The 57,230-nt window shown below is 74.2% G+C and carries 44 protein-coding genes and 2 pseudogenes (2 of these 46 running past the window's edge); 18 read left to right on the top strand and 28 right to left on the bottom strand.

Annotated features, from left to right (window positions below; translation table 11 throughout):
* Positions 1–930 carry the 3' portion of a phosphoenolpyruvate--protein phosphotransferase gene (gene ptsP / locus ACF089_RS04275; RefSeq protein WP_392021516.1) on the top strand. 741 nt of this gene lie to the left of the window's left edge, so 930 of the gene's 1,671 nt are visible here — the last part of the coding sequence; the start codon falls outside the window, past its left edge; its stop codon occupies positions 928–930.
* A gap of 82 nt (positions 931–1,012) precedes the next feature.
* Here ptsP and ACF089_RS04270 read toward each other — a convergent pair whose 3' ends face one another.
* Together ACF089_RS04270 and ACF089_RS04265 are read right to left on the bottom strand one after the other, a co-directional pair.
* Positions 1,013–2,110, bottom strand: a complete 1,098-nt coding sequence (locus ACF089_RS04270) for a hypothetical protein (protein WP_392021514.1) — start codon at positions 2,108–2,110, stop codon at positions 1,013–1,015.
* Between the two features lie 68 nt (positions 2,111–2,178).
* Positions 2,179–4,164: an acetoacetate--CoA ligase gene (locus ACF089_RS04265; RefSeq protein ID WP_392021511.1), complete on the bottom strand. Its 1,986-nt coding sequence runs from the start codon at positions 4,162–4,164 to the stop codon at positions 2,179–2,181.
* Positions 4,165–4,343: 179 nt separating this feature from the next.
* Between ACF089_RS04265 and ACF089_RS04260 the strand changes: the two genes are divergently transcribed.
* Entirely contained in the window at positions 4,344–6,668 is a 2,325-nt protein-coding gene (locus tag ACF089_RS04260; protein ID WP_392021508.1) for a glycoside hydrolase family 31 protein, read from the top strand.
* A 64-nt stretch (positions 6,669–6,732) separates the two neighbouring features.
* Here ACF089_RS04260 and ACF089_RS04255 read toward each other — a convergent pair whose 3' ends face one another.
* Positions 6,733–7,236, bottom strand: a complete 504-nt coding sequence (locus ACF089_RS04255; protein ID WP_392021506.1) for an NUDIX domain-containing protein — start codon at positions 7,234–7,236, stop codon at positions 6,733–6,735.
* Between the two features lie 59 nt (positions 7,237–7,295).
* On the opposite strand from ACF089_RS04255, the gene ACF089_RS04250 reads away from it, so the two are divergent.
* The 3 genes and pseudogenes from ACF089_RS04250 to ACF089_RS04240 form a co-directional block, all read left to right on the top strand.
* Positions 7,296–8,186, top strand: a complete 891-nt coding sequence (locus ACF089_RS04250) for a M15 family metallopeptidase (protein ID WP_392021504.1) — start codon at positions 7,296–7,298, stop codon at positions 8,184–8,186.
* Positions 8,187–8,275: 89 nt separating this feature from the next.
* Positions 8,276–8,722: a Zn-ribbon domain-containing OB-fold protein gene (locus ACF089_RS04245; protein ID WP_392021501.1), complete on the top strand. Its 447-nt coding sequence runs from the start codon at positions 8,276–8,278 to the stop codon at positions 8,720–8,722.
* A gap of 110 nt (positions 8,723–8,832) precedes the next feature.
* A pseudogene (locus ACF089_RS04240) lies at positions 8,833–10,020 on the top strand (lipid-transfer protein); the annotation flags it as partial.
* A gap of 32 nt (positions 10,021–10,052) precedes the next feature.
* Here ACF089_RS04240 and ACF089_RS04235 read toward each other — a convergent pair.
* Genes ACF089_RS04235 through ACF089_RS04220 form a run of 4 tightly spaced genes read right to left on the bottom strand, consistent with a single transcriptional unit; the run spans position 10,053 to position 14,391 of the window.
* Entirely contained in the window at positions 10,053–10,658 is a 606-nt protein-coding gene (locus tag ACF089_RS04235; RefSeq protein WP_392021499.1) for an ATP/GTP-binding protein, read from the bottom strand.
* Positions 10,639–11,043, bottom strand: coding sequence for a DUF742 domain-containing protein (locus tag ACF089_RS04230; protein ID WP_392021496.1), 405 nt, complete (start codon positions 11,041–11,043; stop codon positions 10,639–10,641). Before ACF089_RS04230 ends, ACF089_RS04235 begins: the two co-directional genes overlap by 20 nt.
* Positions 11,044–11,053: 10 nt before the next feature.
* Positions 11,054–11,503 carry a roadblock/LC7 domain-containing protein gene (locus tag ACF089_RS04225; protein WP_392021495.1) on the bottom strand — a complete coding sequence of 150 codons (450 nt, stop codon included), beginning with the start codon at positions 11,501–11,503 and terminating at the stop codon, positions 11,054–11,056.
* A complete protein-coding gene (locus tag ACF089_RS04220; RefSeq protein ID WP_392021492.1) occupies positions 11,500–14,391 on the bottom strand; it encodes a nitrate- and nitrite sensing domain-containing protein in 2,892 nt (963 codons plus the stop codon). Before ACF089_RS04220 ends, ACF089_RS04225 begins: the two co-directional genes overlap by 4 nt.
* A gap of 517 nt (positions 14,392–14,908) precedes the next feature.
* Between ACF089_RS04220 and ACF089_RS04215 the strand changes: the two genes are divergently transcribed.
* Positions 14,909–15,394 carry a hypothetical protein gene (locus ACF089_RS04215; protein WP_392021491.1) on the top strand — a complete coding sequence of 162 codons (486 nt, stop codon included), beginning with the start codon at positions 14,909–14,911 and terminating at the stop codon, positions 15,392–15,394.
* A 472-nt stretch (positions 15,395–15,866) separates the two neighbouring features.
* On the opposite strand, the gene ACF089_RS04210 is transcribed toward ACF089_RS04215, so the two are convergent.
* The 4 genes from ACF089_RS04210 to ACF089_RS04195 form a co-directional block, all read right to left on the bottom strand.
* The gene (locus tag ACF089_RS04210; protein WP_392021488.1) at positions 15,867–20,687 is read right to left on the bottom strand and encodes a hypothetical protein; all 4,821 of its coding nucleotides are present in this window, start codon (positions 20,685–20,687) and stop codon (positions 15,867–15,869) included.
* A gap of 49 nt (positions 20,688–20,736) precedes the next feature.
* A complete protein-coding gene (locus ACF089_RS04205; protein ID WP_392021486.1) occupies positions 20,737–21,645 on the bottom strand; it encodes a hypothetical protein in 909 nt (302 codons plus the stop codon).
* A 349-nt stretch (positions 21,646–21,994) separates the two neighbouring features.
* Positions 21,995–23,521 carry a hypothetical protein gene (locus ACF089_RS04200; protein ID WP_392021484.1) on the bottom strand — a complete coding sequence of 509 codons (1,527 nt, stop codon included), beginning with the start codon at positions 23,519–23,521 and terminating at the stop codon, positions 21,995–21,997.
* Positions 23,522–23,847: 326 nt separating this feature from the next.
* Positions 23,848–24,570 (bottom strand): GntR family transcriptional regulator, encoded by a 723-nt coding sequence (locus ACF089_RS04195; protein WP_392021482.1) that lies wholly within the window; start codon positions 24,568–24,570, stop codon positions 23,848–23,850.
* A gap of 451 nt (positions 24,571–25,021) precedes the next feature.
* Between ACF089_RS04195 and ACF089_RS04190 the strand changes: the two genes are divergently transcribed.
* From ACF089_RS04190 to ACF089_RS04180, 3 genes are read left to right on the top strand one after another with little or no spacing between them, the layout of a single operon-like run.
* Entirely contained in the window at positions 25,022–25,786 is a 765-nt protein-coding gene (locus ACF089_RS04190) for a LamB/YcsF family protein (RefSeq protein WP_392021622.1), read from the top strand.
* Positions 25,783–26,433, top strand: coding sequence for a 5-oxoprolinase subunit PxpB (gene pxpB, locus ACF089_RS04185; RefSeq protein WP_392021479.1), 651 nt, complete (start codon positions 25,783–25,785; stop codon positions 26,431–26,433). The genes ACF089_RS04190 and pxpB overlap by 4 nt, the downstream gene beginning before the upstream one ends.
* Entirely contained in the window at positions 26,430–27,296 is an 867-nt protein-coding gene (locus ACF089_RS04180; RefSeq protein WP_392021476.1) for a biotin-dependent carboxyltransferase family protein, read from the top strand. The genes pxpB and ACF089_RS04180 overlap by 4 nt, the downstream gene beginning before the upstream one ends.
* A gap of 109 nt (positions 27,297–27,405) precedes the next feature.
* Here the strand turns inward: ACF089_RS04180 and ACF089_RS04175 are convergent, their stop codons facing one another.
* From ACF089_RS04175 to ACF089_RS04165, 3 genes are all read right to left on the bottom strand, one after another.
* Entirely contained in the window at positions 27,406–31,005 is a 3,600-nt protein-coding gene (locus tag ACF089_RS04175) for a hydantoinase B/oxoprolinase family protein (protein ID WP_392021473.1), read from the bottom strand.
* A gap of 339 nt (positions 31,006–31,344) precedes the next feature.
* A complete protein-coding gene (locus ACF089_RS04170) occupies positions 31,345–32,763 on the bottom strand; it encodes a HEAT repeat domain-containing protein (RefSeq protein ID WP_392021470.1) in 1,419 nt (472 codons plus the stop codon).
* Positions 32,764–33,057: 294 nt separating this feature from the next.
* The gene (locus ACF089_RS04165) at positions 33,058–33,450 is read right to left on the bottom strand and encodes an ankyrin repeat domain-containing protein (protein ID WP_392021468.1); all 393 of its coding nucleotides are present in this window, start codon (positions 33,448–33,450) and stop codon (positions 33,058–33,060) included.
* 297 nt (positions 33,451–33,747) lie between these two features.
* On the opposite strand from ACF089_RS04165, the gene ACF089_RS04160 reads away from it, so the two are divergent.
* Both ACF089_RS04160 and ACF089_RS04155 read left to right on the top strand, forming a co-directional pair.
* The gene (locus ACF089_RS04160) at positions 33,748–33,942 is read left to right on the top strand and encodes a hypothetical protein (protein WP_392021465.1); all 195 of its coding nucleotides are present in this window, start codon (positions 33,748–33,750) and stop codon (positions 33,940–33,942) included.
* A gap of 139 nt (positions 33,943–34,081) precedes the next feature.
* Entirely contained in the window at positions 34,082–35,791 is a 1,710-nt protein-coding gene (locus ACF089_RS04155; protein WP_392021462.1) for a hypothetical protein, read from the top strand.
* 155 nt (positions 35,792–35,946) lie between these two features.
* Here the strand turns inward: ACF089_RS04155 and ACF089_RS04150 are convergent, their stop codons facing one another.
* Positions 35,947–37,446: a PLP-dependent aminotransferase family protein gene (locus tag ACF089_RS04150; protein WP_392021459.1), complete on the bottom strand. Its 1,500-nt coding sequence runs from the start codon at positions 37,444–37,446 to the stop codon at positions 35,947–35,949.
* Between the two features lie 94 nt (positions 37,447–37,540).
* Here ACF089_RS04150 and ACF089_RS04145 point away from each other — a divergent pair.
* The 4 genes and pseudogenes from ACF089_RS04145 to ACF089_RS04130 all read left to right on the top strand — a co-directional run.
* A pseudogene (locus ACF089_RS04145) lies at positions 37,541–38,179 on the top strand (YitT family protein); the annotation flags it as partial.
* 169 nt (positions 38,180–38,348) lie between these two features.
* The gene (locus tag ACF089_RS04140) at positions 38,349–39,113 is read left to right on the top strand and encodes a glycerophosphodiester phosphodiesterase family protein (protein WP_392021455.1); all 765 of its coding nucleotides are present in this window, start codon (positions 38,349–38,351) and stop codon (positions 39,111–39,113) included.
* Positions 39,114–39,229: 116 nt separating this feature from the next.
* A complete protein-coding gene (locus ACF089_RS04135) occupies positions 39,230–40,606 on the top strand; it encodes an MFS transporter (protein ID WP_392021452.1) in 1,377 nt (458 codons plus the stop codon).
* Positions 40,607–40,873: 267 nt separating this feature from the next.
* Positions 40,874–41,248, top strand: coding sequence for an RNA polymerase-binding protein RbpA (locus tag ACF089_RS04130; RefSeq protein WP_003959706.1), 375 nt, complete (start codon positions 40,874–40,876; stop codon positions 41,246–41,248).
* A gap of 267 nt (positions 41,249–41,515) precedes the next feature.
* Here ACF089_RS04130 and fxsA read toward each other — a convergent pair whose 3' ends face one another.
* The 5 genes from fxsA to ACF089_RS04105 form a co-directional block, all read right to left on the bottom strand.
* Positions 41,516–42,124 (bottom strand): FxsA family membrane protein, encoded by a 609-nt coding sequence (gene fxsA, locus ACF089_RS04125; protein WP_392021450.1) that lies wholly within the window; start codon positions 42,122–42,124, stop codon positions 41,516–41,518.
* Between the two features lie 46 nt (positions 42,125–42,170).
* Positions 42,171–43,076: a helix-turn-helix domain-containing protein gene (locus ACF089_RS04120; RefSeq protein ID WP_392021447.1), complete on the bottom strand. Its 906-nt coding sequence runs from the start codon at positions 43,074–43,076 to the stop codon at positions 42,171–42,173.
* 411 nt (positions 43,077–43,487) lie between these two features.
* Positions 43,488–44,273, bottom strand: coding sequence for a polyprenol monophosphomannose synthase (locus tag ACF089_RS04115; RefSeq protein ID WP_392021445.1), 786 nt, complete (start codon positions 44,271–44,273; stop codon positions 43,488–43,490).
* Between the two features lie 536 nt (positions 44,274–44,809).
* On the bottom strand, positions 44,810–46,447 hold the full coding sequence (locus ACF089_RS04110) for an amidohydrolase (RefSeq protein ID WP_392021443.1): 1,638 nt from the start codon (positions 46,445–46,447) through the stop codon (positions 44,810–44,812).
* A gap of 22 nt (positions 46,448–46,469) precedes the next feature.
* Positions 46,470–46,910, bottom strand: a complete 441-nt coding sequence (locus ACF089_RS04105) for an Lrp/AsnC family transcriptional regulator (RefSeq protein WP_392021440.1) — start codon at positions 46,908–46,910, stop codon at positions 46,470–46,472.
* Positions 46,911–47,112: 202 nt separating this feature from the next.
* Here ACF089_RS04105 and ACF089_RS04100 point away from each other — a divergent pair, with 202 nt between their 5' ends.
* Positions 47,113–47,505: a hypothetical protein gene (locus ACF089_RS04100; RefSeq protein WP_392021437.1), complete on the top strand. Its 393-nt coding sequence runs from the start codon at positions 47,113–47,115 to the stop codon at positions 47,503–47,505.
* A gap of 314 nt (positions 47,506–47,819) precedes the next feature.
* Here the strand turns inward: ACF089_RS04100 and ACF089_RS04095 are convergent, their stop codons facing one another.
* From ACF089_RS04095 to ACF089_RS04085, 3 genes are all read right to left on the bottom strand, one after another.
* Entirely contained in the window at positions 47,820–48,992 is a 1,173-nt protein-coding gene (locus ACF089_RS04095; protein ID WP_392021436.1) for an acyl-CoA dehydrogenase family protein, read from the bottom strand.
* 259 nt (positions 48,993–49,251) lie between these two features.
* Positions 49,252–49,413 carry an SCO1431 family membrane protein gene (locus tag ACF089_RS04090; protein ID WP_392021433.1) on the bottom strand — a complete coding sequence of 54 codons (162 nt, stop codon included), beginning with the start codon at positions 49,411–49,413 and terminating at the stop codon, positions 49,252–49,254.
* Between the two features lie 210 nt (positions 49,414–49,623).
* Positions 49,624–51,006 (bottom strand): peptidase C39 family protein, encoded by a 1,383-nt coding sequence (locus ACF089_RS04085; protein ID WP_392021430.1) that lies wholly within the window; start codon positions 51,004–51,006, stop codon positions 49,624–49,626.
* Between the two features lie 259 nt (positions 51,007–51,265).
* On the opposite strand from ACF089_RS04085, the gene ACF089_RS04080 reads away from it, so the two are divergent.
* Together ACF089_RS04080 and ACF089_RS04075 are read left to right on the top strand one after the other, a co-directional pair.
* On the top strand, positions 51,266–51,955 hold the full coding sequence (locus ACF089_RS04080; protein ID WP_392021428.1) for a uridine kinase: 690 nt from the start codon (positions 51,266–51,268) through the stop codon (positions 51,953–51,955).
* A 330-nt stretch (positions 51,956–52,285) separates the two neighbouring features.
* The gene (locus tag ACF089_RS04075) at positions 52,286–54,190 is read left to right on the top strand and encodes an AAA family ATPase (protein WP_392021425.1); all 1,905 of its coding nucleotides are present in this window, start codon (positions 52,286–52,288) and stop codon (positions 54,188–54,190) included.
* 35 nt (positions 54,191–54,225) lie between these two features.
* On the opposite strand, the gene ACF089_RS04070 is transcribed toward ACF089_RS04075, so the two are convergent.
* From ACF089_RS04070 to ACF089_RS04050, 5 genes are all read right to left on the bottom strand, one after another.
* On the bottom strand, positions 54,226–54,681 hold the full coding sequence (locus ACF089_RS04070) for a PH domain-containing protein (RefSeq protein WP_392021422.1): 456 nt from the start codon (positions 54,679–54,681) through the stop codon (positions 54,226–54,228).
* 14 nt (positions 54,682–54,695) lie between these two features.
* The gene (gene hisG / locus ACF089_RS04065; RefSeq protein WP_392021420.1) at positions 54,696–55,544 is read right to left on the bottom strand and encodes an ATP phosphoribosyltransferase; all 849 of its coding nucleotides are present in this window, start codon (positions 55,542–55,544) and stop codon (positions 54,696–54,698) included.
* 84 nt (positions 55,545–55,628) lie between these two features.
* Positions 55,629–55,901 (bottom strand): phosphoribosyl-ATP diphosphatase, encoded by a 273-nt coding sequence (locus ACF089_RS04060; RefSeq protein ID WP_392021418.1) that lies wholly within the window; start codon positions 55,899–55,901, stop codon positions 55,629–55,631.
* 33 nt (positions 55,902–55,934) lie between these two features.
* Entirely contained in the window at positions 55,935–56,420 is a 486-nt protein-coding gene (gene ribH, locus ACF089_RS04055) for a 6,7-dimethyl-8-ribityllumazine synthase (protein ID WP_392021415.1), read from the bottom strand.
* A 136-nt stretch (positions 56,421–56,556) separates the two neighbouring features.
* Positions 56,557–57,230, bottom strand: the 3' portion of a protein-coding gene (locus tag ACF089_RS04050) for a bifunctional 3,4-dihydroxy-2-butanone-4-phosphate synthase/GTP cyclohydrolase II (RefSeq protein ID WP_392021412.1). 679 nt of this gene lie beyond the right edge of the window; only the last 674 of its 1,353 coding nucleotides appear in the window; its start codon lies off the right edge, out of view — the gene reads right to left on this strand; it ends in the stop codon at positions 56,557–56,559.

The following is a 57,230-nucleotide window of genomic DNA, read 5'->3' as shown; positions in this document are numbered from 1 at the left end:
GCGTCCAGCGGACCGGGGGCGACCTCGGACGGTCACAAGGTGCCGCTGCTGGCCAACATCGGCGGACCCGGCGATGTGCCGGCCGCGGTGGAGGCCGGCGCCGAGGGCGTCGGTCTCTTCCGCACCGAGTTCCTCTTCCTGGACGACAGCGCGCAGGCGCCGTCGGAGGAGAAGCAGATCGAGGCGTACCGCGCGGTGCTGGAGGCCTTCCCGGAGGGCCGGGTGGTCGTACGGGTGCTGGACGCGGGCGCGGACAAGCCGCTGGACTTCCTGACTCCGGCCGACGAGCCCAATCCGGCGCTCGGCGTGCGGGGGCTGCGGAGTCTGCTGGACCATCCCGAGGTGCTGCGGACCCAGCTGGTGGCGCTGTCGAAGGCCGCCGAGGGTCTGCCGGTGTATCTGGAGGTCATGGCCCCGATGGTGGCGGACCGCACGGACGCCAAGGCGTTCGCGGACGCGTGCCGGGAGGCCGGGCTGCGGGCGAAGTTCGGTGCGATGGTGGAGATTCCGTCCGCCGCGCTGCGGGCTCGTTCGATTCTTCAGGAGGTCGAGTTCCTCTCGCTCGGCACCAATGATCTGGCGCAGTACGCCTTCGCCGCCGACCGTCAGGTGGGGGCCGTGTCCCGGCTGCAGGATCCCTGGCAGCCGGCGCTGCTCGATCTGGTGGCGCTGTCCGCCGAGGCCGCGAAGGCCGAGGGCAAGAGCTGCGGCGTCTGCGGTGAGGCGGCCTCCGATCCGCTGCTGGCGTGTGTGCTGACCGGTCTCGGGGTGACGTCGCTGTCGATGGGCGCCGCGTCGATTCCGTATGTGCGGTCGACGCTGGCGAAGTACACGCTCGCGCAGTGCGAGCGTGCTGCCGCCGCCGCGCGGGCCGTGGACACGGCCGAGGAGGCCCGGGTGGCCGCTCGGGCGGTGCTTTCGGGCGAGTAGGACGGTGGGGGAGGCCCGTGCGGGCGTGCCCCTGGGTGTCGATGGGAGGGGCTCCGCCGTGGCGGGGCCCCTCCCGTCCGTTTCAGTGGTGGGTGTCCGGGGCGTCGGCCCCGAGGTCGAAGCCCGCGCGGTACTCGACGCCCGGTTCGGGTGAGAGCGGTTCGCCCGTCGCGGCGTCGGTGCAGTAGGCGCTGAACACCTCGCCCTCGGTGAGCGGGACGAGAGCGCCGCGGTCCAGCCGCCAGCCGTGGAGCCGGTCGGGGAGGCCGGGGGCGCTGGTGCGCAGCACCACTCCCCCGGGGTTGGCCAGGGCGATCCCGGCGGCGAGCACGGTGGCGAACTCGGCGCCCTCGCCCGCGGCGATCCGGGCCGGGGTCGGGTGCTCGGCGTCCCCGAGAGGTCCGCTGTCCCCGGCCTCTCCGTCGGTTTCACCGTCGGCGTCGGATTCTCTGTCGGTCTTCTCCGCGTGCAGAACGGCGAGGAGGTTCTCCTCGGGGGCGCGGACGCTGCACACCAGATGGTGCCGGCCCGGTCCGGCCGCTTGGAGGAGCCTCAGCAGCAGGTGGGAGGCCCGGTCGAAGGAGGCGCGGCCGATGTCCTGGCCGCAGTCGGCGCACTCTCCGATGTCGGCCAGGAGGGCGGACGCGTACTCCCAGGTGGCGCGGCGGACCGCGGTGTCGACGAGGCGGGGCAGCAGCCGGTCGAGCGGCTCCCCCTCGTACGGGAGGGTGCTGCCGCGTTCGGCGATCTCGGCGGTGTATCTGCTGCGGCTGAGGGCGTTGTCGGGGTCGAGGGCGTGCTCGGAGCAGTAGGCGGCGAAGTCCTCCGGGTCGAAGAGGGCGACGGTGGTGTGCAGTCGGCGGGAGGCGAGGGAGCGGAGCAGCGCCTCGACCTCGCGGAGGTACTCGGGGTGGTCGGCGAAGGCGAAGGTGCGATAGCGGCGCATGGCCGCGAAGTCGACGGCGTCGGCGAGGACGCCGACCGTGCCGACGACCTCCCGGTCCAGCGCGGCGCGCGCCCGGCTTCTGGCACCGGGGCGGCCGCCGGGCCGGCTCGGGCCGCCCCCGCTCCGCTCCTTGGGCCGTCGGGTCCGCCGGCCGGTCTCCGTGCGCCGGGCGCGGTCCGCCGCGCCCTTCGACGGCTCGCCGGACGGGCTGTCGGGTGTCTTCTCGTGAGCCATGCTTCCCCCTGCGGTCGGTCTCTCACTGATTACAGACCGTAGCGGGTGGCACTGACAACGCCGTCGGCTCAGCTCCGGCGGCGGGTGCGGGCGAGGTCTTCGTAGAAGGTCAGGAGGCCGACGTCGTCGACCGAGCCGGGGTTGACGGCCTGGGTGAGGGCGGTGCCCTGGAGCAGGCGTTTCACCGGGACTTCGAGGCGTTTTCCGGTGAGGGTGTGGGGGACGGCGGGGATTTCGACGATGTCGTCGGGGACATGGCGCGGGGAGAGCTGCTCGCGGATCGTGCCGGTGATCCGGTCACGGAGGTCTTGGTCGAGGACGGCTCCGTCGGCGAGGTGGACGAAGAGCGGCATCCAGTAGCCGCCCTCGGGCTCTTCCAAGCCGATGACCAGGGATTCCCGGATTTCAGGGAGGCGCTCGACGGCTTCGTAGATGTCGGCGGAGCCCATGCGGACGCCCTGACGGTTCAGGGTGGAGTCGGAGCGGCCGTGGATGATGACGGAGCCCCGGTCGGTGAGGGTGATCCAGTCGCCGTGCCGCCAGACGCCGGGGAACATCTCGAAGTAGCTCTCGCGGTAGCGGCTGCCGTCGGGGTCGTTCCAGAAGCGGATCGGCATGGACGGCATCGGGTTGACGACGACGAGTTCGCCGACCTCGCCGATGAGGGGTTCGCCGTGCGGGTCCCAGGACTGGAGGTCGGTGCCCAGGCAGGCCGCCTGGAGTTCGCCGATGTGGACGGGCAGGGTGGGCACGGCTCCGGCGAAGCAGCTGCAGACGTCCGTGCCCCCGCTGACGGAGGCGATCCACAGGTCGGCGCCGCTGTCGGCGAATTCGTCGTGGAGCCAGCGGAATCCGTCGGGGGGCAGCGGGGAGCCGGTGGTGGCGACGCAGCGGATCCGGGAGAGGTCGTGGTCGCGGGCGGGGTGGACGCCGGCCTTGCGGCAGGCCATGACGTAGGCGGCCGAGGTGCCGAAGAAGGTGGCTCCGGTGCGTTCGGCGACGTTCCACTGGGCGTCGACGGCGGGATGGCCGGGGCTGCCGTCGTAGAGGACGACGGTGGTGCCGGTGAGCAGGCCGGAGACGAGGAAGTTCCACATCATCCAGCCGGTGGAGGTGTACCAGAAGAAGCGGTCGCCGGGGCCGAGGTCGCACTGGAGGGCGAGCTGTTTGAGGTGCTCCAGCAGGATGCCGCCCTGTGACTGGACGATGGCCTTGGGCAGGCCGGTGGTGCCGGAGGAGTACAGGACCCACAGCGGATGGTCGAAGGGGACCTGTTCGAAGACGGGTTCGGCGTCGCCCGAGGTGACGGCGGACCAGTCGAGGGCGCCGTCGGGGGCGGGGGCTCCGAGCAGGGGGATGTGTACGACCGCGCGGAGGGTGGGGAGTTCGCGGCGGAGTTCGGCGACGGTCTCGGTGCGGTCGTGCTCCTTGCCGCCGTAGCGGTAGCCGTCGACGGCGAAGAGGACGACGGGCTCGACCTGCTGGAAGCGGTCGAGGACGCTGCGGGCGCCGAAGTCGGGGGCGCAGGAGGTCCAGACTGCGCCGACGGCGGCGGTGGCGAGGAGCGCGGTGACGGCCTGGGGGATGTTGGGGAGGTAGCCGCTGACCCGGTCGCCGGGGCGTACGCCGAGGGCGCGCAGCTGTGCGGCGAGCGCGCCCACTTGGCGGCGGAGTTCGGCCCAGCTGGTCTCGGCGGGGCCGTGCGTCTCGTCCACATGGAGGAGGGCCGGTTCGCCGGGGCGTTCGTCGGCCGCTCGGAGGGCGTGCTCGGCGTAATTGAGGGCGGCGCCGGGGAACCAGCGGGCGCCGGGCATGGCCCGGTCGGCGAGGACCGACTCGTACGGGGTGGAGAAGCGGACGTCGGACCAGTCGGCGAGGGCGCGCCAGAAGTCCTCGAGGTGCTCGACGGACCAGCGGTGGAGGGCCGGATAGCCGCCGTCGGCCGGGGCTCCGTGGTGTTCGGCGGCCCAGGACTGGAAGCGGGTGACCCGGGCGGCGGCGATCCGCTCGGCGTCGGGCTGCCACAGAGGCGCTGCGTTCGCTGCTGGGGTCATGGGGCGGCTCCCGGGTGGCTCTGCGGCTGCTGAGAGGGACGATGCCATGTGATCGTCTTTCGTACCAGGGCTCCTGGCCGCCGTCCGGCCGCGTCGGGATGTGCCGGTGGGCCCCGGCAGGGGTGAACAGGAGCTGAACGAAACGTTCTGGCGACCGCCCCGGTGGCAGGCTGAACTGCATGGACGTTCGGGGACTGATGCGCTGGGCGCGGTACGCCGCGAGTCGGCGGGGCGTGCGTGCGACGCGGTTCGCCTGGCGTCGGCGGCGGATCGACGCGCGGGGGCTGCCGGACCGGGGCCGGGAGCCGGCCCGGGCGCCGGGTCCGGTGACCGGCGCGGAGCCGCAGCCGGGGGGCGGGATCGTCCGGTTCGCCCGCTCGGAGCTGCGGATCTGTGTGGTGGCGGGCGGCGCGGTGTTCTGGGGCTGGGACGGGGCGGGCCCGGAGCCGTCGTACGCGCTGGCGGGCGGGGTGCCCGAGCCGGACGGGCGGGCCGGGCTGGAGCCGGACAAGGACGGCGGCTGGCGGGTGGTGTCGGAGCGGGTGACGGTGGAGGTCTCGCGCGTCGGCGCGGTGGCGATCCGTACGCCCGGCGGGATCGCGCTGCGGCGGGAGCTGCCGCCGCGCTGGTGGGAGCCGGTGGGGGGCGGTCCGGCGCGGTGGACGCAGCGGGCGGAGGTGGCGGCGGACGCGCGGTTCTTCGGTCTGGGGGGCCGGGCGTCGGGTCCCCGGCTGCGGGACGGCGCGTACCGGCTGTGGAACACCGCTGCCCGGGGTCCGGCGGGGTCCGGGGACGGTCCGCCTCCGCTCACCATGCCGGTTCAGCTGGTCGTCGCGGACGCGGGGACGCATCTGGCGTTCCAGGACAGCACCTGGGACGGCGTGGTGACGCTGCGGGAGGGCGAGGAGGGCGCGGGCTCCGGTCATGACCGGCCGGGGACGGTCGAGGTCAGGATGGAGGGCGGCCCGCTGCGCTGCTGGGTGATCGTGGGCAGGCCAGCGCGGGTGCTGGCGCATTGGGCCCGGCTGACGGGCGCGCCCGCGGCGCCGCCGTCCTGGGCGCTGGGTCCGCAGTGCGTCGGTCCGGTGGGCGGCGGGGTCGCGGAGGCGGTGCGGACGGTCGCCGCGTGGCGGGAGCGGGGGCTTCCGCTGTCGGCGGTCCATGTGGACGCGGGCGGGCCGGCCGGATCCCGGGCGGGCGCGCCCTTCGGGTCGGAAGGAAGTGCTCCGGTGGAGGGGGTGCGGCTGGTCTCCGTGGTGGCCCCCGCCGTGCCTGCGGAGCCGGGGAACGCGGTGTACGAGGAGGGCGCGGCGGCGGGCGCCTTCGTCCGGGACGGGTCCGGGCGCGAGGTGCGGGGGGTGGACCGGGCGGGTGAGTGCGTCTATCCGGACTTCACCGATCCGCGGGTGCGGAGGTGGTGGGGCGGGCTGTACGGGGAGGATCGGGCGCGGGGTTTCTCGGGGGTGTGGCACGAGCGGAACGAGCCCGTGTCGCCGGCGTCCTTCGGCGATCGGACGCTGCCCCGGTCGGCCCGGCACGATCTCGACGGGCGGGGCGGCGATCACCGCGAGGGCCACAACGTCTATGGGCTGACGATGGCCCGCGCCGGGTACGAGGGGCTGCTGCGGGCGCGTCCCGGGGAGCGCCCGTTCCTGGTGTCCCGGTCGGGCTGGGCGGGGATGCAGCGGTACGGCGGGGCGGGCGCGGGCGAGGTCTGCGGCGACTGGCGGGGGCTGCGGGCCGCGCTCTCGGCGGTGCTGGGGCTGGGGCTGTGCGGGGTGCCGTACGCGGGGCCGGACCTGGGGGGCGGCGACGGCGCTCCGTCGGCCGAACTGTGGGTGCGCGGGCTTCAGCTGGGGGCGTATCTGCCGCTGTTCCGCATCCGGGCGGCGGCGGGGGCCGGGCCCGGGGAGCCGTGGGAGTTCGGGCCCGTGGTGCTGGGGCACGCCCGGGCCGCGCTCGGCGAGCGGGAGCGGCTGCGGCCGTACTTCGTCACGCTGGCCCATATGGCGCGGCTGACGGGTGCGCCGTACGCGCGTCCGCTGTGGTGGGGATCGCCGGAGGACCGGTCGCTGCGCGGCTGCGAGGACGCGTTCCTGCTGGGGGACGCGCTGCTGGTCGCGCCGGTGCTGGAGGAGGGCGTGGAGCGGCGGCCGGTGCGGCTGCCGAAGGGCCGCTGGTACGACAGGGCGACGGGCCGGGTGTACGACGGGCCGGGGCGGGTGGTGCTGGACGCTCCGCTGTCGCGGGCTCCGGTGCTGGCGCGGGGCGGCTCGGTGATCCCGGTGCGCGGGGCGGACGGCGGGGTGGAACTGGAGGTGTGGGCTCCGGCCGCCGGGCGGCGGGGCGGGGGCGTGGTGGTGCCCGATCCCGGGGACGGCTGGGAGGAGGCCGAGGTGGAGCGGTATACGACCCGGCTGGTGGACGGGCGGGTGAGGGTGCGGCGGGTCGGCGCGGAAGGGTCGGTTCCGCCGGGGCGGCCGGTGCGGGTGCGCGGGCTGTAGTGCGCGCTTCGGAGGGCGACCGGCTCCGGGGGGGGGCGGGCGACCGGCTCCCGGCGCGTCCGGTTCATCCGTAGCGGTGCAGGAACCATCTCCGTACCGCCGTGGTGTGCAGGGGGAACGCCAGCTCGGCCGGGGTGTGCAGCAGATGCCAGCCGGAGGTCTCGTCGGTGGGTGCGGAGGGCGGGAGTCCGGCGGTGTCGCGCGCGGGGAGGAGGCCGAAGATCAGCAGATGGCCGTCGGGGGCGCTGAGGACGTCGGCGAGGCGGACGTCGGCGGCGGACGCCTCGATGCCGGTCTCCTCGCGGAGCTCGCGGACGACCGCGTGCTGCCAGGTCTCGCCGAGGTCGACGAAGCCGCCGGGCAGGGCGACGCCGCCGAGGCGCGGTTGGACGGTGCGGGTGATGACGACGAGGCCCGGGCCGTCCTCGCCGTGCGCGGGCTGGAGGGCCACCGCGACCGGGAGGGGGTTGCGGTAGGCGGTGTCGCCGCAGGCGGAGCAGGTGCGGGGCCAGGCGGTGAGCGGGCCGTACGGTGCTCCGCAGCTTGCGCAGTACGAGTCCTTGGGCACGGGCGGACTGTATCCGGCGGCCTTCCCGGGCCGGGGGGAAACTGCTGAACTGTGTGCCCATGACACGAATGGGATCCGCTCTCCGCTCCCTCGCCGCGACGGCGGCCGCGTTCGCCGCGCTGGCCGCCTCCCCCGCCGCCGCCTCTCCTGTCGCCTCTCCCGCCGCCTCTCCCGCCGTCGGCGTCTCCGAGGCCGGTGCTGTCGCCGTCGGTGCTTCCGCTTCCGGCGGGGCCCGCCCGGAGCCGGTGGCTCCGCGGGAGTTCGTGGCGCTGCGCGACGTCGATCCGACGATCCTCCACGAGATGCGCTATCCGACCGCCCACACCTTCCTGGGCGTACGGGTGGACGGCTACCGCGAGCCGCTGTGCGTCCTGACCCGGGCCGCCGCGCGGGCGCTGCACCGGGCGCAGCGCGAGCTGCTGCGGCAGGGGTACTCGCTCAAGGTGTACGACTGCTACCGCCCGCAGCGGGCGGTGGACCACTTCGTCCGGTGGGCGCTGGATCCGGACGACGAGAGGATGAAGGAGGAGTTCTATCCCCGAGTCGACAAATCGAGGCTGTTCGCCGACGGCTACATCGCGGAGAGGTCCGGGCACAGCCGCGGCAGCACGGCCGATGTGACGGTGGTGCGGCTGCCGGCCCGTCCGACCAGGCCGTATGTTCCGGGCGAGCGGCTCGCGCCCTGTTTCGCGCCGGTCTCCGAGCGCTTTCCGGACAACTCCGTGGACATGGGGACGGGCTACGACTGCTTCGACACGCTGTCGCACACGGACGATCCCCGGATCCGGGGCGAGCAGCGCGCCAACCGGACCTTGCTGGTGTCGGCGCTGAGCCGGGCCGGCTGGACGAATCTGCCGGAGGAGTGGTGGCACTTCACCTACCGTCCGGAGGCTTTTCCGGACACCTATTTCGATTTTCCCGTGGCGCGGCGGTCGCTCGCCCGTCCCTGATCCGGGCCGGTCCCGAAGGGCCTCTCGCGGGAGCCGCCGTACCGTGCCACACTGCTGACGAACCGTCAGGCGATGGCCGGGGAGGCTCTGTGACGCGTACGCCCGCGGTGGCCGGCTGGTTCACCCACGACAGCGGCGAGGAGGACTTCCGGCTGCTGGCCACCCGCTGTACGGCCTGCTCGGCGGTCTTCTTCCCGCCCGAGGGCTCCTTCTGCCGCAACCCCGCCTGCGCGGGCGGGGAGCTGACCGAGGCGCCGCTTTCCCGGCGCGGGCGGATCTGGTCGTACACCGACGGCCGCCACCGGCCGCCGCCGCCGTACGTCTCCGACCCGGCGACGCCGTGGGAGCCGTACACCCTGGTCGCCGTCGAGCTGGCGGCCGAGCGCATGGTGGTGTTGGGGCAGGCCGTGCCGGGGGTGGCGCCGGCCGATCTGGCGGTCGGAATGGAGGTCGAGGTGGTGCCGGGGGTGCTCGACGGGGGCGGGGGGACGGTCCTGACGGTGTGGAACTGGCGGCCGGTGGGGGTGTCCCGGTGAGGGCGCGGGAGAAGGGCCGGGAGCCGGGCGGGGTCACGGCCCCGGACGCTACGGAACCGGAACGGGAATCGGAACCGGAACGGGAATCGGCATCGGCATCGGCATCGGCATCGGGCGAGGTCGCTGTCCTCGGGACGGGGATGCACCCCTGGGGCAAATGGGGTCACAGCTTTGTGCGGTACGGGGTGGTCGCGGCGCGGGCAGCGCTCGACGACGCGGGCGTCGAGTGGCGGCGGATCCGGTCCGTGGTCGGTGCGGCCACCGTGCGCGGCGGCTACCCGGGGCATGTCGCCGGGGCGGCCTTCGCCCGGGCCCTCGGCTGGCAGGGCGCCCGGGTCACCAGCGTGTACGCGGCCTGCGCCTCGGGGGCGCAGGCGATCGGCGCCGCCCGGACCCAGATCCTCGCCGGGACGGCCGACGTGGTGCTGGTGGTCGGCGCGGACTCTGCGCCGAAAGGGTTCTTCGCGCCCGCGGGCGGCGATCGGCCGGACGACCCCGACTGGCTCCGCTTCCGTCTGCTGGGGGCGACCAACCCCGCGTACTTCGGGCTCTACGCCCGGCGGCGGATGGCCGTCCACGGAGACACACTCGATGACTTCGCGCAGGTCAAGGTGAAGAACGCGGCGGCCGGCGCGCTCAACCCGTACGCCCGCTACCGCGCCCGGGTCTCGGCCGAGGAGGTGGCCGCGTCGGCCGTCGTCGCCGATCCGCTGCGGCTGCTCGACATCTGCGCGACCTCCGACGGGGCCGCGGCGCTGGTGCTCTCCAGCATGGAGTTCGCGCGCCGGCACGGGGTCGTGGACCCCGTGCGGATCCGCGCGGTCTCCACCCGCACCCCGGTCTATCCGAGAACCGTGCTCGACCTCCCGGACATCGCCACGGACTCGGCGCTCGCCGCGGAACCGCCGCCGTACGCCTTCCGCGCCTCGATCGCCCGGGCCGCCTACGAGGAGGCCGGCCTCGGACCGGAGGATCTCTCGCTCGCCGAGGTCTACGACCTCTCCACCTCTCTGGAGCTGGAGTGGTACGAGGACATCGGGCTGTGCGGGCCCGGCGAGGGGGCGAAGCTCGTACGGGAGGGGACGACGGCGCTCGGCGGCCGGATCCCGGTGAACCCCAGCGGCGGTCTGGCCTCCTTCGGCGAGGCGGTCCCCGCCCAGGCCATCGCCCAGGTCTGCGAACTCACCGCCCAGCTGCGCGGAACGGCCGGCTGGCGCCAGACGCCCGGAGCCCGTACCGGAATCGCCGTGAACCAGGGGCTGTTCGGCCATGGCTCGGCCGTCGTCGCCGTTCGGTGAACGCCCCGGAAGCCATCCGTCCGGGGCCTCGGTCAGGTCGCCGCGGCCCGCCGGCGCGGGCCGTCGACACGCTCCAGGGCGTGTTCGACCACGGCGACCAGCACCTCCTTGACGGACTCGCGCTCACGGGCGTCGCACATCATCAGCGGCACCCCGGGATCGAGGTCGAGCGCGGTCCGCACCGTCTCCACGGGGAACCGGCCCGCCCCCTCGAAGCAGTTGACGGCGACGGTGAAGGGGATGCCTCGGCGCTCGAAGTAGTCGACGGCCGCGAACGAGTCCTCGAGACGGCGGGTGTCGGCCAGCACCACCGCGCCCAGCGCGCCCTGGGCCAGCTCGTCCCAGAGGAACCAGAAACGGTCCTGGCCGGGGGTGCCGAAGACATAGAGCACCAGGTCCTCCCGGAGCGTGATGCGCCCGAAGTCCATGGCGACGGTGGTCGTCGTCTTGCCCTCGACGCCCGCGGTGTCGTCCACGGGACGGCCCACCTCGCTGAGGTTCTCCTCGGTGCGCAGCGGCCTGATCTCGCTGACCGCCCCCACCAGGGTCGTCTTCCCCACCCCGAAACCGCCCGCGACCAGGATCTTCAGGGTCACCGGCTCGACGGGCCGCCGGCTGCTAGAGCGCCCGAAGACCATTGATCACCTCGCGGAGAATATTCACGTCCGGCAGTTCTGCCGGGGGAACGGGACGGGTTACGTGCACCAGCGCGTCCTCGACCAGATCGCCGACCAGGACGCGCACCACCCCCACGGGGAGGTCGAGACCGGCCGCGAGTTCGGCGATGGACTGCGGGGCGTCCTCGCAGCGTTCGACGATCTCGACATGCTCCGGGGAGAGCGACTGGTCGTGCACGGGATGGTCGGCGGCCGGCTCCGGCACGACCAGGGCGATCAGGTCGAGCCGGTGGTGGGAGGTACTGCTGGTACGGCCGCGGGTCATCGCGTACGGCCGGACCACCGGACCCGCCTCGGCGTCGAAGTAGTGATGCGGGTGCTGGGCGTGATGAGTCGGGTCACTCATGCCGGAACACTCACCCTCCGGCGCGACCGGTCCGCGGCGCGGTGGCGAGGTGGACTCCGACTCGTTTCACCATGAGCGTCATCTCGTACGCCACCTGACCGACGTCCGAGTCGGCGTCCGCGAGCACGGCCAGACAGCTGCCGTCGCCCGCGGCGGTGACGAACAGGAAGGCCTCGTCCAGTTCCACGACGGTCTGGCGGACCCTGCCCGCGTCGAAGTGACGCCCCACGCCCTTGGCGAGGCTGTGGAATCCGGAGGCGACGGCGGCGAGATGCTCGCTGTCCTCCCGGGTCAGCTCGCGCGAGGTGCCGGTCGCCAGTCCGTCACTGGAGAGCACCAGGGCCTTGTGGATGCTGCCGACCCGGTCGACCAGTTCATCAAGCAGCCAGTTCAGTTCTCCAGCCGCCTGGGCGGCCGGGCGTCCCCCGGCGGTGTGTGCTGCGGCATGCGGTGCGGTCATCGACCGTCCCCCTCCGATGTCGTTCGTGGTGCTGTCTGGCCGGGGTCGGCGCCGGTGGTCCGGTCGGCGTCGTCGTCCCCGTGTGCGTTCTTGAGCCGGCCCCGCTGCCAGCCGCGCTGCATGGAGGCCATCCGGCTGCGCACCTCTTCGGCGTCGCGCTCGGCCTCCTGGCCCCGGTCCCGGTCGGGTGCTCGGTCGGCCGGCGCGGACGCCCTCAGCTGGGGGGCCAGGCTCGCCTGGCGGACCCGGCGGGGCAGTCCGTCGATCAGGGCGGCGGCCGCGTCCGGGCCGGAGGCCGGCGTTCCGTCGCCGTACGAGGTCCTCGCCCCGTCACCGTACCCGGTCGGCGTTCCCTCGCCGTACGGGGCCGGTGTCGCCTCGCGGTACGGGAGCGGCGCGGCGGTGTCGTACGGGAGGGCGGCCGTCGTGCCGTTCGGGGCCGGGGCGGTGGTGTCGTACAGGCCCGGGGCCGTCGTGTCGTACGGCGCCGGGTTCGCGTCCGGGCGGCGGGAGGGCTCGGCGGGGCGCGGGGCGCCGGCGGCGGACGGGTGGGCGCGGCCCGGCTCGTCGACCCGGCGTCCGCGGTCGGTGACGAGGGTCGGGGTCTTGCGGCGGGGAAGCGGCACGGGTTCCGCCATCCGTTCCGGCGCCGGGTCGGGCGCCTGCTGGTGCTGCTCGTCCGGGGCGCCCCGGCGGGACGTGCGGGACCGGGCGCGGAAGATGCCGCCGCGGTCCCTCTCCCCGCCGTCGAAGCCGACGAGGGCGCCGGGTCCGGCGAGGGTGTCGGGGTCGGTGAGGGTCTCCGCGCCGCTGAGGCCCAGCGGGCTCACCGGGCCCTCCAGTTCGACCGGACCGTCGAAGAGCGCGGCGCCGTCCACCAGGCCGGAGCCCTTGCCGGAGGTCCTGGCGCGCGCCGACAGCTTTCCGTCGCCGCCGCGCCGGCCCGCCGGGGACTCGCTCTTGCGGTCGAGGCGGAATCCGGTGCCCTGGGTCTCGGGCGCCTCGGTGAGCAGCGGCGAGGGGATGAAGACGACGGCGGTCGTGCCGCCGTACGGCGACGGCTGGAGCGAGACCCTGACGCCCTGGCGCTGGGCGAGCCGGCTGACCACGAAGAGGCCGAGGCGGTCGGTGTCGGACAGCTCGAACTCCGGGGTCTCGGCGAGCCGGAGGTTGGCGTCGAGCAGCAGCTCGGGGGCCATGCCGAGGCCCCGGTCGTGGATCTCCAGGGTGAAGCCGTTGGCCACGCGCTCGCCGAGCACCTGGACGCCGGTGTGCGGGGGCGAGAACACGGTCGCGTTCTCCAGGAGTTCGGCGATGAGGTGGGTGAGGTCGGCGACCGCGGGACCGCCGACGCCGATCCGGGGCAGCCTGCGGACCTCGATGCGCTCGTAGTCCTCAACCTCGGCGACGGCCGCGCGCACCACGTCCATCAGCTGGATCGGCTTGCGCCACTGGCGGGAGGGGGCGGCTCCGGAGAGGATCACCAGTCCCTCGGCGTGCCGGCGCATACGGGTGGTGAGGTGGTCGAGCCGGAAGAGGTCGGCGAGTTCGTCGGTGTCCTCGGTACGGCGCTCCATGGCGTCGAGGAGGGTGAGCTGGCGGTGGAGGAGGACCTGATTGCGGCGGGCGAGGTTGACGAAGACCTCGGAGACGCCGCGCCGCATGTCGGCCTGGCGGACGGCGGCCTCGACGGCGGCGCGCTGGAGGGTGTTGAGCGCCTGTCCCGCCTGGCCGATCTCGTCCTTGTCGTACTCCAGGCGCGGGGCCTCGGTCTCGACGTCGACCTGCTCGCCCGCGGCGAGGCGGCGCATCACGCTGGGCAGCCGGACGCCGGAGACCTCGTGGGCCTCCTTGCGCAGCCGGGAGAGGTCGCGGATCAGGTCGCGGCCGATGCGGACGGAGACGATGACCGAGACGAGGAGCGCGAGGAAGCCCAGGATGCCGGCGACGCCCGCCTGGACGAAGACGCCGTACGCGGCGGGGCCGACGCGGTCCTGGTAGCGCTCGGCCGACGCCTTGGCCTCGCGGCGCAGTTCGTCGAGGACCGGGGCGGCGGCGGTGCGCCACTCCTCGGCGTCCTCGGCGTCCGCCTGGCGGGGTCCGCCCGAGATGAGGCGCTCCTCGGCGGCGCGCAGGGGCTCGGTCTTGGGTCCGCGCCAGAACTGGAGGTAGATCTCGCGTTCCCGGGCGGGCAGGGCTTCGAGGTTGATCTCGTAGTACAGCTCGCGGTGGGCGACGTAGTCGGAGAGCGCGCGGATCTCTGCCGAGGTGACCTTGCCCGTGGTGAGGGCGGAGACGATGAGCGCGTCCTCGCGGGAGAGCATTTCGGTGGCGCGGGCCAGTCCGGCGACGGCGCGCCCCTGGCGCTCGATGCTCACCTCGTGGACGGAGTGCAGGGTGGCCAGGAAGCTGAAGCCGGGGTTGATGATGCGGTTGTAGTAGTCGAGCGCCTGGGCGCGGGAGACGGTGCCGGCCTCTACCGAGCGGCGCAGGGCGAGTAGTCCGTCGAAGCCCTTGAGCAGGGAGTTCAGCCTGCGCTCGGCGTCGGAGCGGAGATCTTCGCGGAGGTCCTGCCTGGCCGCGCTCTCCTTCAGCCGGGAGACGGCGCGGTCCGTGGTCCGGCGCTTGTCCTGCAGGTCGGGCAGGGCATCGGAGGCCCGGCGGTCGGCGAGGTAGATCAGTGTCTGACGGCGCTCCTGCTGGATGATGTCGAGGGTGTCGACCATGGGGTGGCCGATCTGGTCGGTCACGGCGCTGACGTCGAGGAGGTCGTCGGCCTCCCGGCCGGTCAGCACGGTGGAGAAACCCCACAGACCGGTCAGGGAGAGCAGCGGCACCAGCAACAACGCCACGATCTTCCGGCGGATGGACTTCCCGCGAAAGCGCATGGCCTCCCCCTGCTCAACGCCGCCCGGTATGAACGGAGTTCCCTCGGTCAACAAACGGCGCGAGCCTACTACTGCCGCACAGACAACTCGAAGACACGTCCGGGCGATTTTCGGCCTGTCGGGGCTGTGTTGTTCACGGGATGTCCCGGTATTCAAGGAGTTGACATTCCCCGCGTGTCAGGCGACGCCGGGTGGCGCATCCTTTTCCGGACGGGGGGCATTGGCTGGAATTCTTCGCTCTCAGTCCGGGATGCGGGAATCATCCGGGCTGGTCATGCGTCCTTCTAGGAGAGGCTCGCGCAGGCGGCCTCCGCAGGAGGGCGATGGAGGACGGCGGCCCGGAGCGGCAGCCGGGACTCTCAACGCCGTTTGACCGAAGGGCTGTTCGGTACAGGGGTTTGGGGACCGTTCCACCAGGGGCGGATCCGGGGCGGGGCACGGGCCGGAGTAAAGCAGCGGATTCCGGGCAGCCAACCTGAAGCCGGGCAGACCGTGGGGGTGGGAAGTGAGAAGGACCATGGATACGGACGAGCGCCGCGGCGGGAGCGGGGCGGCCGGCCTCGCGCCGGCGGCTCGGCGGCAGCTCTGGGTGGAGGAGCCCTCGGTACGAAGGCGTATGGCCGATCCGGTGCGTACGTCGGCGGTCCGGGCGGTGCTCATCGTCTCGCTGACGCTGATTCAGGCGATGGTCGCGTTTCTGTGCACGCTGGCGGGTTCCTGGCTGGCGTTTCCGATGGTGCTCAGCAGTGTCGCGAGCACGGTGGTGGCGACCTGGGGCGTGCTGGACGTCTGGGTGACCCGCCAGGTGTGGAATCAGCGGCACGGCGTGGTGTCGGAGCCGAGCAGCAGCGCGCGGCGGCTGCGGCGGGACCGTCGTCGGGAGCGGCGTGCCGCCCGGGCCGCGGCCCGGCGTGGCGAGCGCATACGGCGGCGGGGGCCCGGGCGCGGGGAGCGGGTGCCGCAGCGGGGGACGAGCCGGCTGTCGGAGCTTTCGGAGGTGTGAGGGCGGCGGGGCCGGGTCCGGACCGGGTGCCGAGGTCGGCTCGGGTCCCTGGTGCGGGTTCGGGTTCGGGTTCGGGTTGGCCAGGGTTCGGGCTCAGGTCCGGGACCGGCTCGGGTTCCTGATGCGGGTTCGGGTTGGGCCGGTTCGGGTTGGGCCCGGGTCCGGTTCTGGCTTGCGGTGTGGGCGGGTGGCGGCGGGGCGGGTCACGGCGGGTGGCCGGTGTCGGTCGAAGGGTCGTCCCTCGGCGGCCGTCGGTCGAAGACCGGGGCGTCGACGGGATCAGCGCGCGCCGGATCCGCGTGTGGGGTCCGGCCTCGGCCCGGCGATGACCGTGGACAGGGGCGACCCTGAGCCGGGATCCCGGCTCAGGGTCGCCGCCGGGGCATGACAGGGGCGTACGGGCCCGCCCGTCCTTCCCCGGCCATCGGCCCGGGTCGAGGTGACCCGGGCCGGCTCTGCTCGGCCTGGGGCGTTACTCGGCGGTGGACTGCTCTGACGGGTCCGGTCGCCGTGCCGGGGCCGATTCCGCCGGTGCGGGGGCGCTCTGACGGCCGGGGCGCTCGGCCGGGACGGCGGCGGTGCTCTGGGAGCGCTTGAACATCCGGGTCGCGGTGATCTCGCCGTGCACCGTCTCGCCCGAGGGGTCCTGCTGGGGCAGCCCCGGGCGGAGATGCTCCTCGACGCTGATGTACTTCAGGCCGGCCCGCAGATCCGCGTCATTGCGGAGCCTGATCACCAGGGGGAACTCGGCGAGCGCCGTGGTGTCGAACAGTCCGGTGGTGTAGAGCAGCTGGACGCCGAGGGCGTCGGAGACCGCTCGCTGGAGCTCCAGCAGATAGGTGGCGTTGGCCCGCCCGATCGGATTGTCGAGGAAGAGCGTCCCGGCGTGGCGGTGGCGGTCCCGGCCCCGGTCGTTGCTGCGGAGGGCGGCCATGGTGCAGTACAGGGCGATGGCCGCGGTGAGCAGCTGGCCGCCGGAGAAGACGTCTCCCATCTGTCCGACGGGGACGCGTTCGGCGCGCAGCACCGCGTCGGGCTTGAGGATCTCCACGGCGATGCCCTTGGGCTCCAGGGCCGCCTGGACTCCGCGCAGCAGCAGGGACATGCCGTCCCTGCGGCCCTCGCCGTAGGCCGCGGAGGAGTTCTTGCGGACGGCGGCGCGGGTCGCCTCGTCGATGACCTCGCCGAGGCGCTCGGCCAGGGTCGCCTGGTCGGGCTCCTCGAAACGGATCCGGAGGAACTCCTGCCCCGACCACTCCCCCAGTCCTTCGGGGAGCCGGGAGAGCCGCTGGGCGGAGCGGAGGGTGGCGAGCGCGGACTCCACCAGGCCGCGCAGGCGGTCGACGATGGTGTCGCGGTTGCGCTCCAGCTGCTGGAGTTCGTCGGTGAGCACCCGCAGCCGGGGCAGGAAGGCCTCGGCCCACTTCGCGGCGTGCTCGGGCAGCGCGGCGGCGGGCAGCTCGCGGATCTGCTGGCGGGCCGGGGTGCGCACCTGTTCGTAGCGGGTGGAGTTGGCGTGGCGTACGAGGGTGTCGCTCGCCTCGCGGACGGCGGCCTCCGCGCCGGACAGCTCGGTGGCGCAGCCGCGCAGGGAGCGCCGGGCCTCGGCGGCCGACTGGCGGGCCTCGGCGAGATCGCCGGGGTAGGGCTCCGGGTCCCCTTCGGCGCCCTCGTCGTCGTCGCGCTGTTCGCGCAGCAGGTCGCGGAGGAGGGCGGCGGTCTCCTCGAAGCCGCCGGCGGCGTCCTCGGCGGCCCGGTGGGCCTGGAGCAGTCCGCTGTGGGCGTCGCGTGCGGTCTCCAGCGCGTCGGTGCGGGCGGCGAGTTCCCCGGTGGCTCCGCGCAGCAGGCTCTGGGCCTGCTCGGCGTCGGCGGGGACGGCGTCTTCGGGGAGTTCGGTGTGGCTGCCGCCGTCGGCGGGGGCCAGTCGCTCGGCCTCGCCGCGCAGCCTGCCGAGCTTCTCGCTCGCTTCGGAGGCGCGGGTCTCCAGCATCTGCACCAGGGATTCGGCGCGGGAGGCGGCGGCCTGGCGGGACGGGCCGTCCGCGCCGTCGGTGCTCTCCAGGAGGAGGGCCGCGCGGGTGCGGACCTTGTTCGTCAGGCGGTCCAGCTCGGCGAGGGCGGCGCTCTCGTCGCTCTCGGCGCGGGCCTGTTCGGCGCGGAGGTCGGTGCCGACGCCGACCTTCTCGTACAGCTGGGAGGCCGCGCGATAGGCCTCGCGGAGGGCGGGGAGGGAGATGCGCGGGGCGTCCGGGTCGGCGTCGGGGAGCGTCTCCGGGGCGCCGGCGATCTCCGCGCGCTCGGCGCGCAGGGCGCGGGCGGTGCGGCGGGCGTCATCGCCCGCGCGCTGGGCGGCCCTGCGGTCCTCGTCGGCGGCCTTGGCGCGCTCCAGGCAGACGGCGGCGCGGGCCTCGGACTCGGCGGCGTCGTCGGCCAGTTCGCGGAGCTTCACCTGCCAGCCGGCGCGCTCCCGGAGGCGGAACGCCAGGCCCGCGAGGGCGTCGGCGGCCCGGCGGGCGCGCTGGGCGGTCTCCTGACGCTCGTCGCGGACGCGGGCGGCGTCGGCGGCGGTCTCGTCCGTCTCGGCGCGGACGGTGCGGGCCTCGGCGAGCCGGGCCCGGGCCTCCTCGGCGGCCGTGCGGGCGGCTTCGGCGCCGTGGGCGAGTTCGGCGAGCATTCCGGGCGGGCAGTCGGCGCGCCAGGAGCCGATCCGGGCGGCGAGGGCGCGGTCCCCGGCGAGGCGGGCGGCCAGCTCGCGGATCTCTTCCTCTCGCGCGGTGGCCCGGGCGCGGAGGGCCTGCCGCTCTTCGTCGGCGGCGTGCTCGTCGTGCATGGCGGGGTTGGGCGGTACGAGGAAGACCTCGGTGTCCTCCTCGCCGTTCCGGGGGGAGGGCACGGGCGCGAGCAGTGCGGCGGCGGTGCCGACGGCGACGGTGGACCGGGGCAGCAGGGCGGCTCCGGCGAGGACTTCCCGGGCGCGCAGATGCGAGGCGGGGTCGGTGATGACGACGCCGTCGACCAGCTCGGGCCGGGCGGCGAGCACGGCGGCGTGGTCGGCGGGGTCGACGGCCTGGGCGAGATAGCGCCAGCCGGGGAGTGCGGGGATGCCGTGCTCGCCCAGGTACTCGACGGTCGCGAGGACGTCGGGGCCCGGGGGCAGGAGTCCTCCGTCGCCGAGCGCGCCGAGGATGCGGGAGTCGTCGGCGGCGGCCGTGCGCAGGTCGAAGAGCTGGCGTTCGGCGGAGGCGACGTACTGGTCGAGAAGGTCGCGGAGGTCGTCGGCGTAGCGGTCCAGCTCTTCGGCGGTGAGCGGGGAGCCGCCGGGGCGCGGGGCGGGTGCGCCGCCGCTCTCCCCGGAAGGTGTGTCGTGGTCGGCGGGCGTCTCGGGGCCGGGCCGGTCGGTCTCCTGGGCGTGTCGCCGGGGGCCGGGCACCGGGGCGGCGGCGGTCGGGGACGGGAGGCTGAGCAGGTCGGCGAGGCGCTGGTGTTCGGCGATGGAGGCGGCGGCGCGGCGCTCGGCTTCGTAGGCGTGCTCGGCGGTGGAGGCGGCGTCGTCGGCGCGGGCCGCGGCCAGCTCGGCGCGGGCTTCGGCGGCGGCGGCCTCCTTGGCGCGGTCGGCGGTCGCGCGGCCGGTCTCGCGGGCCGTGTCCCAGGCGGCGACCGCGGTCTTCTCCGCGTCGTTTGCGGCGAGCGCGGCCCGCGCGGGGTCGGCGTCGGGCGCGGTGTCGTCGAGCCAGCCCGCCCGTACCGCTTCGGCGGTCTCCTGTTCGACCTCGGCGAGGCGCTGGCGGAGATGGCCGATCTCGCTGCGGGCGCGCTGTGCCTCGGTGGCGGCGGCGGTCGCGTCGCGGTGGGCGGCCTCGCCCTCCTGCTGGAGGACGGACGAGCGCTCCTCCTGCTCGTTGGCGAGCTGTTCGCCGTCCTCGGCGGCCGCGTGGAGGGCGCGGACGAGGTCGGCGGCGGCGGTGGCGCGGGCCGCGAGGGCGGGGGCGGCGTCGCGTTCGGCCTCGCGGATGGCGACGGCGACCCGGGCCGAGCGGTCGGCGGCGGCGCGGTGCCGGAGCACGGCCTCGGCGGCCTGCCAGGCGGCGTGCAGGGTGCGGGCCTCGGTCAGTTCGCGGCGCTGGGCGGCGGCGCCCTTCTCGGCGACGGTCAGGGCGAGCGAGGCGTGGCGGTAGGCCAGTTCGGCGGCGATCAGCGAGCTGCGGCCGCGGGCCCGCTCGGCCTCGGTGACGGTGTGCGCGGCGGCCGTGACCCGCTGGGCGAGGTCGGCGGTCCTGGAGCGCTCCCCGGCGGCGCGGGCGGAGAGCCTGCGGGCGAGGGTGCGGGTGCGGCGCTCGGCGGCGGTGTGGACGTCCCGGGCGCGGGCGCGGGCGTCGGCTGCTTCGACGATCCGGCCGAGGAGGTCGGCGGAGCCGGCCGTGAAGTCGCGCTCGGCGGTGAGTTCGGCGCGGCGGCCGAGTTTGTTGCCGAAGCTGCTGACGAGGTCGGCGAGGCCGTCGGTGTCACGGGTGTCGGTGACCGCGCGCAGCAGGAGGTCGGTGAAGTCGGAGTCCTTCTTGACCGCGAAGAGGCCGGCGGCCTCGCCCTCGTCGGCGTTCATCTCCCGCTGGTAGCGGAAGAGTTCGGGGTCCAGGCCCAGATCGCCGAGGTGTTCGTTCCAGCGGTCGTGGATCTCCTCCCAGGAGACCTCCAGATGCGGATAGAACTTGCCGGCCTCGGTGAGGGCGTCGCGGAAGCCCTTCATGGTGCGGCGGCGGCCCTGGGCGCCGGAGGCTCCCTCGGTCTGGGGGCGTACGGCGGTGGACTCGGCGACCGGCAGGGAGTCCAGGCTCATGCCGGGGCCCGGGCGGAAGGAGTACCAGGCCTCGGCGAACTTCCTCGGGTCGTTGGAGACCTGGCGGCCCCGCCATTCGCTGACCTTGCCGACGACGACGAGTTCGCCGGTGAGCGTGTGCTGCCACTCCAGGGCGACGTGTCCGCAGTCGTCGGCGAGGAGGAATTTGCGCAGGACGCCGGAGCTGGCGCCGCCCAGGGTGTTGCGGTGTCCCGGCAGCATCACGGAGAAGATCAGCTTCAGGAGTACGGACTTGCCGCCGCCGTTCTCCAGGAAGAGGACGCCCGCGGGGGCCGGGCGGCGGGGCGGGCCGACTGGTTCGTCCTCGAAGAATTCGGCCTGGGCGGGCGCGGGGTGGGGCACCGGTTCGCCGACTCCGCGCAGATCCAGCACGGTGTCGGCGTAGCGCGCACCGGCGGGCCCGATGGAGTAGAGGCGAACGCGGGACAGCTCGTACATGGCGGCGGACTCTCGTGGTTGGCAGGTCGGGTGGGGGGGTTCGGTCGGCTCAGGCGTGGAACGGGAGTCCGGCGTCGGCCGCCAGCTCCAGATCGTCGCCGTCGGGCGGCGGCAGCAGGGTGGCGGTGCCGTCGCTGACGGGGACGACGCCGAGGTCGAGCAGTTCGGCCATGGCGGCGCTGCCCGCCATGTCGCGGACCTGGAGCTGATAGCGGGCGGTGGTGCGGTACGCGCCTCCCGCGTCGTCGCCGGTCCGCTGGAGGAAGCCGGAGTCGGTGAGGAAGGCGACGGCCTTGGCGACGATGCCGGTGGTGGATCCGGCGAGTCTGCGGGCGTCCTTGGTCGCGCCGGTGGCGGAGCGCCGGGCGTAGATCCGCCAGGCGGCCTCCAGGCCGGGGGCGTCGGTGGCGGGGTCGGTGTTCTCGCCCTGCGCGTCGGCGTTCTCCTCGAGCCGGTGGCAGGCCTGCCGGACGAAGGCGTCGACGCCGTTGACGGTGATGCGGCCGATGTAGCCGTCGTCGGCGAGGTCCTCGGGGCGGGGGAAGGACATGGCGGCGACGGCGAGATGGGCGAGGCCGTGGAGGAAGCGGTCCGCCGAGTCGGGCGAGGCGCGGCGCGCGTAGTCGCCCATGCGGACGGCGAAGACGGAGTCCTCGCCCGCCGCGAGGGCCATGCCCGCGCGGGGCGAGACCTCCAGGACGATGAGGCCGAGCCCGGTGGCGACGGCGTCGGCGAGCCGGGCGAAGGCCGGGTCCTCGCGGTAGCGGCGCAGCAGCTCGGCGTATTCGGCGTCGCGGGCGGGGAGGAGTTTGGGCTGAAGGCCGAAGGAGACGAGGCGGGCGGCGTCGGCCGCGTCCGGGGGTGTGAGACGGGCGGGGGCGCCGGGGTCGGCCTCCGCGGCCGGCTCGGCGGTGGCCGGGTCACGCCAGGGGTCGCGCTCGGCGTGCTGGTCGGTCACTGGGGTGGCTCCTCGTCGTGGCGTTGCGGGTGGGGGCGGCGGGTGCGCGGTGCTCCGTCGGGGCGGCCGGGGCGGGTGTCCGGACGCGGGCGGGCCGCGGACCCGGCCGGTGGTCGGGCCCCGCTCGGCGCCCTGTCCGTACGGTGCCGCGGCCCCGGCGGACGGGGGTGGGCGCTCCGCCCGGCGGGGGTGGGGTGCGCGGGCGCGGGCGGGAGGGCGCGGGGTCCGGGGGCGTGCGACGGGACGCGGGGTGCGGGAGCGTGCGGCCGGGCACGGTGTGCGGCGGCGGGCGGCCGGGCGTCGGCTCCGGGCGCGTACGCCCGGGCGCGGGCCGGGTGGCGGTGCGGGGTCATGCGGCCTCCGTGCGGTCGGCCGCCATGCCGGCCGCGTCCAGCAGGGCGGTGCCCACGATGAGATCGGCGCCGCCGAACTCCGGATCGTCCAGTTCGGTGCCGTCGTCGACGGCGAACAGCAGCCGCTCCTCGCCCTGGCGGTAGGCCGTGCCGACCGGGGGGCTCGCCGCGTGGACGGCCAGCAGGGCGACCAGATAGGGCAGTTCCGGGTCCTGTCGGCGGGCTTCGGCGAGCAGCCCGGAGAGACGGCGGGGGGCGTCGTGCTCCAGATCGAGGAGGAGCAGGGCGCTCGCGAGCTGTTCCTCGCTGAACCGGCTGTCGTCGGGGGTGGCGATCAGATCGGGCTCCGGCATCTCCGCGCCGAGGTGCTCCCGCTCGACGGGCGGGGTGAGCAGCATGTCCACCAGGTCTCCCATCCGTACCGAGGAGGGGGTGCGCAGGCCGGCGCCCCGGGCGAAGAACGCGTCCGTGACCCGGATCGCCGAGTCCAGGGGGAGCGGAAGGACGGGGGCGACCAGCTGTCCGTACAGATCGAGGCCGGTGCGGGCGGCCGGGCGGGCGAAGGCCTGGCGGTCCTGCTCGGCGCGGAAGAGGGGGCCCGCTTCCAGGAGCCGGGACTGGAGCTGGGTGTGGCGGCGGATGCAGTCCTTGACGATGTCGACCAGCTCGGCGGCGCGGCGGCGGTGCTCCGGCTCCTCCGCCTCGTCGCGGGCGCGGCGGATGTTGGTGAGGATCGCGTTCTCGTGGCGGTAGCGGTCGGCGACATGGTCGAGCGCCTCGGCGATCATGTCGGGTACGGCGTTGAGCCAGTCGACGGCGCGGACATTGCGGCGGGTCGCCTCCAGCGTCCTGCGCAGGGTCTCGGCGTACTGCACCGTGCGGTAGCGGGCCTGCTCGGCGGCGAGCTGGGCGTCGGCGAGCCGGCCGCGGCTGATCAGGACCTCCAGCTTGACCTCGGCGGCGATCTGCGCGCTGGTGACATCGGTGTCCAGCGCGCCCACCAGGACGTTGACCGCTTCGTCGGTGGTGCGGAGGCAGACGGCTCCGCCGTAGCCCGGGACCTCTTCGATGAGCTTGAAGTCGTAGTCGCGGCGGGTGTAGACGCCGTCGGCCCCGAAGGTGCCGTAGACCGCGCGGAAGCCCCGGTCGACGCTGCCGACGTTGATCAGGTTCTCCAGCACCCAGCGGGCGACCCGCTCGTGCTCGGCCGCCGGGCGGTGCGGGGCCTGGGCGGCGATGCGCGGGAGGAGTCTGGCGACGATCTGGTCGTGGTCGGCGCCGGTGTCGAAGTCCATGGTGAGGGTCACGAGGTCGATGGCGGCGAGGGCCACCTCCGCCATCGCGTACACCGTGTACTCACCGGCGAGGTTCGCCTTGCGGGCGTCGAGATCGTGCAGCGGCGCGGTGCAGGCGAGCGCGCGCAGCCGCCGCGCGAGCCCTTCGTCGGCGGCCGGGCCCTGGGCGGGCCGCGGCCCCGCGCTGAGCTGGGGCGGAACGAATTCCGTCGAGGCAGGCGAAGTCACGTTGCACAGATTAGGTCCTCGCACTGACAACGGTCGAAACGGCGCAGAAGCGGCCCGGTCGCGGCGCTGGGGCGGGGGGTGTCCGGACGGGGCGGGCGCCCTGCCCGGCGCCTGTGGCGGGGCGGTCCGCCGGCGGCGGTGACGGGGCGGAGGGCACGGGTGCGCGGCGGACCGGAGGGGCGGCGGGCCCGGGTCGGCAGCGGGGTCCGGCACGAGCGGCGGGTCCGGCACGAGCGGCGGTCACGCTGTGGTCGAGACGGCACCGCGTGGGCGGGGACGGAAAAGGGCGGGGGACGAGAAGGTCGGGCCGGAGGCGGCGGCGGGGTCTACTCCTCCTCCGGCACGAGGTGCGCGTAGGTCTCGACCATTCTCGTGCGCGAGTCGTCGAGGTAGCGGCCGAGCAGTTCCTCGGCCCCGGTCCGGTCGCCCGCCCTGAGCGCCTCCAGAATGGCCCGGTTGCGGACCAGGAAGGGCTGGTGCAGTCCGCGCGGATCGTCCACCACGTGGAAGGCGAGCCTGAGTTCCGCGAGCACGCTGCGCATCAGCTCGTCGGTGCGGGCGCTGCCCGCGAGGGCGACCAGTTCACGGTGGAAGTGGATGTTGGCGGTGGAGACGCCCTTCCAGTCCTGCGCCTGGGCGGAGCGCTCGCCGCCGCTGACGGCCGCGTCGAGCCGGCCGAGGGGGTAGGGCGGCTCTCCCAGGTCGTGGACGACGGCGCATTCGACGAGCTGGCGGGTGCGGTAGATGTCGACGACGTCCTGGACGGCGAGCATCCGGACGAACACCCCCCGGTTCAGCCGGTGGACGAGCAGCCGTTCGTGGGTCAGCAGCCGGAACGATTCGCGCAGGGTGTTGCGCGAGACGCCGAGCGCCTTGCCGATGGCGTCCTCGGAGAGCCGCTCCCCCGGCTGGAAGAAACCTTCCGCGATCCGGGCGCGCAGGATGTCCGCGACCCGTTCCGCCGTGCTGGTGCGGCCGAGCAGGGCTCGGTCCTCCTCCAGGCCGCCGACTCCGCCGGCGCGGCCGGTCTCCGATTCGATCGTCCCCACGACGCCCCTCTCTCCCCCCGCCGGCGAGTTCAAACCGGCGCACGATGTCCATCGTAGAAGGAAGAACGAGCCAACACGCCCCTTGTCGGATCGTTCAACAATCCTCTAGCTTGGCTGTACCGCATGTGTTCAGGCAACGTCGAGAGCACCATCTCCCCTTCTGCGAGGTGCAGATGAGCACGACCCGTGCAGAGCCGGACCGGAACGAACAGCGCGAGGACGGCGGAGCGACGGCCCCGCCGAGGAGCCTGCGGCCCGCAGGACAGTCGATACGGGTGCGGAACGCCCGCGTCACGCGGTCGCGCGTCGCGGGGTGGGGAGCGATGAGGACCGGGGGCCGGGACCCGGCCCGGGCGGGGGCGCCGGGCGGCCCGGACGCGGAGGCGCGGACCTGGCCGCGCGCCGGACGGCGCCTCGGGGCACATAGGCACACGGCATGGAGGAGGAGTTCATGACCTGGGCGTCCATCGATCTCAACGCAGACCTCGGCGAGGGCTTCGGCCGCTGGAGACTGACCGACGACGAGCAGCTCCTGTCGGTCGTCACCAGCGCCAATGTCGCCTGCGGCTTCCACGCGGGGGACGCGGCCACCATGCGGCGGGTCTGCGGACTCGCGGCCGAGCGGTCGGTGCGCATCGGCGCCCAGGTCTCGTACCGCGATCTCGCGGGCTTCGGGCGGCGCTCCATGGACGTGCCGGCGGACGAGCTGGCGGCTGAGGTCGCCTATCAGATCGGGGCCCTCCAGGTCTTCGCCCGTGCGGCGGGCTCCCGTGTGTCGTACGTGAAACCGCACGGCGCGCTCTACAACCGGGTCGTCCACGACGAGGAGCAGGCGGGCGCGGTGGTCGACGGGGTGCTGCTGTCGGGAGAGCGGCTGCCGCTGCTGGGGCTGCCCGGCTCCACCCTGCACACCATGGCGGAGAAGGCCGGGCTGCCGGTCATCACCGAGGCGTTCGCCGACCGCGCCTACACCGCCGAGGGCAGACTGCTGCCGCGCGGCGAGGACGGCGCGGTCCTCACCGACCCGGCCACCGTGGTCGAACGGTCGGTCAGCATGGCCCGGTTCGGGGTGGTCACCGCGCACTGCGGCAGGAGCGTTCCGGTGCGGGCCCGGTCGCTCTGTCTGCACGGCGACACCCCGGGCGCGGTCTCCCTCGCCCACCGGGTGCGCCGGCAGCTGGAGACCTCCGGGGTGCGGGTGGAGCCGTTCGTATGAGCGGTCCCGGAGGGCGTACGGAGATCAGGGCGCTGCCGGTCGGCGAGCGGGCGCTGCTGGTCGAGGTGGCGGACGGGGAGGCGGCCGGCGCGCTCCACGCCGAGCTGCTGCGCCGCCGCGCGGCGGGACTTCTGCCGGCCGTGCGGGAGATCGTGCCCGCCGCCCGGACCGTGCTGCTGGACGGGCTGGACGATCCCGTCCGCTTCGCCCGGGAGCTGGCGGAGTGGGAGATACCGGCGCGGCCGGCCCACGCCGGGGAGGCGGTCGAGGTGCCGGTCCGGTACGACGGTCCCGATCTGGCCTCGGTGGCGGCCCTGTGGGGGATGACGGAGGACGAGGTGGCGGCGGTGCACTCGGCGGCCGAGTTCCGGGTGGCGTTCTGCGGGTTCGCGCCCGGGTTCGGCTATCTCATCGGGCTCCCGGAGCGGTACGCGGTGCCCCGCCGGGCCACTCCGCGCACGTCGGTCCCGGCCGGTTCGGTGGGGCTGGCCGGTCCCTACACGGGCGTGTATCCCCGCTCGTCCCCCGGCGGCTGGCAGCTGATCGGCACCACGGAGCTGGAGTTGTGGGATCCGGCGCGGCAGCCGGCCGCGCTGCTGGCGCCGGGCGCGCGGGTGCGGTTCGTGGTGGAACCGGTGCGGCGATGACGGACCGTGCCGTGGCGGTCGTCCGGGCCGGTGCGCTGACCACCGTGCAGGATCTGGGCCGGCCCGGATACGCCCATCTCGGCGTGCCCCGCTCGGGGGCGCTCGATCCGCGCGCCGCCGCGCTGGCCAACCGGCTGGTGGGGAATCAGGAAGGCGCGGCGGTGCTGGAGACCACGCTCACCGGCTGTGCGATACGGCCCCGGTGCGCGGTGACGGTCGCGGTGGGCGGGGCCCCGTGCGCGGTCGCCGTCGACGGGCGGCCGGCGGCGTGGGGAGCGCCCGTGCGGGTGCCGGGCGGGTCTCTGCTGGAGGTGGGCAGGGCGACCTCGGGGGTGCGCGGCTATGTCGCCCTCGCGGGCGGGATAGCCGTCGATCCGGTGCTCGGGAGCCGCTCCACGGATGTGCTCTCCGGTCTGGGCCCGCCGCCGCTCACGGACGGGGCGGTGCTGCCGCTCGGCGCTCCGGCGGGTCCGCCCGCCCGGGTGGACGGCGCTGTGCCCTGGCCCGCTCCCCCGGTCGAGCTGGTGCTGGGCATACGGTTCGGGCCGCGCGCCGACTGGTTCGGGGACGGGGGGCTGCGGACGCTCGCCTCCGGCGGGTATCGGGTGTCGGCCGCGAGCAATCGCATCGGTCTGCGCGTCGAGGGCCCGGCGCCGGAGCGGGTGCGGAAGGAGGAGCTGCCCAGCGAGGGCATGGTGCTGGGGGCGGTGCAGGTGCCGCCGGACGGCTGCCCGGTGATCTTCCTCGCCGACCATCCGACGACCGGCGGCTATCCGGTGGTGGCGGTGGTGGACGAACGGGACCTGGGCGCGGCGGCACAGGCGGCCCCGGGGACGCCGGTGCGGTTCAGGCCGCTGCGCTGACACCGGGCCCGGGGGCGCTCCGGGGCGGGCGGCGGCCGCCGCCCGGACGGCGGCCCCGACCCGGCAGGACGCAGAGCGGGCGGGGCAGGCTGCGGGGAGGCCGGCGGGGCTACTCGGGCGGGCTTCCGTAGCCGCCTCCGCCGGGGGTGGACATCACCAGGACGTCGTCGGGGCCGACGTCCACCGAGTCGACTCCCTTCAGCGGGGTCACCGTGCCGTCGGCGCGCTCCACGGAGTTCTCGCCGAGCGCGCCGGGGCCGCCGCCCGCCATGCCGTACGGGGCGACCCGGCGGTGGCCGGTCAGCAGGGTGACGGTCATGGGCTCCAGGAAGCGGATCCTCCGCACGACTCCGTCGCCGCCCCGCCAGCGGCCCGGGCCGCCGCTTCCGTTCCGTACGGCGAAGGCGTCGACCCGCACCGGGTAGCGCCACTCGAGAATCTCGGGATCGGTCAGACGGGAGTTGGTCATATGGGTCTGGACGGCGTCCGCGCCATCGAATCCGTCGCCCGCGCCGGAGCCGGAGGCGACCGTCTCGTAGTACTGCACCCGGTCGTTGCCGAAGGTCAGATTGTTCATGGTGCCCGATCCCTCGGCCTGGACGCCGAGGGCCGCGTAGAGCGCGCCGGTGACGGCCTGGGAGGTCTCGACGTTGCCGGCGACGGTGGCGGCGGGGTAGGAGGGCGCGAGCATGGAGCCCTCGGGCACCCGTACCTCCAGGGGCTCCAGACAGCCGCTGTTGAGCGGGATGTCCTCGCCGACCAGGGTGCGGAAGACGTAGAGCACCGCCGCCATGACCACGGAGGTGGGCGCGTTGGCGTTGCCGGGGCGCTGGGGCGAGGTGCCGGTGAAGTCGACGACCGCGCCGCGCCGGGCCCGGTCGATCCGCAGGGCGACCTGGATGACCGCGCCGTCGTCCGTGGTGTACCGGTACTCGCCGTCGGTCAGCCCGGCGATGATGCGGCGGACGGACTCGGCCGCGTTCTCCCGTACGTGACGCATGTAGGCGTGGACGACGTCGAGGCCGAAGCGGTCGGTCATCCGCCGCAGTTCGGCGATGCCCTTCTCGTTGGCGGCGATCTGGGCGCGCAGGTCGGCGAGGTTGACGTCCGGGGCGCGGGAGGGGTGGGGGCCGCGGGTCAGCAGCTCGCGGGTCTCGCGTTCGCGCAGCGCGCCGTCCCGGACGAGGGGCCAGTTGTCGAAGAGCACCCCCTCCTCCTCCACGGTCCGGCTGAAGGCGGGCATGGAGCCGGGGGTGATGCCGCCGATCTCGGCGTGGTGCCCGCGCGAGGCCACCAGAAAGCGCAGCTCACGGCCGTCGGGGCCGAAGACCGGGGTCACCACGGTCACATCGGGCAGATGGGTGCCGCCGTGGTAGGGGTCGTTGATGGCGTAGACGTCGCCCGGCCGCAGCCCGGAGCGGTCGCGGCGCAGGACTTCCTTGATCGACTCGCCCATGGAGCCGAGGTGGACGGGGATGTGGGGGGCGTTGGCGATCAGATTGCCGTCGGGGTCGAAGAGGGCGCAGGAGAAGTCGAGCCGTTCCTTGATGTTGACGGAGTGGGCGGTGTTCCGCAGCCGTACGCCCATCTGCTCGGCGATGGCCATGAAGAGGTTGTTGAAGACCTCCAGGAGGACCGGGTCGGCGTCGGTGCCGACGGCGACCCGGTCGGGGCGCGGCCGGATCCGGGTGAGCAGCAGATGGCCCCTCTCGTGGACGCGGGCGCGCCAGCCGGGGTCGACGACGGTGGTGGCGTCGGGCTCCGCGATGATCGCGGGTCCGTCGACCGAGGCGTCCGGGCCCAGTTCGGCCCGCCGGTGGAGCGGGACCTCGCGTGGGGCGCCGTCCGCGTACAGGGTGACCCGGTCGGCCGGCGGGGAGCCGTCGCGGGGGCCGGTGGGGCGGGTCCGTCCCCGCTGCCCGCCGGCCGTGCCCACCGCTTCGACCGTGACGGCCTCGATCACGAGCGGCTTGTCCATGGTGAAGGCGTAGCGCGACCGGTGGGCCGAGGTGAAGGCGGCCGCCATCGCGGCGGCGGAGTCCAGCGGGACGGGCAGGCTCGCGTCGGTGCCCGCGTAGCGGAGCAGCACCCGGGCCCGGGTGGTCACGGCGGCGCCGGGGACGGTGTCGGCGCGGACTTCGGCGCCGGTGCGGGCGGCGAGTTCGTCGCAGAGGGAGCGGACCCGGGTGAGGGCGGCCTCGGTCAGTTCGGCTTCCACGGACTGTTCGCGCAGGGCGGTGACGTCGGCGAGGCCGATTCCGTACGCGGAGAGCACTCCGGCGAGCGGGGGCACGAGGACGGTGTCGATGCCGAGGGCGTCGGCGACCGCGCAGGCGTGCTGTCCGCCCGCGCCGCCGAAGGAGTTGAGGGCGTAGCGGGTGATGTCGTGGCCGCGCTGGACGGAGATCTTCTTGACGGCGTTGGCCATGTTGAGCACGGCGATCTCCAGGAAGCCGGCGGCGACCTCCTCGGGGGTGCGCCGGACGCCGGTCTCGGCGGCGACGCGGCGGGCGAGTTCGGCGAAGCGTTCGCGCACGGCTCCGGCGTCGAGCGGCTGGTCGCCGCCGGGTCCGAAGACAGCGGGGAACCAGCGGGGCTGGACGCGGCCGAGCATCACATTGGCGTCGGTGACGGTGAGGGGGCCGCCGTGCCGGTAGCAGGCGGGGCCGGGGACGGCTCCCGCGGAATCGGGCCCGACGCGGTAGCGGCGGCCGTCGAAGTGGAGTACGGAGCCGCCGCCCGCGGCGACGGTGTGGATGCTCATCATGGGCGCGCGCATCCGCACCCCGGCGACGAGGGTGCCCAGCTCGCGTTCGAACTCGCCCGCGTAGTGCGAGACGTCGGTGGAGGTGCCGCCCATGTCGAAGCCGATGACGCGGTCGAATCCGGCCTGTTCCGCGGTGCGCGCCATGCCGACGACGCCGCCCGCGGGGCCGGAGAGGACGGCGTCCTTGCCGCGGAAGTGGGCGGCTTCGCGCAGTCCGCCGTTGGACTGCATGAACAGCAGTCGGACGCCGTCGAGTTCGGCGGCGACGTCGCTGACGTGGCGGCGCAGGATCGGGGAGAGATAGGCGTCCACGACGGTGGTGTCGCCGCGCGGCACCAGTTTGATCAGCGGGCTGACCTCGTGGGAGCAGCTGACCTGGGTGAAGCCGAGGTCGCGGGCGGCGGCCGCGATCCACTGTTCGTGGGCGGGGTGGCGGTAGCCGTGCATCAGGACGACGGCCGCGCCGCGCAGGCCGTCGGCGTGGGCCTGTCGCAGCCGTTCGGTGACGGCGGCCCGGTCGAGCGGGCGGATGACGTCGCCGTGGGCGTCGAGGCGTTCGGGGACCTCGACGACTCGTTCGTACACCGTTTCGGGGAGGACGATATGGCGGTCGAAGATCCGGGGGCGGTTCTGGTAGGCGATGCGCAGGGCGTCGCCGAAGCCCTCGGTGATGACGAGCACGGTGGGTTCGCCGTTCCGTTCCAGCAGGGCGTTGGTGGCGACGGTGGTGCCCATGCGCACTTCGGCGATCCGGTCGGCGGGGAGGGGTTCGTCCGGTCCCGCGCCGAGCAGCTGCCGGATCCCGGCGACGGCGGCGTCGCGGTGGTGTCCGGGGCGGTGGGAGAGGAGTTTGCGGGTGACGAGCCGGCCGTCGGGGCGGCGGCCCACGATGTCGGTGAAGGTGCCGCCCCGGTCGATCCAGAACTCCCAGCGCCGGGCCATGTTCCCATTCTGGCGGGCGGGGCGGCGGCCGCCACCGCGCCGACGGGCGCGGCCCGTGTTCCCGGGGCCGGTGGCCCCGGGAACTCCACGGGCGGCGGTGGGCGGGTCCGCCGCCCGCCGGCGTGGGCGGGTCGGGCGGCGGACCTCCCGGAGAGAGCGGGCCTCCCGGCGCGGGCGCGGCTCCCGCTGGAGGCGGGCCCACCGGGGCACGCGGACCTGGGCCTCCGGGCCACAGCGGGAGCGGGCTCCCCGGCGGGCGCGGGCCTCCCGACGAGCGCGAGCCCCGCGGCGCACGCGGGCCTCCCGGCGGGAGCGGGCGCCCGGCGCGGGCCGGGGCGCTCAGACCGCCTGTGGGTCCTGGCCCATTCTGCTGCGTACGGCCGTCTGGACCTCGGCCTCCTCGGCGGGGTCCGCGGCGAGCCTCCGCAGCCGTTCGGCGACGCGTACGTCACCGGTCTCGGCGTGGCGGGCGGCCACCTCGCGGGTGGTCTCCTCGCAGTCCCACAGACATTCGACGGCGAAGCCGGTGGGGAACGAGGCGTCGGTCGCGGCCAGTGCCCGGGCCGCGCGTCCCCGGAGGTGGGACGAGGCGGTCTCGCGGTAGACATGGCGCAGCACGGGGGCGGCGCAGCCGATGCCGAGGCGTCCGGCGCCGTCCACGAGGTTCCAGAGCGTCGGGGCGTCGGGCCCGTCGGCCCGGACCGTCCCGCGGAGCGCGCCGAGGACGAGCTGTGCGTCGCCCGCGTCGCCCCGGCAGGCGAGCACCCCGGCGGCGGAGGCGCCGAGGGCGTCGGGGCGGTGGATCCAGCCCCGGGCGCGGTCGACGGCCTCGTCGCCGCACATTCGTTCGAAGGCGGCGACGGCGGCGTCCGCGACGGTGCGGGAGCCCCCGGCGACAGCGGCCTCGATGAGATCGAGGACGACGGGGTCCCGGGACTCGGCGAGATAGTGCAGCGCGGTGGAGCGGGCGCCGTCGCCCCCCTCGCGGGCGGCCGTGACGATGGCGGCGCGGTCGTCGGACCCGGCGACGGCGGAGAGACACCTCGCGGCGGGCACATGGAGCGCGGCCCCGCGCTCGAGGCCCTGCTCGGCCCAGTCGAAGACCGCCTGGACGCTCCATCCGGGCCGTGGGCCGGCCGGCCGCATCTGCCGCTGCCAGCGGTCGAAGGAGCCGGCCTCCTGGGCGGCGCGCACCCGGGGGCCGACGGACGGCCTCGGGTCGTCGGCCCAGAGCCGCCAGGGCCGTGGCTCGAAGGCGTCCCGGACGGCGACGGCCAGCTCGGCCTCGCCCTCGGGGGTGGCCGGGAATCTGGCGAGGATCGGGCCGGCGAGCGCGCGCAGACCGGCGTCGTCGTCGCGCAGGGCCAGCTCGTCGAGCGCCCAGGCCCAGCCGGCGCCGGCAGCGGCGTAGCCGCGCAGCAGCCGCAGCGCGTCGTCCCTGCCGTACGAGGCGAGATGGCCGAGCACCGCGAGCGCGAGGCCGGTCCTGGCCTCGTCGGTGTCGATCCGGTCGTCGACGTCGTACAGATGCCGTTCGATCTCTTCGAGACCGCCGTGGAGATCCATGTACAGGCGGGCGTAGTAGAGCGAGCGGTTCTCCACCTGCCAGTCGTGGCGGGGATCGCTGAGCACGCAGTGGTTGAGGGCGGCGAGCGCTTCGGCGCGGGGCGCGGCGAGCGCGTGCAGCGTGCCGTCGCCGCGGCCCCTCTGCAACAGGCCGAGCAGCGTGCCGCTCGGCGCTATGACTGGATCGAACATGGGGAAGGCCTCACATCAAGCTCTCGACGCGACCGGGGAATGGAGATGCCTAGGCCGCGCAGCAGCATGAGGAGCCGCCCGTCGTCATCCGCGTCTTCCGCTTGGTGTGAACCATCTTCCTGCCCTCTCGTCGGTGAGCCCCAGGGGAATTCCCGGTGATGTCCAGGACAGGGCCCGTCGTCATGATGACCCACCCATATCGCCACCGCGACCACATTTACGACGTCCCCGCCAGGGACCCCGGGGGATGTCCGGATGCCTCTGAGCATGCTGTCCGTGCGCTGCCCGGTCGCCTCAGCGGCTGCCGAACAGCTCCAGAAGCTCTGTCTTCCCAAACATCCGCGCGGTATCCACGGCGGAGGGGGTTCCCGCCCCCGGGTCGGCCCCGCCGTCCAGCAGGGCGCGCACGACGGCGTCCTCGCCCTTGAAGACGGCGCCGGCGAGCGGGGTCTGGCCCCGGTCGTTGAGCCGGTCCGCGTCCGCGCCACGGGCGAGCAGGGCCTCGACAGCGGCCGTGTGCCCGTGATAGGCGGCGAGCATCACCAGGGTGTCGCCGCGGTCATTGGTGAGATTCGCGGGAACGCCGGCGTCGATGTACGCGACAAGGGCCTCGGTCTCTCCCTGGCGGGCCAGGTCGAAGACCTTGGTCGCCAGTTCGATGACCTCGGGGTCGGGGGCCTCGCTCATCGGGGGACCGCCTTTCGCTGGTTGGGGTACGGCGCTGACCTGGGGTCGCACGGCACGGAGGACCGTACGGGTGAACCGGGACAGGGTACTGCCCGGCCGGGCGCGGCCGGGCGCGTTCGGCCGCGACGGGGGCACTGTGCCGCGCCGGAGCCCGGTGCGCGCGCCGGGAGGGCCGCCCCTCTGGGCCAGTTCAGTGAAATACCTAGCTTTTCACTCATTTGCACCTTTTATCGCATTGATACTTCCTGCGAGGTTGGAAGAACTCATGGTGACCGTCCCCTCACCCAGGAGAACCTCATGATCCTTTCCATGTCGGGCGTGGTGCTGCTCGCGATCATCGTCTTCCTCTTCTTCCGGAAGGGCGGGCTCAAGGCGTCCCACGCCGTGGCCTGCGCGCTCTTCGGCTTCTTCCTGGCGGGCACCGCCATCGCCCCCAGCATCAAGGCGGGCAGCCAGAGCCTGGCCAGCCTCCTCGGCGGGATCAAGTTCTGACCGCCGCGCCCCGCCCCGACCCCCGTACACCCGGCGCGACCGGCACCGGAAGCACCGGAAGCACCGGAAGCACCGGAAGCACCGGAAGCACCGGCACGATCAGCACATCCCGCGAGTCCAGCACCCCCAGGAGACCGATGTGGCCCGGCGACCGCTCCCCCGCATTCTGAGCAGCGGAACCGCGCAGATCGCCCGGACCAGGGAGATCGCGCGCACGGCCGCCGACGGGGCGACGGACGTCCTCCAGCCGCTGATCACGATCTCCCGGGGGCTGCGGAAGCTGGCCGTCCTGGCGCGCCGGAAGTGGTCCGGGACCCCCAAGGACAAGCGCGGTCCCACGCTTCTCCTGGTCGCGGGCTGCGGGATGGCGGTCGCGCTCGTGCCGTTCGGGCCGGTGCTGGCCCTGATCTCGGTGATGGGCGCGGCCGCCTGGCACGGGCGGGTGCGCACCCCGGTGAGAACGGGCCCCGACGAGGCGGAGGCCGGCCGCCTCCAGTCGCTCTACGAGGCCCTGGTGCCGTACTTCTCGGTCCCCGAGGACCCCGCCCCGCTCTACGCCCACGGCGGCGAGTGGACCGGGGTCTTCCATGACTTCGCCTTCGACGAGAACGGGCGGCCGACCGAGCTGCGGGTGACCTACCCGGCGTACTTCACCGACGGCGAGGCGGAGTCCCGGGCCCGGATCGAGCAGCTGCTGCACACCAAGTCGGGCCGGGGCCGCGAGTACCGCTTCGTCTGGGACGAGGAGGGGAACCAGCTCGTGATGACCGTGCTGCCCGCGCTGTCGACCGGCATCGCGGCCCAGCGGTTCGTCACCGTCCCCGGCGAGACCGTGCTGGGCTTCACCGACGCGGGCACGGTGCAGCGCACCGTGCCGGTGACGGACGGCGAGGAGACCCGGGACGCGCCCCCGGTGATCTGGCGGACCGGACCGCGCTCCACCGAGCCGCATCTGCTGGCGGTCGGCCGGCCCGGCGGCGGCACCACGACCCTGTTGCGCTCGATCGCCCTCCAGGCGCTCCAGCACGGGGACGTCTTGATCGTGGAGGGCAGCGGGACCGGCGACTACGCCTGTCTGGCCGGGCGCTCGGGCGTGCTGGCCGTCGAATGCGGGCTCGCCGGGGCGCTGAGCAGTCTGGAGTGGGCGGCGCACGAGACCGAGCGGCGGCTCATCGCGGCGAACCGCGCCCGGCAGGCCGGGCACCCGGTGCCCGACGATGTCGGACGGCCGCTGTGGATCCTGGTGGACCGCCCGAGCCTCTTCGGGCATCTGGCCGCCGCCGACGGGCGCCCCGACCCGCAGACGCTGCTCCAGGTGCCGCTGCGGCACGGACGGGCGGCGGCGGTGACGGTGGTGATCGCCGAGCAGTCCGACGGACTGGACGCCCTGACCGAGGCGGTACGGACCCACACCCGCGCCCGGGTGGTGCTCGGACCCGCCGGGTTCGACGAGGTCGAGGCGGTGCTCGGGGCCGCCCCGCACACCACGCCGACGCCCGACGTCCCGCCGGGGCGCGGTTACGCGCGGCTGGGCCCGGGCCCGGTGCTGAGACTCCAGGTCCCGGCGACCCCGGACCCGTACGACGAGTCGTGCGCCGAGGCGCACCGGCGGGCGGTGCTGGAGCTGCTGCCCGAGCGCCAGGACGCAAGGCGGGACGAGGGCGGAGACGCGGGGGACGAGGACGGGGCGGCGGACCCCATGGATCCGGCAGACCCGGCGGACCCGGCAGACCTGGTGAATCCGGCGGGCCCGGCAGACCTGATGGACCCGGCAGACCCGGCGGCGGGCGACCGGGCGCCCGCGCGGGGCCCGGCGGGCGCGCCCGCCCCCGTACCGGCGGAGGGCTGAGGGCCCGGGACACCCCGCAACCGGGACACCCCGCACCCGGGCCGCTCAGGCCCCTGGCCCCGGCCCCGGGCCCCCGGGCCGCGTAGATCACCGCCCCCGGCCCGCGAACATCCCTCAGAGCTGCGAGCTGCGAGCGTCCGCCCCGCCGACGCCCCTCACGCCACGAACGTCCTCGGCGCCTCCGTCCCCGTCGTCGCGCCGGTCTTCACCAGCCGGGCCGCCGCCGCGAGCCGGGCCGCCGCCTCGTCCGCGACCGGGCCGCCGACGGTGAAGGGCAGCCGGACGAAGCCCTCGAAGGCCCCGTCGACCCCGAAGCGCGGACCGGACGGCACCCGCACCCCGACCCGCTCGCCGACCTCGGCGATCCGCGAGCCGGAGAGCCCCCCGGTCCGCACCCAGAGGGTCAGCCCGCCGTCCGGAACGGCGAACTCCCAGTCCGGCAGCTCCCGGCGGACCGCCGTCACCAGCGCGTCGCGGTTCTCCCGGGCCTGGGTGCGGCGGACGGCGACCGCCTGCTCCCAGCCGCCGGTGCGCAGCAGCCAGTTGACGCCGAGCTGCTCCAGCACGGGCGTTCCGAGGTCGGCGTAGGCGCGGGCGGCGACCAGCGAGCGGATCACCTCGGGAGACGCCCGTACCCAGCCGATCCGCATCCCGGCCCAGAACGCCTTGCTCGCCGATCCGACGGTGAGCACCGTGGACCCGGCCGGGTCGAAGGCGCAGACCGGCCGGGGCATCTCCCGGCCCCCGTCGAGATGCAGCTCCGACATGGTCTCGTCCACCACCAGGACCGTGCCGGCCGAACGGGCCGCGTCGACCAGCCAGCGGCGCTGGTCGTCGTCGGCCAGCGCGCCCGTGGGGTTGTGGAAGTCCGCGACGACATAGGCCAGCCGGGGCGCGGCGTCCCGCAGCACCTGCCGCCATCTCGGCAGGTCCCAGCCGCCGAGGCCCTCCTCCATCGCGACCGGCACGAGCCGCGCCCCGGCCTCGCGCATCAGCTGGAGGATGTTGGCGTAGCTGGGCGACTCGACGGCGACCCGCTCGCCGCGTCCGGCGAAGAGATGGCAGATGGCGTCCATCGCGCCCATCGCGCCGGTGGTGACCATGATCTGCTCGGGCATGGTGGGGATGCCCCGGTCGGTGTAGCGCTCGGCGAGCATCCGGCGCAGGGCCGGGATCCCGGCCGGGTAGTCGCCGTGGGTGTGGGCGTACGGCGGCAGCTCCTCCAGGGCGCCCTGGATGCTGCGGGTGAGCCACGGCTCGGGCGCGGGCAGCGCGGCGCAGCCCAGGTCGATCATGGAGCCGAGGGATTCCGGCGGCAGCGGCTCCAGGCCGCGCGCGGGCAGCGGATTCCCGGCCGGCACGGCGGTCCAGCTGCCCGCGCCCCGGCGGGATTCGAGGAATCCCTCGGAGCGCAGCGCCTCGTAGGCGGCGGCGACGGTGGTGCGGCTGACGGAGAGCGCCACGGCCAGTTCCCGTTCGGCGGGGAGCCGCGCGGCGACGGGGACCCGGCCCTCCAGGACGAGCAGCCGGACGCCGTCCGCGAGCGCACGGTAGGCGGGCGGCTTACGGGCGCCCGGGCCGGCGGGGCGGGGCTGCTGGGAGGAGAGTTGGCGGGCCAGCTGGGATGCGCCGACCGCCGAAGTCCACTGCGTCATGGAAATCAGTCCACCTTCCCGGAATTGGCCATGGTTGCCATCGGTTCCATAGCCACAGAGTGGCACGGGTCAGTCCAGAACCACCAGAGGGGCCATCGCCGTGACCAGAAGGTCCACCCATCTCACCCGCCGGCTGTGCCGGCTGTACGCGGGGCTGGCGCTGTACGGGGCGAGTTCGGCGCTGCTGGTGAGCGGCGGACTCGGCCTGGAGCCGTGGAATGTGCTGAACGAGGGGCTGGCCGAGCGGACCGGGCTGACCATCGGCACGATGTCGATCATCGTCGGCGCGGCGGTGCTGCTGCTGTGGATACCGCTCCGGCAGCGCCCCGGCCTGGGCACGGTCTCCAATGTCTTCGTGATCGGTCTGGCGATGGACGGGACCCTGGCGCTGCTGCCGGACGTCGAGGGTCTGGGGGCGCGGATCCCGCTGATGGCGGCGGGCGTGGTGCTGAACGGCGCGGCGACCGGCCTCTACATCGCGGCGCGCTTCGGGCCCGGCCCGCGCGACGGTCTCATGACGGGTCTGCACCGGGTCACGGGCCGCTCGATCCGGCTGGTGCGGACGGGGATCGAGGTGACCGTGGTGGCGACGGGATTCGCCCTGGGCGGTTCGGTCGGTGTCGGCACGGTCGTGTACGCGCTGGCGATCGGCCCGCTCGCCCAGCTGTTCCTGCGGGTCTTCACCCCCGCCGGCGACCCGGCCCCCGCGACTCCCGCCGCCCCCGCGACTCCCGCCGCCCCTGCGACTCCCGCGGCCTCTGCGGCCCCCGACCGGCCGTCGTCGCCGGGACCGGGCGAGGGCGCTCCGGCGGCGGCCCTCGGCGCTCTCCCCGTGATCGGTGACGCTCTGCCCGTGACCGGCGGGGACGGTTCCCCGGCGACCGGCGGGCGATAATTCCCCGGTGACTCGCGTACGCCATCCCTATCTGGATCACCCGCTGACCCTGCCCTTCGCCCACCGGGGCGGCGCGGCGGACGGGATCGAGAACACGGCCGCCGCGTTCCGGCGGGCGGCCGGTCTCGGCTACCGCTACTTCGAGACCGATGTGCACACCACGTCGGACGGGAAGCTGGTCGCGTTCCACGACACCACGCTGGACCGGGTCACGGACGCGCGCGGACGGCTGGCCCGGCTGCCGTGGAGCGAGGTGCGGCGGGCGCGGGTGGCGGGACGGGAGCCGCTGCCGCTCTTCGAGGAGCTGCTGGAGGAGTTCCCCGGGGCGCGCTGGAACGTGGACGTCAAGGCCGAGTCCGCCCTCGCGCCCCTGGTCGAGCTGGTGCGCCGGACGGGGGCGTGGGACCGGGTCTGCGTCGGTTCGTTCTCGGAGGCCCGGGTGGCTCGGGCGGCCCGGCTGGCCGGTCCCCGGCTGGCGACCTCGTACGGGGTGCGCGGGGTGCTGGGGCTGCGGATGCGCTCGCTCGGCGTGCCGGTCGCGGTGCGCGCCGGGGCCGTCTGCGTCCAGGTCCCGGAGACCCGCGCCGGGGTGCGGGTGGTGGACCGGCGGTTCGTGCGGGCGGCGCACGCGCGGGGAATCCAGGTGCACGTCTGGACGGTGAACGACCCGGAGCGGATGACCCGGCTCCTGGACCTGGGCGTGGATGGCATCATGACCGATCATCTGGAGACGCTGCGCGCCGTGCTGACCGGCCGGGGGGCCTGGGCCTGATTCGCCCGCGCGCCCCGGGGAACACACACCGCGAGGCGCGGACGCGGGGGCGCGCGGGACCGCCCGTACCCCCGGAGGCACGCACCGCGAGCGCGGGCGAGGAGTTGGGGGCGCGGATGACCGCGGAGACCGCGGACGGGGCGGCCGGGGGAAGCGGGAAGGGCGCGGAGGGCGCGGAGCGCCGCCGGGAGCAGCGGGGCTGGTACTTCTACGACTTCGCCTGCTCGGTCTATTCGACGAGTGTCGTCACGGTGTTCCTGGGGCCGTATCTGACGTCGGTGGCGAAGGCGGCGGCGGACGCCGACGGGTTCGTCCGTCCGCTGGGCGTCCCGGTGCGGGCGGGTTCGCTGTTCGCCTACTCGATCTCGGTGTCGGTGGTGCTGGCGGTGCTGCTGATGCCGCTGGCGGGCGCGTGGGCCGACCGTACGGGGCGGCGGAAGCCGCTGCTGGCGGCGGCCGCGTACACAGGGTCGGCGGCGACGGCGGGGATGTTCTTCCTCGGCGGCGAACGCTACGCGCTGGGCGCGGTGCTGCTGATCGTCGCGAACGCCGCGCTGTCGGTCTCGATGGTGCTCTACAACGCCTATCTGCCGGAGCTGGCCGGGCCGGGCGAGCGGGACGCCGTCTCCTCGCGGGGCTGGGCGTTCGGCTACACCTCGGGCGCGCTGGTGCTGGTGCTCGATCTGGTGCTGTACAGCGGGCACGCGTCCTTCGGCCTGTCGGAGGCGGAGGCGGTACGGATCTGTCTGGCGACGGCGGGGCTGTGGTGGGGCGCGTTCACGGTGATCCCGCTGCGGCGGCTGCGGGACCGGCGGGCGGGACCCGACGGCCCGGACGGCGCGGGCGGCGTGGGTACGGGGTGGGGCCAGCTGGTGGCGACCCTGAGGGACATGCGGCGGCATCCGCTGACCCTGTCGTTCCTGCTGGCGTATCTGGTCTACAACGACGGCATCCAGACGGTGATCTCGCAGGCGTCCGTCTACGGCTCCGAGGAGCTGGGGCTCGACCAGACGACGCTGATCGTCGCGGTGCTGCTGGTGCAGGTGCTGGCTGTGGCGGGCGCCCTCGGCATGGGACGCCTCGCCCGGACGCATGGCGCGAAACGGACCGTTCTGGGCTCGCTGGCGGTGTGGACGCTGATTCTGGTGGCCGGCTTCCTGCTTCCGGCGGCCTCGCCGGTCTGGTTCTTCGCGCTGGCGGCGGCGATCGGCCTGGTTCTGGGCGGCAGTCAGGCGCTGTCCAGGTCGCTTTTCTCACACCTGGTGCCGCGCGGCAAGGAGGCGGCGTACTTCTCGGCGTACGAGATGAGCGACCGCGGGCTGAGCTGGCTCGGGCCGCTGTTCTTCGGGCTCGCGTACCAGCTGACCGGCAGTTATCGCGATGCGATCCTCTCTCTGATCGTCTTCTTCGGGCTGGGCTTCGTCCTGCTCGCCCGGGTTCCCGTCGCCCGTGCGGTGGCCGCCGCGGGCAATCCGGTGCCGGAGCGGATTTAGACGGTGCAGTGAAAGGCCGGTAGTGTACGCGTTTGGCCTGCCAGGCGGACCGTTACTGCGCACAGGGGGGAAGTGGAATCCGTGGGTGACACTTTCTGCCAGATGTGACAAACCGGGCACTGGCGGGTACCCCAACCTTGGGAAAGCAGCGGCACGACGGGCGACGCATGACCCGGAACGGGAATCTTTACGGCCGACCGGACGTTGACCGGATGACGACGACAGCGACACCTGTCCTGTGGGCGACAAGCCCGGGAGGCACGATTCATGAGTGAGCGAGCTCTCCGCGGCACGCGACTCGTGGTTACCAGCTACGAGACGGACCGCGGCATCGATCTGGCCCCGCGCCAGGCGGTGGAGTACGCATGCCAGAACGGACATCGTTTTGAGATGCCGTTCTCGGTCGAGGCAGAAATTCCGCCGGAGTGGGAGTGCAAGGCGTGCGGCGCCCAGGCACTCCTGGTGGACGGGGACGGCCCCGAAGAGAAGAAGGGCAAGCCCGCGCGCACGCACTGGGACATGCTCATGGAGCGGCGTACCCGCGAGGAGCTGGAGGAGGTGCTGGCCGAGAGGCTGGCGGTTCTGCGCTCCGGTGCCATGAACATCGCCGTGCATCCGCGGGACAGCAGGAAGTCCGCTTAACCGGATCCCGAGAGCATCAGGCGAGACAAGAGCCGCGGGCCGTCTCACACCATGTGTGTGAGACGGCCCGCGGCTCTTTGCGCGCGCCCGGGGGCGATCGCCTTCTCGGCGCGCCCGGGGCGGGTCCTCACGCGTGCGTTCGGGCCCGGTCCTTCACGCGCCGGGCCCCGGGGTCGGTCCTCCGTGCGGGCCCGGTGCGGGTGTTCCACCCCCGGGCCGGGGGACGGAACACCCGCACCGGACAGTACGGACGTACGAGAGGGCCGGTCAGCGGGCGAGCGGCGGCCTGGGGCCGCTCGGGTCCGCGTCCCCGGCGGAGGGGTTCGGGGGAGCGTCGTCACGGATGACCTCGCCCTGGACGATCTTTCCGTCGGGGCGGTGCATCCGCGCCTGCTGGAAGGCGTCCCCCAGGCTGCCGGGACCCGCGGCGCGCATCCGGCGCTCCAGCGAGCGCTCCGCGTACCGCCCCAGCAGGGAGCGGACGGGCGGGGCGAGCAGCAGCAGGCCGGCCACGTCGGAGAGCAGTCCGGGCAGCATGATCAGCAGCCCGCCGAGCATCAGAAGCCCGTTGCCGTCGCCGCTGGTGCCGCTGGTGCCCTTTGTCGGGGTGCTCTGCGGTGCGCCGCTCTGCTGCTGCTGGAGCGTCTCGGTCAGATTGCGGAAGGCCCGTCGTCCGGCGCGCTTGACCACCGCCGCGCCGAGCAGGCCGCCCGCGACGAGCAGGGCGAACACGGTGAGTCCGCCGGCCGCCCCGGCGACCAGGGTCAGCAGCCAGATCTCCAGGACCAGCCAGGCGGCGACGGAGAGCGGGATGAGGGTGCGGGCGCGTGAGCGCTTGGGGCCGGGGGCTGAAGGGGGCATGGCGCCGGTCGTCATGCTCCCAGTGTGCCTGGACGCCCGCCGAAGCGGTGTAAGGGGGTGATCAGGAAGATCGTTCCCCGCCTTCGCGGGGCTCGCGGGCGGGGAGGCCGTTCCGCCCGGGCGCGCCCGGCGCCGAGTCCGGCGGCTCCCGGGCCGCGATCCGGGCCAGCGCGGCGGCCGACGGCGATCCGGCCGCCGCCGAGTAGACGACGACCACCTCGCGCGGGTCGTCGGTGAGCCGCATCGTCTCGAAGGACAGCTCCAGGACGCCGGCCGAGGGATGGCGGATCGCGGTGGTGCCGTGGCTGATCCCGAGGACGGCGTGCCGGGACCAGAGGGCGCGGAAGTCGGCGCTGGCGCGGGCCAGCTCGGCGACATGGGCGGCCAGCTCGGCGTCGTGCGGGTATTGAGCGACCTCGGTGCGCAGATACGCGGTGGTCTCGTGGGCCTTGGTCTCCCAGTCGGCGTACAGCTCGCGGGCGCGCGGATCGGTGAAGACGATCCAGCCGACGTGGCGGCGCTCGGGCGGGATCCGGGCGAAGTCGACGAAGACCTCCGACGCCGGCCGGTTCCACTCCCGGATCAGTCCGCGCGCGCCGACCAGATAGGCGGGGGCGGTCATGGCCTGGAGGGCCTGGCGCACTCCGGAGCGTACGGGCGTCTCGGCCGGGTCGCGCGGGGTGAGGGCGTCGGGCCGGGCGAGCCGGTAGAGGTGGCGGTGTTCGGCCGGGGTGAGCCGGAGCGCTCTGGCGACCGCGTCCAGGACGGTGTCGGAGACCTGGGAGGCGCGGCCCCGCTCCAGCCGGATGTAGTGGTCGACGCTGACGTCCGCGAGGGCGGCGACCTCCTCCCTGCGCAGTCCGTCCACCCGCCGGGATCCCGAGGTGGGCAGCCCCACGTCGCCCGGGCCGAGCCGGGCCCGCCGGGACAGCAGGAAGTTCCGGAGTTCTGGGTTGTGGAGGGCCATGGCGCAGATTATGTGCCGGGGGGAAACGCCCGGGGCAGCCCCGTCACGGGGTCCGGGCGAACGTTGTCCGAGAAGCGCCGCCCGGGTCGCCCCGGCGGGAGCCGGACGACCGGGGCCGGTCCCTCGGGGGCCGCACCGTCTCCGGCGCGGCCCCCGGGGTCCCCCGTACCCCCCATTCCCCCGTGCCCGGCCCCGTGCGTCCGCTCGGGGGCGGGCCGCCCCGCTCGCGCGGCCGGTCCGCAGGCGGGGAGCGGGCCGGACGCGGAGGCGCGGGGCGTTCGGGCGGGACTGCATCCAGTCTCGGCGGCCGCCGCCCGGGGCGACAGGGCACGGCTCGCCCTGGACGGGCAGCGGCCGGTGTGGTATCCGGCCGCCGGGGCCCGAGGACCCCGGGAGCTTCAGGGACCGGGCTCAGGGATTCGGGCGGCCGCGCAGCTTGTTGGTGCGTTCCGACAGTCCCCAGCCGGCGATCCGCCACAGGGCCTCGACGGCGATGTCCCGGTTCATCTTGGAGTCGCCGTGTTCGCGCTCGACGAACGTGATCGGGACCTCGACCACGTGATAGCCGGCCGCGACGGACCGGCGGGCGAGGTCGACCTGGAAGCAGTAGCCCTGGGAGGTGACCTCGCCGAGTCCGAGGCCGCGCAGGGTGTCGGCGCGGAAGGCGCGGAAGCCGCCGGTGACGTCGCGGATGGAGAGGCCGAGGAGCATCCGGGAGTAGGTGCTGCCGCCGCGGGAGATGAACTCGCGGTACTTGGGCCAGTTGACCACCCGGCCGCCGGGGACCCAGCGGGAGCCGAGGACCAGGTCGGCGCCCTTGAGGGCGGTCAGCAGCCTGGGCAGCTCCTCCGGCTGGTGGGAGCCGTCCGCGTCCATCTCGATCAGTACGTCGTAGCCGTGCTCCAGGCCCCAGGAGAAGCCCGCGAGATAGGCCGCGCCGAGTCCTTCCTTGCCCTTGCGGTGCAGCACCCGCACCTGGTCGTCCTCGTGGGCGAGCTCGTCGGCGATCTTGCCGGTGCCGTCGGGGCTGTTGTCGTCGGCGACGAGGACGTCCGCGTCGGGCACGGCGGCGCGCACCCGGGAGACGATCGTCGTGATGTTCTCGGCCTCGTTGTAGGTCGGAATGATCACCAAGGATCTGCCGAGCGGCCCGTACCGCTTCGCCTGGGCTTCGCTGTCCCTAGCGCCGTCGTTCACTGCTGGCCCCTTTTATGTCCGTGCACAGAGACCCACCATAGCGATCGCCGGGCGGGGCCCCGCGACGGCACGGACACGGACGCCGGGGCGGGCCGTGCGCGCGGCGGGGCCGAAGGGGTACGGACAGGGGTCCGGCGTCCTTCGGGCCGGCCTGGGACCCGCCGGCTGCGGGCCGACCGAGACCGTTGTCTACTGAACGCCGGACCCCGTCCGGGTCTCACCCGCCGTCCGGCTGCAACCTTGCCCCGCCCCCGAGGCGCGGGCGCTGGACCTGGCTCCCAGTGGCGGTGCTCCGGTGCGGCGCACCGCCCATGGCCCAGCGGCGTTCGACGACTGCGTGGTGGTCCGCCGGTCGGACGTCCTGTGGTGGACTCGGCCGAACCTACCCGCCCGTGGGCGCTCCATGTCAACAGTCGTGCGATCTGCGCGGTTTGCCCAATTCGGCGGCGTCGGCGCGGAAGATCCGCAGGTCGCGGCCGACCGCCCCGGACACCATCCCGGGGTTCACCGCGCCCGTACGTCACTCGTTCGGCGGCTCACGACCGGTTTGTCCAGATGGTCCGGCCGGCCACCACGGTCCGCAGACAGACGGGAAGCTCGTTGCCGGGGGTGAGGTCGGGCAGTCCGGGGGTGCCGGAGCGCGGATCGGTCGACCAGCGGGCGACCCGGTCGTCGGGGGCCTGGACCACCAGTTCGCCGGTGCGCCAGAGGGCGTAGTCGGCGGGCGCGCCGGGCGCCAGGACCCCGGCGTCGTCGCGCCCGGCCGCCCGCCAGCCGCCCCGGGTGTGGGCGGTGAAGGCGGCGCGGACCGAGATCCGGTGCTCGGGCGTGCGGTGGAAGGCGGCGGCGCGGACCGTGCCCCAGGGGTCGAGCGGGGTGACGGGGCTGTCGGAGCCGAGGGCGAGCGGCACCCCGGCGCGCAGGAGCGCGGCGTACGGGTTGAGGGTGCGGGCCCGCTCCACGCCCAGCCGCTCGGCGTACATGCCGTCGTCGCCGCCCCAGGCCGCGTCGAAGGCGGGCTGGACGGAGGCGGTGAGTCCGAATTCGGCGAAGGCGGCGACGGTCTCGGGGGTGAGCATCTCGGCGTGCTCGATCCGGTGGCGGGCGGCGCGGATCCGGGCCAGGCCGAGGGTCTCGGCGGCGGCCCGCACCCCGTCCGTGACGGCGGTGAGGGCGGCGTCCCCGATGGCGTGGAAACCGGCCTGGAGGCCGGCTTCGGTGCAGGCGGTGACATGGGCGGCGACGGCGGCCGCGTCGAGGTGGCCCGTGCCCCGGTGGGCCGCGTCGGCGTACGGGTCGTGCAGACAGGCGGTGTGGGAGCCGAGGGAGCCGTCGACGAAGAGGTCCCCCGCCGCTCCGGCGGCGCCCAGCTCCCGGATCCGCAGCGCGTCCTTCGCGTCCGCGATCCGCTCGGCCCAGTAGCCGACGACCCGGGGGCCGGGGCCGGCCTCGGCGAGGGCGAGCAGGGCGGTGAAGTCGTCCTCGTCGGAGATGTCGGGTCCGGCGCACTCGTGGACGGTGCCGATGCCCAGCGAGGCGGCGTGCTCCAGGGCGGCGCGCTGGGCCGACTCGCGCTGGGCGGGGGTGACGGCGGCGTGGGCGGCGGCCCGTACGGCGTGGTGGGCGGCGTCGGTGAGCGGCCCGTCGGGGTGGTAGCCGGTCAGCCGCTCGATCCCGGGCACCAGGTCGAGCAGGGCGGTGGTGACGACGGCCGAGTGGACGTCGATCCGGGTGAGGTAGAGCGGGCGGCGGCCGCTCGCCCCGTCCAGCTCGGCGCGGGTGGGGTGGCGGCGCTCGGGCCAGCGGGCGGCGTCCCAGCCGTGGCCGATGAGGACCTGTCCGTCGGGGCGGCCGGCGCTGTGCTCCCGCACCCGCCGCAGGGCGTCGGCGAGGGTGGGCGCGCCGGAGAGGTCGAGACCGGTGAGGGCGAGCCCGGTCGCCGTGGTGTGCACATGTGCGTCGGTGAACGCGGGCGTGACGAGAGCGCCTTCGAGGTCGACGACCTCGTCGACCCCGGCGGCGAAGGCGTCGGCGGCCCCCTCGGAGCCGACCCAGGCGACATGGCCCTGTTCGACCACCATCGCGGTGGCGAAGGGATCGGCGGGGCTGTGAACTTCTCCGCCGCGCAGCAGTGTGGTGCGGTGCTCGCCGCGGAGGGCGGTGCTCTCGGTCATGGGCACCAGCCTAGGGAGTGGTTCAGATGCGCGGCGGGCGGGCCTCGTAGGGGGTGGAGAGGACGACGGTGGTACGGGTGGAGACCCCGGCCAGCGAGCGGATGCGGGTGAGGAGGTTCTCCAGCTCCAGGGGGGTGGCGACCCGCACCTTGAGGATGTAGTTCTCGTCTCCGGCGACGCTGTGGCAGGCCTCGATCTCGGGTACGTCGGCGAGTCGTTCGGCGATGTCGTCGGGGGCGCTGGGGTCGAAGGGCTTGACCGAGATGAACGCGGTGAGCGGCAGACCCACCGCCTCGGGGTCCACGACCGCGGCGTACCCTCGGACGACTCCGCGCTGTTCGAGCCGGCGTACCCGCTGGTGCACCGCCGAGGTGGACAGGCCGGTGGCCTTGCCCAGGTCGGTGTAGCTCATGCGGCCGTCCTTGACGAGCAATTCAACGATGTGACGATCCAGCTCCTCCATGCGGATCAACCTAATTGGCGAAGCGGCCTCCGGCACAGCCCCGCGGGCCGTGCCGGGGCATCTGCGAGGGGCATGTGACGAACGCCACAGGAATGAATCGGCCTCGGCCGTGACCGGATGGTTACCCGCCAATCGCATGGGGAAGTGCTTGCTGTGGTCGAGGCCACATGTGCCTGATTGGCCCACCCGAGGGGGAGAACCCATGCAGAGTGTGAAGAACATCGGCCGTCCCGAACCGGAGCCCCTTGATCCGGCAGAGTCGGCCGAGATGGACGAGTTCGACGCGTACGACACCTTCGAGATGTACCGGGTCATCTGCCCGGACTGCGCGCAGCCCATCGCGCTCCTCGCCGACGAGGACGCGCTGCCGGAGCACGCTCTGTGCCCCACTCCGTGGAATCCGTTCGGGCTGACCGTCTGCACCGGCACCGGCCGCCCCGCCGGGCAGGCCCGTCCCGCCGACGAGACCCGTGAGGTCCAGGAGCAGGAGATGGGGCTGCTGCTGACGCTGCCTCAGGGCCTGGACTGGCGGATGCAGCCCTTCTCGCACGTCGGCGGGCCCGGCTCCCGCCCGGTGCGCGCCCGCGCCGCCTGACGGCCCCGTACGCGCATCCGTACCCGGCGGTCTCGAACCCGTGCGTACCGCTCGTACCCCGTACCCGATCCCGTAGTCCCCGCACCGTCCCGCGCCATGGCGGCCGACCGGCATGGCGCGGAACCGGCCTGCCCGGGCCGTGCGCCGCCGAGAGTGCCTCGACCGCACCACCGCTCGCCGTCCGTCCGGGTGTTGGGCGCGCGACGGCGCCGGGCGCACGATGCCCGGCGAATCGTTTCGGCCGCCGACGGCGCCTCGGTCGGAAACGCCCGTGCCGCGCTCTCGGGGAGAACGCGGCACCGGGACGGCGGAGTTCAGCGGGACTCGGGCCCCAGCAGATGACGGGCGATGACCATGCGCTGGATCTGGTTGGTGCCCTCCACGATCTGGAGCGCCTTCGCCTCGCGCATGTAACGCTCCACGGGGAAGTCGGCGGTGTAGCCGTAGCCGCCGAGCACCTGGACCGCGTCGGTGGTGACGCTCATGGCCGCGTCGGTGCAGAACAGCTTCGCCATGGCGGCCTGCCGGGAGAAGGGACGGCCCTCGTCCCGCAGCCGGGCGGCCTCCAGATACAGGGCGCGGCCCGCCTCGACCCGGGTCGCCATGTCGGCGAGCAGGAACCGCAGCCCCTGGAAGTCGGCGACGGGACGGCCGAACTGATGACGGCCGGCGGCGTAGCCGAGCGCCTCGTCCAGGGCCGCCTGCGCGACGCCGACCGCGCAGGCCGCGATGCCGAGCCGGCCGGAGTCCAGCGCGGAGAGCGCGATGGTGAAGCCCTGCCCCTCCTCGCCGATCCGGCGGGAGTCGGGGACCCGGACGCCGTCGAAGTGGAGCTGCGCGGTGGGCGAGCCCTTCATGCCCATCTTCTTCTCCGGCACGGCGGCGTTCAGCCCCGGCGCGTCGCCGGGGACCAGGAACGCGGTGATCCCCCGGGCCCCCTCCGCGCCGGTGCGCGCCAGAACGGTGCAGAAGTCCGCGACGCCGCCGTGGGTGATCCACGCCTTCGTCCCGGTGATGACCCAGTCGTCGCCGTCGCGCACGGCCTTGGTGCGCAGCGAGGCGGCGTCGGATCCCGAGGCGGGCTCGGAGAGGCAGTACGCGCCGAGCCGACCGCCGCCGAGCAGATCCGGCAGCCAGGCCGCCCGCTGCTCCTTGGAGCCGTATCCGGCGAGCGCGTGGCAGGCCAGGGTGTGGACGCTCACGCCGAGGCCCACGGTGAGGCGGCCGGCGGCCAGCTCCTCCAGGACCTGGAGATAGACCTCGTACGGCTGGTCCCCGCCGCCGTGCTCGCCGGCGTAGGGGAGGCCGAGCAGCCCCGAGGCGGACAGCAGGGAGAACAGCTCCCGGGGGAAGTGCCCGGACTCCTCCTCCTCGGCCGCCCGGGGGGCGACCTCCCGCTGGACGATGTCGCGGACCAGGGCGATCAGTTCCCTGGACTCCTCCGTGGGCAGCCGTCGGTCCACCGGCTGCGGGACGCTGTCGGACATTGCGCGCTCTCCTCCCTGTCGGGCGCTGGGGCGTCGCGCGCCAGGGGTGGAGCGCGCCTCGCCTGTCGTTTCGCCAGGCCGATGCTGCGCCTCCGGATCACGGAAGGGGCTGGGCGGCGGCTGTGGCGCGTTGAGTATGCCCGATCGGGGGAGTTCCGTCACGGGTGCGCCGGAACGGATGATCCGTCAGCCTCCGCCGTGCGGTGCGCCGCTGTTCCGGACGCGGGGCGGGAGCGCCCGGGAGGGCCCGGCGGGGGGACTACAGCAGGCCGAGCCGGGTGACGAGCATGGCGAGGACGATCACCAGGGCCCAGCCGACGATGTGCTCGACGACGTCGGAGCGGTCGTCGGGGCCGCCGGTGCGGGTGCGGGCGGAAGGAGCGACGGCGGCGGATACGGCGGAGCCTGCGGTGGAGGTCATGGTGTCTCGCTCGGTCGGCCGGCGGAGGGGGCGTCCGCCGGGGTCGGTCCGGGGGCCCGGCGGCCGGGTCCCGGGGCGCCGTCCGGTGGCCCGGTCCGGCGCACAGCGCCCGGTCCGGAGGTCCGGTGGCCCGGCGTTTCGACCACAGTGCCAGGAGACGTCCCCCGGGGCAGTGACTCGGGTCACTGCCCCTGAGGGCCGGAGATCGGCTCAGCGCACCCCGAGAGCGGCCAGAACCCGGCGCTGGGCGGGCGTGGGGCGCTCGGGCCAGTAGAGGTAGCAGACGCCTCCTGTGCCGGACACCACTTTCCCGCTCGCGCTGTACCGCTGGGTCCGGAGCCAGATCGTCTCCCATTCGCGGCGGCGGTAGACCCGGCGGACCGCGTCATTGGCGTCGGAGGCCGGATCGTTGGCGATCACATCGCCCTCGGGGGTGAACCCGATCACGGTCATCAGATGGCCGGCCGTCCCGTACCCCGCGCCGGTCAGCTCCTCCTCGCGGAAGGACTGCGAGGTGATGACCGGGATGCCCGCCGCGATCAGCCGCTCCACGTCGGTCAGCGAGCCGAGCCGGGTGACGACCGCGTTCATCCGGCGGTAGGTCGCCGCGTAGGCGGCGTTGAAGGCCCAGTTCCCGCAGCCCTCGTACTGGTGGTCGTAGGTGCGGCGGGCGGCGTGGCAGACCTGGGGATCGTCGAAGGCGGGATCGACCCAGGCGAGGTCCTCGTCGGTGGGGCGACGGCCCCAGTACTCGATGATCATCTGTGAGGAGGCCGGGCTGCACCAGGCCTCGCCGCCGTTGTCGTACTCGGGATAGCGGCCGATGTGGATGTTCTGCGAGTAGCGCGGCACGGCCAGCTCGCCCGCGGCCCCCGGGACGGTCTCGGGCACGGTGAACCGCTTCGGTACGTCCGAGGCCATCGCGCCGATCCGGCGGACCGCGGGGGTGAGCCGGGCGCCCGGCCTGCGGTGCAGGGTGAGCCGCAGCCGGTAGGAGGTCAGCCGCCGCCCGCCCGCCGGATCGTCGATCGCGAGGGTGTCGGTCCAGACGGAGGCCCGGCCGTCGGACTGGCCGTCCAGCGAGGCCCGCGCGATGTCGCCGTCGCCCGACGCCCAGCGGCCCAGCACGAACCACGGCGACCGGCCGCCGTCGTCGTAGCCGCCGCTCACCTCGACCAGGATCCAGGTGCCGGCCGGGGTCTTCGCGTTCCAGGAGGCGATCACCTCGGTGGCGGGGACCCTCGGGCGGTGCTCCGGCGAGGTCCAGACGGCGTACTCCCAGCTCTCGGTGCGGCCCGTGTGCGGGTCGGGGTACTCGACCACACCGGCCGGACGGGCGATGACCAGCCCGGGGCGCGGGCCCGCGACGGCGCGGACGCCCTCCCGGTCGCCGGAGCGCCAGTCGGTGTGGGAGACCCAGAAGCGGTTGTCCACGGCCGGGGGATCGAAGGGCCGTCCGGTCCCCGGCGCCGGGGACCGGACGGGCCCGGAGGAGGCCGCGGGAAGCGCGGAGACGGAGGAGGCGGAGAGCGCCCCCGCTCCCGCGGCCGCCGCGATCGCGGCGCTCAGCACGGTTCTGCGCGAAGTGGCCAAAGGGACCCCCAGGTCGGCGGCGCACGGCCGGTGGACTCGACGGGGGCCACTATCGCCGCTGACGGCGGCCGGGGCCAGCCTCCGGCGGCTTTTCCGGCGCGCCTCCCGGGACCGGGGCGCGGGGGTACGGGCACGGGGGCGCGGGGGCGCGGGGGTACGGGGCCGAGGGCGCGGGGGTACGGGCACGGGGGCGCGGGCCCCGACCCGAGCCGAGCCGCCCCGCCGACAGGAAGCACGCCGCCCGCCGTAGGGTGGCCGAATGGAGGATCTCGACCGGCCGGCCCGGACGCTGCGCGCGCTGCCCCCGTCCTGCGGCCCGGTGCGGCTGATCGCGGTCGACGGCCACGCGGGCTCCGGCAAGAGCACCTTCGCCGCCCGGCTCGCGGCGGCCCTGGAGCGTCCCGCGGGGGCCGCGCCCGTCCCCGTACTCCACCTGGACGATCTGGCCAGCCACGACGAACTCTTCGACTGGACGGACCGGATGCTCCGCCAGGTGATCGAGCCCCTCGCCCGGGGCACGGCCGCGCGATACGCCCCCTACGACTGGGTCGAGCGCCGTTTCACCCCCGCGCGCCCCCTCCCCGCCGCACCCGTGGTCCTGGTCGAGGGCGTGGGCGCCGGCCGCCGGGCGCTGCGCCCGTATCTGGCGGCGCTGCTGTGGATGGAACGGGACGCCGAAAGCTCCTGGTCGCGCGGCCGGCGGCGGGACGGGAGTGCGCTGACCGCCTTCTGGGACGGCTGGACAGCGGCGGAGACCCGCCATTTCTCGGCCGACCCGTCCCGCCCCTTCGCGGACGCGCTGATACGGGAGCGCCCCGAGGGATACGAGTTGCTCCCCGGCACCCGAACAAACGCACGCCAGAACCAGATCATCACACTGGGTGACCGGCTTTCCCGACCATACCGACCAGTCGGGAATCTGCCGGAAGAGGGCCCGAACTCTGCTTGACCGAGGGGCCGTACAGGTCTTACGTTCTCAATGTGCGGCTTTCGCGGCCGCCGCAGACACGAAGCCCCCGGTTGTTCCCCCGTGACCGGGGGCTTCGTTCTGCCCCGGCCGCGCCGCCCCCGAGCCCCCGTCCTCACCCTCGGTCACCGCGATCCGGATCACTTCCCGGCACCCTTAAGCTCGGCGTCCCCGCGCAGGTACGATGCCATTCGGTGGGGTCAAATCCCGTCCACGGAACGGCGGTTCGGTGCCTTGCCGCCGTCACCCGCCGACGGCGGACCGGGGGACGTCCTCCCGGACACGGCGCAGGTGCACTTTGTGGGGGACCTGATGGAATTCGGCACGCAGGGCGCACCGGCCCCGGCCGACCTCGCCTGGGTGCGCGGCGTGGACGCGTACACCATGGGGGCCTACCCCCAGGCTGAGGACGAGTTCCGGACGGCGGTGCAGCTCGACCCCGGTATGGCCGACGGCTGGCTGGGACTGCACGCCCTGCGCGTCGACACCGCCAACGCGCTGCTGCGGATGTACCGCGCCCGCGACCGCTTCGGCGAGCAGCGCACCCGCCACCGACGCACCCTCAATTCCTGGTACTGGCTCGGCTGGTGGGTCCAGCCGGTGCTGGAGACCCCGCGCGATCTGCTGCTCGCGCACGCCTCCCACTGGCTCGACGGCCGCCATGTGCCCGATCTGGACCGGGCGCTGGCCGGGCTGCCGCCCGTGGACACCGATCCCCAGGTGCGCTTTCTGCACGCCTGCCGCGCCTATCTGGTCAAGGACTGGGAGGAGCTGGTGCGGCACACCGAGCCGCTGGTCGACGATCCCCTGCTGGGCATCGAGGCCGGGCTCTTCGGCGGTATGGCCCGGGTGCGGCTGGAGATGTACGGACAGGCCGAGCCGCTGCTGTCGACGGCGCTGATGCGCTGCCGCAGCGAGCAGCCCCAGCGCAAGGAGCTGCGCTACTGGCTCGCCCGCGCCCATGAGGGCACCGGCCGCAGCGCGGCCGCCCTCCCGCTGTACCGGGCGGTGCACCGGATCGATCCGGCCTTCATGGACACCTCGGCCCGGCTGACGGCGATCGCGGAGTACGACGGGATCGACGGCTACGACGAATCGGCCGGGCTCGCGGTCTCCCTGGCCGGATTCGGACCCGAGCCCCTCCAGGAGCGGGCCACCGAGACGTCGGAGGCCGAGGGCGCCGCGGCCGAGGCCCGGCTCGGGCCCGATCCGCAGGACCGGATGCCCGGCTCCGTGCCGCCCGTACCGCTGCCCGACGCGATCCGGCGGCGGGACCGGACCCCGGCCCAGGGCTCCCCCGCGCTGCTCCCCTCGGGGCCGACCGACCCCGCGCTGCTGGCCGAGGCGCTCACCGAGCTGGAGCGGATGGTGGGCCTGGATCCGGTGAAACGGCAGGTCAAGGCGCTCTCCGCCCAGCTGGAGATGGCCCGGCTGCGGGCCGGTCAAGGGCTGCCGGTGCAGCCGCCGAAGCGCCATTTCATCTTCTCCGGGCCCTCGGGCACCGGAAAGACCACCGTCGCCCGGATCCTCGGCCGGGTCTTCTACGCGCTCGGACTGCTCGGCGGCGACCATCTGGTGGAGGCCCAGCGCTCCGACATGGTCGGCGAGTTCCTCGGCCAGACGGCGGTGAAGGCCAATGAGCTGATCGACTCGGCGCTCGGCGGGGTGCTCTTCGTGGACGAGGCGTACAGCCTGGCCAACTCGGGCTACACCAAGGGCGACGCCTACGGCGACGAGGCGCTCCAGGTGCTGCTGAAGCGGGCCGAGGACAATCGCGATCACCTGGTGGTGATCCTGGCCGGCTATCCGGAGGGCATGGACCGGCTGCTCGCCGCCAACCCCGGGCTGACCTCCCGCTTCACCACCCGCGTCGACTTCCCCTCGTACCGCCCGCTGGAGCTGACCGCGATCGGCGAGGTGCTGGCCGCGGAGAACGGCGATGTGTGGGACGAGGAGGCGGTGGACGAACTGCGCTCCATCAGCGGCCATGTGGTCGACCAGAGCTGGATCGACGAGCTGGGCAACGGCCGCTTTCTGCGGACCCTGTACGAGAAGAGCTGCGCCTACCGCGATCTGCGGCTCTCCGGCTATCCGGGGACGCCCACCCGGGAGGATCTCGCCACCCTGCGGCTGCCCGATCTGATGCAGGCGTACGGCGAGGTCCTCTCGGGCCGCGGTCCGAGGGAGCGCGGCCCGCAGGATCCCCCGGCGGGCTGACGCTCCGTCGGGGCGAAGGCCGTGAAAGAGGGGATCTAGGCCGCGGCCGCGGAGCTGTGCGACTCGACCAGCGCGCGCAGGGCGCGGGCGTCGTGGACGGCCGCCTCCCTGGCGACGCCCGGCTGGATGCCGAGGACCGGATGGCTGGTGCCGTCGCTCAGATCGAGGAAGACCCAGGGGTCGCCCTGGCGGAGATTGACCCGGACGATCTCCGCCCACTCCAGCCGGCGTACCCCGGTGATGTTGACGACGGTGACGCCCGTGTCGTCGGCGACCACCTTGGGCCGGGCCAGCAGGGCCGGCACCGCGAAGAGGATCAGCGCGGTGAAGACGAAGCTCATCCGCTCCCCCGGGCTGAGCCGGTCCAGCGTCAGACCGACGAAGGTGACGACGGCGAACATCGCGACGCCGGTGGTCAGCAGGATGACCCGGGTGCGGGTGGGCCGGAAGGTCACCGGGAGGGAGTGGTCCCGGGCGGGGGTGCTGGACATGGTTTCGAAGGTCCTCAGAGCCGGCAGGCGTGGATGGCGGTGGTGAGGATGGCTCGCGCGCCCAGCTCGTACAGATCGTCCATGATCCGCTGCGCCTCCTTGGCGGCGACCATGGAGCGCACCGCGACCCAGCCCTCGTGGTGCAGGGGGGAGATCGTGGGCGATTCGAGGCCGGGAGTGAGGGCGACGGCCTGTTCGAGGTGCTCGACCCGGCAGTCGTAGTCCATCATCACGTAGGAGCGGGCGACCAGGACGCCCTGGAGCCGGCGCAGGAACTGCTGCACCTTGGCGTCCTCGGCGTCGGCCCCGATGCGGCGGATGACCACGGCCTCGGAGGTCATGATCGGCTCGCCGATGACTTCCAGGCCCGCGTTGCGCAGCGAGGTCCCGGTCTCGACCACGTCCGCGATGATCTGGGCGACGCCCAGTTCGATCGCGGTCTCCACCGCGCCGTCGAGGTGGACCACGGAGGCGTCGATGGCGTTGTCGGCGAGGTGCTGGGCGACGATGCCCTCGTAGGAGGTGGCGACGGTCATGCCGCCGAAGTCCGCGACGCCGCTCGCCGTGCCCGGCCGGGTGGCGTAGCGGAAGGTGGAGCGGGCGAAGCCGAGCTGGAGGATCTCCTCGGCGCCGGCTCCGGAGTCCAGCAGCAGATCGCGGCCGGTGATGCCGATGTCGAGCCGGCCGGTGCTGACGTAGATCGCGATGTCCCGGGGGCGGAGGTAGAAGAACTCGACCTCGTTCTCCGGGTCGACCAGGACCAGTTCCTTCGACTCCTTGCGCTGCTGGTAGCCGGCCTCATGGAGCATCGCCGACGCAGGTCCGGACAGTGAACCCTTGTTGGGGACGGCGATGCGCAGCATGAGGTCGGCTTCCTTACGTAGACGGAGTGCGGGAAACGGAACGGAACGATCGGTCAGGCGGTCAGGCGGTGGTCGGTCGGTCGGTCAGAGGTGGGCGTAGACGTCGTCGAGGGAGATCCCGCGCGCGACCATCATCACCTGGACGTGGTAAAGCAGCTGCGAGATCTCCTCGGCGGCGGCTTCCTTGCCCTCGTACTCGGCGGCCATCCAGACTTCGGCGGCCTCCTCGACGACCTTCTTGCCGATGGCATGGACTCCCTTGCCCACCAGCTCGGCGGTGCGGGAGGTGGCCGGGTCGCCGGTCTGCGCCTTGAGCTGGAGCTCGGCGAAGAGTTCTTCGAAGGTTTTGTTCGCCATGATTCTCTCAGGGTACGGGGTGCGGCCGGGCCGTCAGCGCCAGGGTTCGCTGACCGAACGCAGGGTCGCGGCGGTGGCGACGGCCGCGGTGACCGCTTCGTGCCCCTTGTCCTCGGTCGACCCCTCGATGCCCGCGCGGGCGAGCGCCTGCTCCTCCGTGTCGCAGGTCAGTACGCCGAAGCCGACGGGGACGCCGGTGTCGACGGAGACCTGGGTGAGGCCCTGGGTGACGCCCTGGCACACGTACTCGAAGTGCGGGGTGCCGCCGCGGATGACGACTCCGAGCGCGACGATCGCGTCGTAGCCCCGGCCCGCGAGGACCTTGGCGACGACGGGCAGCTCGAAGCTGCCGGGGACCCGCAGCAGGGTCGGTTCGTCGATGCCCAGCTCGCCGAGGGCGCGCAGCGCGCCGTCGACGAGTCCGTCCATGATCTGCTCGTGCCACAGGGCCGCGACGACCGCGACGCGGAGGTCGCCGCAGTTGCGTACGGACAGTTCGGGTGCGCCCTTGCCGCTCACGCTTCTCCTTGAGGATTCTCGTCGTTGCTGATCACCGCGGGCCGTGCCGTCGGCCGTCGCGGGTGTAGCGGGTGTAGCGGTCCTCCGCGGTCCCGGTCACCGGCCGCCCGAGGCCGTGCCGCCGGTTCCGCGGGCGTCACTGATTGCCGCAGGCGGACGCGGCGGTCGCGTCGAGTCCGGGCAGATCGGGGAGATCGTGGCCCATCCGGTCCCGCTTGGTGCGCAGATAGCGGAGATTGTGCTCGCCGGCCTGGACGGGCATCGGCTCCCGGCCGTGGACGGTGAGGCCGTACCGGACCAGGGCGGTGACCTTGTCGGGGTTGTTGGTCATCAGCCGCAGGCTCCGGACGCCGAGGTCGGCGAGGATCTGCGCGCCGGCGGCGTAGTCGCGGGCGTCGGCGGGGAGCCCGAGTTCGAGGTTGGCGTCGAGGGTGTCGCGGCCCCGCTCCTGGAGTTCGTACGCGCGGAGCTTGGGCAGCAGTCCGATGCCCCGGCCCTCGTGGCCGCGGAGATAGACGATGACGCCGCGGCCCGCGCGGGTGACGCGCTCCATGGAGGCGTGCAGCTGGGGGCCGCAGTCGCAGCGCAGCGAGTGGAAGATGTCGCCGGTCAGGCACTCGGAGTGGACGCGGACGAGGAGGTCCTCGCCGTCGCCGACCTCGCCGTGGACGAGGGCGACGTGCTCCACCCCGTCGATGACGGAGCGGTAGCCGTAGGCGGTGAAGCGGCCGAAGGAGGTCGGCAGGTCGACGGCGGCCTCGCGCTGGACGGTGGGCTCGGTGGCGAGCCGGTGGGCGATCAGATCCTCGA

The organism is Streptomyces sp. NPDC014894, from assembly GCF_043080985.1.
Classification (GTDB): Bacteria; Actinomycetota; Actinomycetes; order Streptomycetales; family Streptomycetaceae; genus Streptomyces.
Note: the sequence above shows the minus strand (reverse complement) of the source record. Positions and strands in the feature narration are given on the sequence as shown.

Coding starts and splice junctions, on each gene's coding strand:
- ACF089_RS04260 (WP_392021508.1), top strand. CDS start 4,344: ATGGACGTTCGGGGACTGATGCGCTGGGCGCGGTACGCCGCGAGTCGG.
- ACF089_RS04070 (WP_392021422.1), bottom strand. CDS start 54,681: ATGTCCAGCACCCCCGCCCGGGACCACTCCCTCCCGGTGACCTTCCGG.
- ACF089_RS04135 (WP_392021452.1), top strand. CDS start 39,230: ATGACCGCGGAGACCGCGGACGGGGCGGCCGGGGGAAGCGGGAAGGGC.
- ACF089_RS04130 (WP_003959706.1), top strand. CDS start 40,874: ATGAGTGAGCGAGCTCTCCGCGGCACGCGACTCGTGGTTACCAGCTAC.
- ACF089_RS04220 (WP_392021492.1), bottom strand. CDS start 14,391: ATGCGCTTTCGCGGGAAGTCCATCCGCCGGAAGATCGTGGCGTTGTTG.
- ACF089_RS04265 (WP_392021511.1), bottom strand. CDS start 4,164: ATGACCCCAGCAGCGAACGCAGCGCCTCTGTGGCAGCCCGACGCCGAG.
- ACF089_RS04225 (WP_392021495.1), bottom strand. CDS start 11,503: ATGACCGCACCGCATGCCGCAGCACACACCGCCGGGGGACGCCCGGCC.
- ACF089_RS04170 (WP_392021470.1), bottom strand. CDS start 32,763: ATGTTCGATCCAGTCATAGCGCCGAGCGGCACGCTGCTCGGCCTGTTG.
- ACF089_RS04090 (WP_392021433.1), bottom strand. CDS start 49,413: ATGACCTCCACCGCAGGCTCCGCCGTATCCGCCGCCGTCGCTCCTTCC.
- ACF089_RS04150 (WP_392021459.1), bottom strand. CDS start 37,446: ATGACGCAGTGGACTTCGGCGGTCGGCGCATCCCAGCTGGCCCGCCAA.
- ACF089_RS04175 (WP_392021473.1), bottom strand. CDS start 31,005: ATGGCCCGGCGCTGGGAGTTCTGGATCGACCGGGGCGGCACCTTCACC.
- ACF089_RS04110 (WP_392021443.1), bottom strand. CDS start 46,447: ATGACCGAGAGCACCGCCCTCCGCGGCGAGCACCGCACCACACTGCTG.
- ACF089_RS04160 (WP_392021465.1), top strand. CDS start 33,748: ATGATCCTTTCCATGTCGGGCGTGGTGCTGCTCGCGATCATCGTCTTC.
- ACF089_RS04100 (WP_392021437.1), top strand. CDS start 47,113: ATGCAGAGTGTGAAGAACATCGGCCGTCCCGAACCGGAGCCCCTTGAT.
- ACF089_RS04215 (WP_392021491.1), top strand. CDS start 14,909: ATGGATACGGACGAGCGCCGCGGCGGGAGCGGGGCGGCCGGCCTCGCG.
- ACF089_RS04075 (WP_392021425.1), top strand. CDS start 52,286: ATGGAATTCGGCACGCAGGGCGCACCGGCCCCGGCCGACCTCGCCTGG.
- ACF089_RS04190 (WP_392021622.1), top strand. CDS start 25,022: ATGACCTGGGCGTCCATCGATCTCAACGCAGACCTCGGCGAGGGCTTC.
- ACF089_RS04060 (WP_392021418.1), bottom strand. CDS start 55,901: ATGGCGAACAAAACCTTCGAAGAACTCTTCGCCGAGCTCCAGCTCAAG.
- hisG (WP_392021420.1), bottom strand. CDS start 55,544: ATGCTGCGCATCGCCGTCCCCAACAAGGGTTCACTGTCCGGACCTGCG.
- ACF089_RS04105 (WP_392021440.1), bottom strand. CDS start 46,910: ATGGAGGAGCTGGATCGTCACATCGTTGAATTGCTCGTCAAGGACGGC.
- ACF089_RS04210 (WP_392021488.1), bottom strand. CDS start 20,687: ATGTACGAGCTGTCCCGCGTTCGCCTCTACTCCATCGGGCCCGCCGGT.
- ACF089_RS04165 (WP_392021468.1), bottom strand. CDS start 33,450: ATGAGCGAGGCCCCCGACCCCGAGGTCATCGAACTGGCGACCAAGGTC.
- ACF089_RS04095 (WP_392021436.1), bottom strand. CDS start 48,992: ATGTCCGACAGCGTCCCGCAGCCGGTGGACCGACGGCTGCCCACGGAG.
- ACF089_RS04270 (WP_392021514.1), bottom strand. CDS start 2,110: ATGGCTCACGAGAAGACACCCGACAGCCCGTCCGGCGAGCCGTCGAAG.
- fxsA (WP_392021450.1), bottom strand. CDS start 42,124: ATGACGACCGGCGCCATGCCCCCTTCAGCCCCCGGCCCCAAGCGCTCA.
- ACF089_RS04250 (WP_392021504.1), top strand. CDS start 7,296: ATGACACGAATGGGATCCGCTCTCCGCTCCCTCGCCGCGACGGCGGCC.
- ACF089_RS04235 (WP_392021499.1), bottom strand. CDS start 10,658: ATGGTCTTCGGGCGCTCTAGCAGCCGGCGGCCCGTCGAGCCGGTGACC.
- ACF089_RS04230 (WP_392021496.1), bottom strand. CDS start 11,043: ATGAGTGACCCGACTCATCACGCCCAGCACCCGCATCACTACTTCGAC.
- ACF089_RS04180 (WP_392021476.1), top strand. CDS start 26,430: ATGACGGACCGTGCCGTGGCGGTCGTCCGGGCCGGTGCGCTGACCACC.
- ACF089_RS04080 (WP_392021428.1), top strand. CDS start 51,266: ATGGAGGATCTCGACCGGCCGGCCCGGACGCTGCGCGCGCTGCCCCCG.
- ACF089_RS04120 (WP_392021447.1), bottom strand. CDS start 43,076: ATGGCCCTCCACAACCCAGAACTCCGGAACTTCCTGCTGTCCCGGCGG.
- pxpB (WP_392021479.1), top strand. CDS start 25,783: ATGAGCGGTCCCGGAGGGCGTACGGAGATCAGGGCGCTGCCGGTCGGC.